Below are 56,980 nucleotides of genomic sequence, written 5' to 3' on the forward strand. Positions count from 1 at the left end.
CCAAGTACGGGATCATGTCCATCCCGACGATGAACGTCTACCAGGGCGGCGAGGTCGTGAAGACCATCGTCGGCGCCAAGCCCAAGGCCGCCATCGAACGAGACCTGGCCGACTTCATCGGCTGATGTTTCACGTGGAACGGGCCCGCCCCACCTCGGGGCGGGCCCTTCGCCATTCCACCTTCCACCACTGCGGAAATCACAGTGGCCTGAGGGCAGGATCCTTCTGCACCGCTCCCAGCAGCCGGTCGATCGCCAACTCCATGTCCTGCTTCCAGGAGAGGGTCGTACGCAGTTCCAGCCTCAGCCTGGGATAGGCATAGTGCGGTCGGACCGTCTTGAACCCCACCGCGAGAAGGTGGTCGGCCGGGAGTAGACAAGCGGGTTGCTTCCATCGAGCATCCCCGAACGCCTCGATCGCCTTGAAGCCCCGCCTCAGTACGTCCTTGGCCACGGTCTGCACCATCACCCGGCCCAACCCCTGCCCCTGGTACCCCGGCATCAGCCAGGCTGTGATCAGCTGCGCCGCGTCCGACGAGACAGGACTGGTGGGGAAAGCCGTCGAGCGCGGCACATACGCCGGTGGCGCGTACAGCACGAAACCCACCGGCACGTCATCGACGTAGACGAGCTGCCCACAGGAGCCCCACTCCAACAGCACTGCCGATATCCAGGCTTCTTTCTCCAGATCGGGCCGACCCGCCTTCACAGCGGCATCACCGCTGACAGGGTCGAGCTCCCAGAAAACGCATCTACGGCAGCGCTTCGGGAGATCCGGCAGATTGTCCAGGGTGAGCGGAACGAGTTGACGCCCCATGGAGACATCGTATCCATGGGGCGTCGTATGGTGGTGTTCTTGACTGTGTCCTCGATGCGCTCGATGTGCTCGGGTTCCCGGGGGTTCACTCGCCGCTGTCGTCGTCTCCTTGAGCGAGCTGCTGTTCCAGAAGCTGATTCTCACCGGGTGCGAACTGGCTCAGGATTCTCTCCAAATCCTCCATCGAGGCGAACTCGACGACGATCTTTCCCTTCTTCTGCCCAAGGTCCACCTTGACCCGGGTCTCGAAGCGGTCTGAGAGGCGGCTCGCCAGATGGTCCAGCGCGGGGGAGACCCGCTTGCCGGCCCGTGGCCCCCGAGCCCGGCTCTTCCCCTTCGACGTGGTGTCCATCACGGCCACGATCTCCTCGACCGCCCGCACCGACAGCCCCTCGGCCACAATACGGTGGGCGAGACGGTCCTGCTCCTCGGAATCCTCCACCGAGAGCAGCGCACGCGCATGCCCTGCAGACAGCACCCCGGCCGCCACACGGCGCTGCACCGAAGGTGAGAGACGCAGCAACCGGAGTGTGTTCGAGACCTGGGGGCGCGACCGGCCGATACGATCCGCCAGCTGGTCATGGGTGCAGTCGAACTCCTTCAGCAGCTGGTCATAGGCCGCCGCCTCCTCCAGAGGATTCAGCTGCGCCCGGTGCAGATTCTCCAGCAGGGCATCCAGAAGAAGCTTCTCGTCCTCCGTGGCCCGGATGATCGCCGGAATCCGCTCCAGGCCCGCTTCCCGGCAAGCCCTCCAGCGACGCTCGCCCATGATGAGCTCATACTGCTCCGGGCCCGTCTGCCGAACGACCACCGGCTGGAGAAGACCCACCTCCTGGATAGAGGTCACCAGCTCCGCCAGAGCGTCCTCGTCAAACACCTCTCGCGGCTGCCGGGGGTTCGGAGTGATCGCATCGACCGGCACCTCGGCAAAGTGAGCTCCTGCCGCCTCACCGCTCACAGCGCTGTCCGCAGCACCACTCATGGCCTCGGTTTCACGTGAAACTCCACCACCATGACGCCCATCTCCATCGGGCAGATTGGTCACCTTGGTCGCCGCCACACCGCGTCCCGGGGTCAGCACCGGAACAGCGGTCGGAGAAAGCGCGCCATTCTCTCCCACTACGGGGGTGACACTGTCGTCCGGTCCGGTCGGCGCCGCGGGAATCAGCGCACCGAGTCCTCGACCCAGCCCTCTACGTCGTTCCGTCACTGAGTCCCCTCCACCATGTGCTGTTCCTGTTGCTTGCCAGCGCCTCGCAGCGCGATCTCCCGGGCCGCCTCCAGGTAGGAGAGCGAGCCGCTGGAACTTGGATCGTAAGTGAGCACCGTCTGCCCATAGCTGGGCGCCTCCGAGATGCGCACTGACCGAGGGATGTTGGTACGCAGGACCTCCTTGCCGAAGTGTCCCCGCACCTCCTCCGCCACCTGGGAGGCCAGCCGCGTACGTCCGTCGTACATCGTCAGCAGAATCGTCGAGACATGAAGCTTGGGGTTGAGGTGCCCCTTGACCAACTCAACGTTCCGCAGAAGCTGCCCCAGCCCTTCGAGGGCGTAGTACTCGCACTGAATCGGGATGACCACTTCCGCGCCGGCGACCAGCGCGTTGACGGTCAGCAGACCGAGCGAGGGCGGACAGTCGATGAAGATGTAGTCCAGCGGCTGCTCATAGGCGGAGATCGCCTTGTGCAGACGACTCTCCCTCGCCACCAGTGACACCAACTCGATCTCCGCACCGGCGAGGTCGATTGTGGCCGGAGCACAGAAGAGCCCTTCCACTTCCCTCACCGGCTGGACGACATCGGAGAGCGGCTTGCTGTCCACCAGAACGTCGTAGATCGACGGCACCTCGGCGTGGTGATCTATACCCAAGGCGGTGGAGGCATTGCCCTGGGGATCCAGGTCGATCACCAGGACCCGGGCACCGTGCAAGGCCAGAGAGGCGGCGAGGTTGACCGTGCTAGTGGTCTTGCCCACTCCGCCCTTCTGGTTGGCGACCACCATCACCCGGGTCTCCTCGGGCCTGGGGAGAGCCTCACCAGCACGGTTCATCGCCTCGACCGCCTGCTGAGCGGCACGACCGACGGGGGCGGAGACATCCCCTTCGTGCCGGGGGGAGGCATCCATCGGAGGCGGTGTCTCACTCATCGTTTCACGTGAAACATCCACAGCTTGAGAACGGGGACCCGGGACCGGATCGGTCATCGGTCCCGCGATATGGCCGTCGGACCGCAACGGTTCACTCTCCTCGACGTCAGGCTCGCAATGAGAAGAGCCTGCCATGCTCCCCGGGTCGGGAACCAGCGAGCCCCGCTCACCTGTGGATGAATCCACCTCTGAGCGGGGCTCGGATGGGTCCGACGCGTCAGCCGCGCGCCCTCGACGGATGAATCCATGCAGAAAGCGACGTTTCACGGGAAGCACGATGCATCCACACCCGCCCTCGGACGCGACGACACTCCGCACGGCTCGTCTTTGGCGACTCTACGGAGTAACGGGGGGTTACCTTCAGGGACACCGCCGGTCTCCGGGAATCACCGCCGGCGACGCGCCGCGCTCCGCGAGCGTCCAGCTCTGGCGGCTTTCGCCCTCTTGGCTGCGAAGCGCACCCCACCCGGACTCTCACCGACCTCGACACGGACCACAGTGGCAGCCGGCTCCACCAGGCCCTCACCGGCACGGAGCACTGAGGCATCCACCGCGCCGAGTTTCTGAAGCGCGGACCGCGCCGTCTTCAGCTCCTCCTCCGCGGTGTCTCCCTTGAGGGCCAGCATCTCGCCGTACGGCCGCAGCAGCGGTACCCCCCAGCCGGCGAGCCGATCCAGCGGAGCCACGGCGCGGGCCGTCACCACATGCACCGGAGACAGCGACCCCAGAACCTCCTCGGCCCTGCCCCGCACCACCGACACATGGTCCAGCCCCAGCAACTCGACGACCTCCTGAAGGAAGGTCGTACGCCGCAGCAGCGGCTCCAGCAACGTGATCCTCAGATCCTGCCGCACCAGTGCGAGGGGAACACCCGGCAGGCCGGCGCCGGAGCCAACGTCGCAGACCGTCACGCCGTCGGGCACGACCTCGGAGAGCACCGCGCAGTTCAGCAGGTGACGCTCCCACAGCCGGGGTACCTCACGCGGCCCGATCAGCCCGCGCCTGACCCCGACCTCTGCCAGCAGTTCCGCGTAGCGGACAGCGTCCTCGAAGCGGTCACCGAAAACCTCCCGCGCCACCTCGGGCGCGGGAGGCAGGGGCGACGACACGGCGTCCGTCACGGCAGCACGACCACGCAGCGCTGCGGTTCCTCGCCCTCGGACTCGCTGCGCAGCCCCGCCGCGGCCACCGCGTCATGCACCACCTTGCGCTCGAAAGGCGTCATCGGCTTCAGCTTCACTGGCTCACCGGTGCGCTGCACCTCCTTGGCCGCCTTGGTGCCCAGCTCCGACAGCTCCTCGCGCTTGCGGGCGCGGTAACCGGCGATATCCAGCATCAGCCGGCTGCGGTCGCCGGTCTCGCGGTGCACCGCGAGCCGTGTCAGCTCCTGCAGCGCCTCCAGCACCTCACCATCCCGGCCGACGAGCTTCTGCAGGTCCCGGCTCTCTCCGTCACTGATGATCGACACAGCGGCGCGGTCGCCCTCGACGTCCATGTCGATGTCGCCGTCGAGGTCCGCGATGTCGAGGAGCCCCTCGAGATAGTCGGCCGCGATCTCACCCTCCTGCTCAAGGCGGGTCAGGGTGTCGGTGCCCTCTGCGGTCGTGTCCGTCACGAGTGGACTCCTTCTTACTTCTTAGACGGGTGCGTGGAACGCTGCGAGCCCTTGCGCTGTCCGGGCTTCCTCTTCGGCTGCTGCCCGGGCCGCGCCGACGGGGAGTCGGAGGCCTCCTTGCTCAACGAGGTCTTCTGTCCGGTGGCCTTCTTCTCCTTGGCCTCCGCCTCCGCCTGAGCCGCGGCGGCCTGGCGCTGCGCCTTGGTCATGCGCTTGGGCTGCTGGCGGTTGGCACGGGCGGCCTCAACGGCCTTCTTGGTCTCGACCTCCGCCGGGTCCTCCTTGAGCTTGCCCTTGGCCCGCAGCTTCTCCTGACGCTGCTTGTAGGCCAGCGAGCCCGGCGTCGGGTTGCGCTTGATGATGTACATCTGCTGCCCGAGGGTCCACATGTTGGTGGTCAGCCAGTAGACGAGAACACCGACCGGGAAGTTGATGCCGAAGACGGCGAAGATGATCGGGAAGACGTACATCAGCATCTTCTGCTGCTGCATGAACGGCGTCTTCACCGTCAGGTCGACGTTCTTCGTCATCAGCTGGCGCTGCGTGTAGAACTGTGACGCCGACATCAGCAGGATCATGATGACCGTGACCACGCGCACGTCGGTCAGCGAGGCGCCCAGCGCCTGGACCTTCTCGGCGCTGTCCATGAACCGGGTCGCGATCGGGGCCCCGAAGATGCTCGCGTTACGGGCGCTCTCCACCAACTGATCGCCCATGACACCGACCTCTTGGTCGTTGGCGATCTTGTTCAGCACCTGGTAGAGCGCCAGGAAGAACGGGGACTGCGCCAGGATCGGAAGGCAGCTGGAGAGCGGGTTGGTACCCGTCTCCTTGTACAGCTTCATCATCTCTTCCGACTGGCGCTGTCGGTCGTTCTTGTAGCGCTCCTGGATCGCCTTCATCCTCGGCTGGAGCGCCTGCATGTTCCGCGTCGCCTTGATCTGCTTCACGAAGAGCGGGATCAGGGCGATGCGGATCACGATCACCAGCGAGACGATGGACAGACCCCAGGCCCAACCGCTGTCCTCGTCGAACACGAGGCTGTACAGCTTGTGGAACTGGACGATGATCCAGGAAACAGCGGTATAGAGAGGACCGAGGATCGTGTCGATCGTGTCCACGAGTCAGGCTCCTTGGGCATTGGACTGGGACCGGTGCTGCCAGCGGTCACGCATCCGCTGGTGCCAGACCGGATGCTTACGGGCGGGAACGTGGTCGACTCCACCGGGCGACCATGGATTGCAGCGCAGGATGCGCCAGGCTGTCAGCGCCGTCCCCTTCACCGCGCCGTGCCGTCGGATGGCTTCGTAGCCGTAGTGCGAACACGACGGGTAGTACCGGCACACCGGACCGAGCAGTGGGCTGATGGTCCACTGGTACAACTTGATCAACCACAGCAGCGGATATTTCACGACGGGCCTCCAAGCAGCCGCTGCAGTGCGGTGTCCAGATCGCGGGCCAGCCTGTCGTGGTCCGCCCCGCCCGCACCGGGCAGCGCCCGTATGACCATCAGGCTACCGGGCGGCAGAAGGTCGAGCCTCTCCCGGACCAGGTGACGCAGTCGCCGCTTCACGAGGTTACGGACCACCGCGTTGCCCACTGCCTTGCTCACGACGAAACCCGCACGCGCCGGGGGAGCGACTCCCCCGGCGGCATGCGGGTCCGTGCGTTCCCCGGAATTACTCCGGGGGGACGCCCTGCGCAGATGGACGACGAGGAGCGGGCGTCCGGCCCGGCGTCCTCGACGTACCGAGGCCGCGAAATCCTCGCGCCGCCTCAGCCGGTTCTCGGTGGGCAGCACGTCACGGATCCGCGGTCTGACTCGTCGGGTCGGTCAGGCCGACAGACGGGCGCGGCCCTTGCCGCGGCGGGACGCGAGGATCGCGCGCCCGGCGCGGGTCCGCATCCGCAGACGGAAACCGTGGGTCTTCGCGCGGCGGCGGTTGTTCGGCTGGAAGGTGCGCTTGCTCACTCGGGGCTCCAGGAATGCTTGTGTCTCGTACGAGACGCGTGGGGCGCCGACTGGCTGTCACCGTGCGCCCACGAGTAGCTCGCAACGCCCGAGTGCACCGCTTCTATGATCACCAGGATCTTGCCCATCGGAGGCAGGCGGCAGCAGCCATCGACAACTCGACCTGGTTACGGTACGCGCGCCCGCACCATCAGGTCAAACCAGGGCCGGCCGGGGGGTTCTGTGCACAGCCTGTGGACAACGACTTGAACCACGCATGCCGCGCTGACTACCGTGGCCGAACTTCCGTTTCCTCCCGACCGTCCCAAGCACCACACATGGGCGGGACTGTCGAAACCCGAACAATCCCACCCAGTGAGTGAGTGAGCGTGCCCTGTGGCTGACCTGCCTGCCGATCTTGCCGCAGTGTGGCCACGCGTGCTGGAGCAGCTCCTCGCCGACGGCCAGGGGGTCGAGGCCAAGGACCAGCGGTGGCTCAGAGACTGCCAACCCCTGGTGCTGGTCTCCGGCACCGCGCTGCTCGGCGTGCCCAACGAGTACGCGAAGGGCGTACTGGAGGGGCGGCTCTCCCCGCTGATCACCGACACGCTCAGCCGCGAGTGCCAACAGCCGATCCGTCTCGCGATCACCGTAACCGGGCCGGTCCCCGAGCCCCAGGCGCCGGCGGCTCCCACCCCGCCGGCGCACCCGGAGCCGCCGCAGCACCGCAGGCCGGCGCCGCACCAGCAGCCGCTGCACTTCGACGAGCCCCGCTACGACGCTCCGCAGCACGGTGGCCGGCACGCCCGGCAGCACGGTGGACCCCAGCACGAGGACCGGCAGCAGGAGCTCGAGCTGCCCAGCGCACGGCCGGCGTATCCGGACTATCCGCACGCTCCCCAGCAGCACCAGCCGGGTGCCTGGCCCCGCCCCCAGGGCCCCGACGCCTGGCGGCCGCCGCACGACCCGTACCAGTCGCAGAGCCCGTCGTACGAGCCGCCCCCCTACGGCGGCCGGCGCCACGCCTCCCCCTACGACCAGCCGTCGGTGCCCCGTTACGACGGCGCCCGGGGCACAGGCCGCGACCCCCAGCAGCTTCCCGCGCCCAGCGGTGCCCCCGGCCCGCTCGCCGCGCAGCCCGCGCCCGCGACCGGCCCCGGTGAGCCGACGGCCCGGCTGAATCCGAAGTACCTCTTCGACACCTTCGTCATCGGCGCCTCCAACCGCTTCGCGCACGCTGCCGCCGTGGCCGTGGCCGAGGCGCCGGCCAAGGCGTACAACCCGCTGTTCATCTACGGCGAGTCCGGACTGGGCAAGACGCACCTGCTGCACGCCATCGGGCACTACGCCCGCAGCCTCTACCCGGGCACCCGGGTGCGGTACGTGAGCTCGGAGGAGTTCACCAACGAGTTCATCAACTCCATCCGCGACGGCAAGGCGGACGCGTTCCGCAAGCGCTACCGCGACATGGACATCCTGCTGGTCGACGACATCCAGTTCCTGGCGAGCAAGGAGTCCACCCAGGAGGAGTTCTTCCACACCTTCAACACCCTGCACAACGCGAACAAGCAGATCGTGCTCTCCTCCGACCGGCCGCCCAAGCAGCTGGTCACCCTGGAGGACCGGCTGCGCAACCGCTTCGAGTGGGGTCTGATCACCGACGTCCAGCCGCCGGAGCTGGAGACGCGCATCGCGATCCTGCGCAAGAAGGCCGTCCAGGAGCAGCTGAACGCGCCGCCGGAGGTGCTGGAGTTCATCGCCTCGCGGATCTCGCGCAACATCCGCGAGCTGGAGGGCGCGCTGATCCGGGTCACGGCCTTCGCCAGTCTCAACCGGCAGCCGGTCGACCTGGGTCTGACCGAGATCGTGCTGAAGGACCTCATCCCCGGCGGCGAGGACGCCGCCCCGGAGATCACCGCAGCCAACATCATGGCGTCGACGGCCGACTACTTCGGACTGACGGTGGACGATCTGTGCGGCTCCTCGCGCAGCCGCGTCCTGGTCACCGCCCGGCAGATCGCCATGTACCTGTGCCGCGAGCTGACCGATCTGTCACTGCCGAAGATCGGCGCTCAGTTCGGCGGCCGGGACCACACCACCGTCATGCACGCCGACCGCAAGATCCGCGCGTTGATGGCCGAGCGGCGGTCCATCTACAACCAGGTCACCGAGCTGACCAACCGCATCAAGAACGCCTGACGCAGCGCCGCCCTGTGCCGCCGGCACAGAGGCTCTTCCGCGACGCCCCGCGCCACACTTCACCCCAGGCGTCCCTCCGGACGCGGAAGCCCCCGAGAAGGCCCCTCCCGGGGGCTTCTCACTGTTCGAATCCACAGGCGGCAGAGTTGGTGATCCACAGATTCGCCGACTTTCTTCCGTCCACACGCTGGGGACCGGCGGGTTGTCCCTATAGCGTCCACAGGCACGCCGCTCGATGATCGAATGGGCCTGGTCAGATGCCTGGGGATCTGTGGGCAGAAGTTTTCCACAAGCTGTGGACAATGATTGCGCCCACAAGCGGCAGATCGGGTTGTCCACTGCCTGCCCACAGCCTGGGCCGCGTTGTGCACAGTTTTCACCGGCTTCTCCACAGAGCTGTCCACTGTTCGACAACATGGCGCGCGTTGTCACCCCTCCGTGTGAAAGGCGTCACATGGAGGGCCTGGGTTGGGCTGTTGAGAAGGCGGGTAAAACTGTGGGCGGCCCTGGGGAGAAGTCCCGGATCGCTGTGCACGGGATGTGCAGAACTTTCCGTCGTCCACAGCGGCCCCCTGTTCATCCACGTCCCCACCCACAGGGCCGGTGGACAAAACTTCCGGTCTGACCTGCGCAGATCGAGTTATCCCCGGTTTCCACAGGCCCTACTACTACGACCACAGAGGTTAAGAGCGGACTTCCATCGGAAGTGGGCCCTGTGCACAACTCGGCCCGATCTCGCTCCACGCCCCTCCCGGCGACTTGACCCCGGCCCGCCCCGACTGTCAGCCGGGTGCGTCAGACTGGTCCCCGGCGACAAGCCGACGACGAAGACCAGCAAGGCGAGCAGCCAGCAACAGCGGGAGGCGGCTTAAGTGAAGATCCGGGTGGAGCGCGACATCCTCGCGGAGGCGGTGGCCTGGGCAGCCCGCAGCCTGCCTGCCCGGCCCCCGGTGCCGGTCCTCGCGGGCCTGCTGCTGAGGGCCGAGGAGGGCTCGCTGAGCCTGTCCGGTTTCGACTACGAGGTCTCGGCACGGGTCTCGGTGGAGGCCGACGTGGAGGAGGACGGGACGGTACTCGTCTCCGGCCGCCTGCTGGCCGACATCTCGCGAGCCCTCCCCAACCGCCCGGTGGAGATCTCCACAGACGGTGTCCGGGTGAGCGTCGTCTGCGGATCCTCGCGGTTCACACTCCACACACTGCCTGTGGAGGAATACCCGGCGCTTCCCCAGATGCCGAGCGCGACCGGCACGGTCCCGGGCGAGGTCTTCGCCGCCGCCGCGGCCCAGGTCGCCATCGCGGCCGGACGCGACGACACCCTCCCGGTCCTCACCGGTGTGCGGATCGAGATCGAGGGCGACACGGTCACCCTGGCCTCCACCGACCGCTACCGCTTCGCGGTCCGCGAGTTCCTGTGGAAGCCGGAGACGCCGGACGCCTCCGCGGTGGCCCTGGTCCCGGCCAAGACGCTGCTGGACACGGCGAAGTCCCTCAGCGGCGGTGACAACGTGACGCTGGCGCTGTCGGGCTCCGGCGCGGGCGAGGGCCTGATCGGATTCGAGGGCAACGGGCGGCGGACCACGACGCGGCTGCTCGAGGGCGACCTGCCGAAGTACCGCACGCTCTTCCCGACGGAGTTCAACTCCGTCGCGGTGATCGAGACCGCCCCCTTCGTGGAGGCGGTCAAGCGCGTGTCCCTGGTGGCCGAGCGGAACACCCCGGTGCGGCTCACCTTCGAGCAGGGTGTGCTGATCCTGGAGGCGGGATCGAGCGACGACGCGCAGGCTGTGGAACGTGTGGACGCGCAGCTGGAGGGCGACGACATCTCGATCGCCTTCAACCCCGGCTTCCTGCTGGAGGGTCTGAGCGCCATCGACGCCCCGGTCGCGCAGCTCTCCTTCACCACCTCGACCAAGCCCGCGCTGCTGAGCGGCAAGCCGGCGGTGGACGCGGAGGCGGACGAGGCGTACAAGTACCTGATCATGCCGGTGCGGCTGTCGGGCTGAGCCCGGTGGCATGCGGCCGGGCGCACGAGGACCGTCCATCGCGCGGGTGCGGCATGCCGGTGCGGCCGGACCGGGCTCCGGGGCGTTCTTCCGGCTCGGTCGGCGCGCATACGAGCGGAGTGTGCCCGCAGCTGTGCGTCGCTCCCTCCGTCGTAGGCTCGTACCCGGGTACGCAGCACCAGGACACCGAAGAAAGGCCCCCTGATGGAGCTCGGTCTCGTCGGTCTCGGCAAGATGGGCGGCAACATGCGCGAGCGCATCCGCCGCGCAGGCCACACCGTCGTCGGATTCGACCGCAACCCGGACCTCGCCGACGTCCACAGTCTCGATGAGCTGGTGGACTCGCTGAAGGTGCCCCGGGTGGTGTGGGTCATGGTCCCGTCCGGCGGCCCGACGCAGTCGACGGTCGACGCCCTGGGCGAGCTGCTCTCCCCCGGGGACGTGGTCGTGGACGGCGGTAACTCCCGCTGGACGGACGACGAGCGGCACGCCCAGGAGCTGGCGGCCAGGGGCATCGGCTTCGTGGACTGCGGCGTCTCCGGCGGCGTGTGGGGTCTGGAGAACGGCTACGCGCTGATGTACGGCGGTGACGCCGAGCATGTCGCGAAGGTGCAGCCGGTCTTCGACGCGCTCAAGCCGGAGGGCGAGTTCGGCTCCGTGCACGCCGGGAAGGTGGGCGCCGGCCACTTCGCGAAGATGGTCCACAACGGCATCGAGTACGCGATGATGCAGGCATTCGCCGAGGGCTGGGAGCTGCTGGAGGCGGCCGAGGCCGTCACCGACGTCCGCGAGGTCTTCCGCTCCTGGCAGGAGGGCACCGTCATCCGCTCCTGGCTGCTGGACTTGGCCGTCCGCGCGCTGGACGACGACGAGCACCTGGGAGCGCTGCGCGGTTACGCGGCCGACTCCGGCGAGGGCCGGTGGACGGTGGAGGCGGCGATCGACCACGCCGTGCCGCTGCCCGCGATCACCGCGTCGCTGTTCGCCCGCTTCTCCTCGCGCCAGGACGACTCCCCGCAGATGAAGATGATCGCCGCGCTGCGCAACCAGTTCGGCGGCCACGCGGTGACCGCCGCGGCCGGCGGAGAGAAGGGCGCCGACGCGCCGGGCGCCGACGTCATCCCGCCCGTCGGCGGCTGACCGGCCCGAAGCGGATCCGATGCACGTCACGCATCTGTCGCTGGCCGACTTCCGGTCCTACGCCCGGATCGAGGTTCCGCTCGATCCGGGCGTCACCGCTTTCGTCGGTCCGAACGGCCAGGGCAAGACCAATCTCGTCGAGGCGGTCGGCTACCTCGCGACGCTGGGCAGCCACCGGGTCTCCTCCGACGCGCCGCTGGTACGGCAGGGCGCCGACCGCGCGGTGGTGCGGGCGGTGGTGCGGCAGGGGGAGCGCCAGCAGCTGCTGGAGCTGGAGCTGAACCCGGGGCGGGCCAACCGGGCGCGGATCAACCGCTCCTCGCAGGTCAGGCCGAGGGATGTACTGGGCATCGTGCGCACGGTGCTGTTCGCCCCGGAGGACCTGGCGCTGGTGAAGGGCGATCCCGGGGAGCGCCGCCGTTTCCTGGACGAGCTGGTGACGGCGCGCTCGCCGCGGATGGCGGGGGTGCGGTCGGACTACGACCGGGTGCTCAGGCAGCGCAACACCCTGCTGAAGACGGCGGCGACGGCGCGCCGGCACGGCGGGGGGTCCGGCGGCGGGGCGCTGGCCACCCTGGATGTGTGGGACCAGCATCTGGCCGGCGCCGGGGCGGAGCTGCTGGCGCACCGGACATCGCTGGTGGCGGCGCTGGGACCGCTGGCGGACAAGGCGTACGAGCGGTTGGCCCCGGGCGGCGGGCCGGTCGTGCTGGAGTACCGCTCACCGGTGGAGGGCGGCACGCGCGAGGAACTGTACGAGGGGCTGCTGGCCGCGCTCTCCCGGGCGCGTCGGCAGGAGATCGAGCGCGGTGTGACGCTGGTGGGTCCGCACCGTGACGATCTGGTGCTGAGGCTGGGGGAGTTGCCGGCCAAGGGGTACGCGAGCCACGGGGAGTCGTGGTCCTGTGCGCTGGCGCTGCGGCTGGCCTCGTACGACCTGCTGCGCGGTGAGGGCAACGAGCCGGTTCTGGTGCTCGACGACGTCTTCGCCGAGCTGGACGCCGGACGGCGGGAGCGGCTGGCGGAGCTGGTGGCGCACGGCGAGCAGGTGCTGGTGACGGCGGCCGTGGAGGAGGACGTCCCCGAACTGCTGGCGGGGGCTCGGTACGCGGTCGGCGACGGGGAGGTGACCCGGTTGTGAGGTGGGATGACCGTCCGGACGGACGGAGCGGCCCGTCCGGGATTCCTCCCGCTCCCCCGGGCGGGCGGGAGGGTTCCGCGGAGGCGCGGATCCCGGGGCCCGCGGCCGAGCCGTCGGGTGTCGATCTGGCCAGGGTGGCGCTGCGGGCCGCCCGGGAGCAGGCGAAGGCGCGCGGCAGTGCGGTGCGGCAGAGGCGGCAGGCGCGCACGGGCGGCGGTCCGCGGTCCGGGGCGCGGCGGGACGGCCGTGATCCGCTGCCGCTGGGGGCGGCGATCGAGCGCCTGAAGACCGAGCGCGGCTGGGAGATGCCGATGGCGGTCGGCGGTGTGATGGGCCGCTGGCCGGAGTTGGTGGGCCCGCAGGTGGCGCGGCACTGCGTACCGCGGTCCTACGACGAGCGGGCGCGGGTGTTGTCGGTGCGCTGCGACTCGACGGCCTGGGCGACGCAGGTCCGGCTGCTGGCCCCGCAGCTCGTGGCACGGCTGAACGCCGATCTCGGGCAGGGGACGGTGAAGTCGATCAGGGTGCGGGGGCCGGAGGCGCCGGACACCCGGCACGGTCCGCTGCGCGCGCCGGGCAGCCGGGGACCGGGGGACACCTACGGCTGACGGACGGCCCGCGGATGGCTCCCGGATCTTCGGAAGAGGTCGCTCAGCCGTTCGGACAGGCCTCTGACCAGCACGGACACCCGGTGAGTGGAGGGAGGCGGCGCCCCTCGCCCCGTGAGTGCGCTCACAGTGACGGTCCATTGACATGCCGAGGCGCTGAGGGCCGTCGTGAGCGTCCTGGGGGCCCGGCCCGCATATAGGGAGTCGGTGGACGCCGGTTCAGGGCGGCACATGCGGTTCCAGGTACCGGCAAACCCCCATCGATGTCAGTGGTACCGGTAGACTGGAGACACACCCGCCTTACTGCGGAACATGTCGAACGACGCAGCCGCTCCTGCCGTGCGGACAGGGTCGCCGGAAGGTCTCCGGAACCCTTCCCCCGGTCACAGGGGAAGGCTTGTGCTGTGCCAGAAAGGGCGCTTCGTGGCCGATTCCGGCAACTCCAACGAAACCATCCCCACTTCCGGCGAGGAGTCCCCTGTCCCGCCCGCGACCCCGCCCGTCTCCGGAGCCGGTGGCGGCGAGCCGTCGTACGACGCCAGCGCGATCACGGTCCTGGAGGGCCTGGACGCGGTCCGCAAGCGGCCCGGTATGTACATCGGGTCCACCGGTGAGCGCGGCCTCCACCACCTCGTGCAGGAAGTGGTGGACAACTCCGTCGACGAGGCGCTGGCCGGGCACGCGGACACCATCGACGTGACGCTGCTGGCCGACGGCGGCGTCCGGGTCGTGGACAACGGCCGCGGCATCCCGGTGGGCATCGTGCCCTCCGAGGGCAAGCCGGCCGTCGAGGTCGTGCTGACGGTGCTGCACGCGGGCGGCAAGTTCGGCGGCGGCGGCTACGCGGTCTCCGGCGGTCTGCACGGTGTGGGCGTCTCGGTGGTCAACGCGCTGTCCACCAGGGTGTCGGTCGAGGTGAAGACCGACGGCCACCGCTGGACGCAGGACTACAAGATGGGTGTGCCCACCGCTCCCCTCCAGCGGCACGAGGCCACCGAGGAGACAGGCACGACGGTCGTCTTCTGGGCCGACGGCGACATCTTCGACACCACCGACTACTCCTTCGAAACGCTCTCGCGGCGCTTCCAGGAGATGGCCTTCCTCAACCGCGGTCTGACGATCGCCCTGACCGACGAGCGGGCGGCGGCCAAGCAGACGGCCGGGGCCGACACCGCGGACACCTCCGAGGACGACAAGCCGCGCCACGTCCGCTACCACTACGAGGGCGGCATCTCGGACTTCGTCCGCCACCTCAACTCCCGCAAGGGCGAGCCCGTCCACCCCTCGGTGATCGACATCGAGGCGGAGGACAAGGAGCGCAAGATCTCGGTGGAGATCGCCATGCAGTGGAACACCCAGTACACCGAGGGTGTCTACAGCTTCGCGAACACCATCCACACCCACGAGGGTGGCACCCACGAGGAGGGTTTCCGGGCCGCGCTGACCGGTCTGGTCAACCGCTACGCCCGCGACAGGAAGCTGCTGCGCGAGAAGGACGACAACCTCACGGGCGAGGACATCCGCGAGGGTCTGACGGCGATCATCTCGGTGAAGCTGGGCGAGCCGCAGTTCGAGGGTCAGACGAAGACGAAGCTGGGCAACACCGAGGCCAAGACCTTCGTCCAGAAGATCGTCCACGAGCACTTCGGTGACTGGCTGGACCGCAACCCCAACGAGGCCGCCGACATCATCCGCAAGGGTATCCAGGCTGCCACGGCGCGTGTCGCGGCCCGCAAGGCGAGGGACCTCACCCGCCGCAAGGGCCTGCTGGAGACGGCCTCGCTGCCGGGCAAGCTGAGCGACTGCCAGTCCAACGACCCGGCCAAGTGCGAGATCTTCATCGTCGAGGGGGACTCCGCCGGCGGCTCGGCCAAGTCCGGCCGCAACCCGCAGTACCAGGCCATCCTGCCGATCCGCGGCAAGATCCTGAACGTGGAGAAGGCGCGGATCGACAAGGTGCTGCAGAACCAGGAGGTCCAGGCACTGATCTCGGCCTTCGGCACCGGGATCCACGAGGACTTCGACATCACCAGGCTCCGTTACCACAAGATCATCCTGATGGCCGACGCGGATGTCGACGGCCAGCACATCAACACCCTGCTGCTGACGCTGCTGTTCCGCTTCATGCGGCCGCTGGTCGAGGCCGGCCACGTCTACCTGTCCCAGCCTCCGCTCTACAAGATCAAGTGGTCGCGTGACGAGTTCGAGTACGCGTACTCCGACCGCGAGCGCGACAGCCTGATCCGCCTGGGCCGTGAGCAGGGCAAGCGCATCAGGGATGACTCGGTCCAGCGCTTCAAGGGTCTGGGCGAGATGAACGCCGAGGAGCTGCGCGTCACCACCATGGACCAGGCCCACCGGGTGCTGCGCCAGGTGACGCTGGACGACGCGGCCGCCGCCGACGACCTGTTCTCGATCCTGATGGGTGAGGACGTGGAGGCGCGGCGCTCGTTCATCCAGCGCAACGCCAAGGACGTCCGCTTCCTCGACATCTGAGTCGGCCGTACGCCGCTCAACGAAGGGATTGACCAGTAATGGCCGACGAGACCACCCCTGCCCCGACCGAGGGCGACGCCCCCGGCCCCCTGGCGCCGCCCCCGGGCACCCCCGTGGTCGACGAGGGTGCCGGACTCCGGGTGGAGCCGGTCAGCCTCGAGACCGAGATGCAGCGCTCGTACCTCGACTACGCGATGAGCGTGATCGTCTCGCGTGCGCTGCCGGACGTGCGCGACGGGCTCAAGCCGGTGCACCGCCGTGTGCTGTACGCCATGTACGACGGCGGCTACCGGCCCGAGAAGGGCTTCTACAAGTGCGCCCGCGTCGTCGGCGACGTGATGGGCACCTACCACCCGCACAGTGACGCCTCCATCTACGACGCCCTGGTCCGGCTGGCCCAGCCGTGGTCGATGCGGATGCCGCTGGTGGACTCCAACGGCAACTTCGGCTCGCCGGGCAACGACCCGGCCGCGGCCATGCGCTACACCGAGTGCAAGATGGCGCCGCTGGCCATGGAGATGCTCCGGGACATCGACGAGGAGACCGTCGACTTCCAGGACAACTACGACGGCCGCAACCAGGAACCGACCGTCCTGCCCTCGCGTATCCCCAACCTGCTGGTCAACGGCTCGGCGGGCATCGCGGTCGGCATGGCCACCAACATCCCTCCGCACAACCTGCGCGAGGTGGCCTCCGGCGCCCAGTGGTACCTGGAGCACCCCGAGGCCACGGGCGAGGAACTGCTGGAGGCGCTGCTGGAGCGGATCAAGGGCCCGGACTTCCCCTCCGGCGCGCTGGTGGTGGGCCGCAAGGGCTTCGAGGAGGTGTACCGCACCGGCCGCGGCTCGATCACGATGCGCGCGGTGGTCGAGGTGGAGGAGATCCAGGGCCGCCAGTGCCTGGTCGTCACCGAACTGCCCTACCAGGTCAACCCGGACAACCTGGCGCTGAAGATCGCCGAGCTGGTCAAGGAGGGCAGGGTCGCCGGCATCGCGGACGTCCGGGACGAGACGTCCTCGCGCACCGGCCAGCGGCTGGTGATCGTCCTCAAGCGTGACGCGGTCGCCAAGGTCGTGCTGAACAACCTGTACAAGCACACCGATCTGCAGACCAACTTCGGCGCCAACATGCTGGCCCTGGTCGACGGCGTGCCGCGTACGCTGTCGCTGGACGCGTTCATCCGCAACTGGGTCACCCACCAGGTCGATGTCATCGTCCGCCGCACCCGCTACCGGCTGCGCAGGGCCGAGGAGCGCGCCCACATCCTGCGCGGTCTGCTCAAGGCGCTGGACGCGATCGACGAGGTCATCGCCCTGATCCGGCGCAGCAACACCGTCGAGGTGGCGCGCGGGGGCCTGATGGAGCTGCTGGCCATCGACGAGATCCAGGCGAACGCGATCCTGGAGATGCAGCTGCGCCGCCTGGCCGCCCTGGAGCGGCAGAAGATCACCGCCGAGCACGACGAGCTCCAGGCGAAGATCGACGAGTACAACGCGATCCTGGCCTCGCCCGAGCGGCAGCGGCGGATCATCGGCGAGGAACTGGCCGCGATCGTCGACAAGTACGGCGACGACCGGCGCAGCAAGCTGGTGCCCTTCGAGGGCGACATGTCCATCGAGGACCTGATCGCCGAGGAGGACATCGTCGTCACCATCACGCGCGGCGGTTACGTCAAGCGCACGAAGACCGACGACTACCGTTCGCAGAAGCGCGGCGGCAAGGGTGTGCGCGGGACGAAGCTCAGGGAAGACGACATCGTCGACCACTTCTTCGTCACCACCACCCACAACTGGCTGCTGTTCTTCACCAACAAGGGCCGCGTCTACCGGGCGAAGGCGTACGAGCTGCCGGACGCCGGGCGGGACGCGCGCGGCCAGCACGTGGCGAACCTGCTGGCGTTCCAGCCGGACGAGACGATCGCCCGGATCCTGGCGGTCCGGGATTACGAGGCCGCGCCGTACCTGGTGCTGGCCACCAAGTCGGGCTTGGTGAAGAAGACCCCGCTGAAGGACTACGACTCGCCCCGCTCCGGCGGAGTCATCGCCATCAACCTCCGGGGGCTGGAGAGCGGCGGCGAGGACGAGCTGATCGGCGCGGAGCTGGTCTCGTCCGAGGACGACCTGCTGCTGATCAGCCGGAAGGCGCAGTCGATCCGGTTCACCGCCACCGACGACGCGCTGCGCCCGATGGGGCGTGCCACATCCGGTGTGAAGGGCATGAGTTTCCGCGAAGGGGACGAACTGCTCTCGATGAACGTGGTGCGAGCCGGTACGTTCGTGTTCACCGCCACCGACGGCGGGTACGCGAAGCGCACGGCCGTGAACGAGTACCGCGTGCAGGGCCGCGGCGGCCTGGGCATCAAGGCGGCCAAGATCGTGGAGGACCGCGGTTCGCTGGTGGGGGCCCTGGTGGTCGAGGAGACGGACGAGATCCTCGCCATCACCCTCGGCGGTGGCGTGATCCGCACGCGGGTCGCCGAGGTCAGGGAAACCGGACGTGACACCATGGGCGTCCAATTGATCAACCTCGGCAAGCGCGACGCCGTGGTCGGTATCGCACGCAATGCCGAGGCCGGCCGCGAGGCCGAGGAGGTCGAGGCGGAGACCGGTGCCGGGGACGGCGCCGCGGATTCCGCGCAGGAGCCTTACCCGGAGACGGCCGCCGAGACGGCTCCGGACAACGAGGAGTAGACAGAACGTGAGTGGAACCGCGGGCGCCGCCAGGGGCGGCGATGATGACGGCGGTGCCCGTGGACCGGCCGCTGACGACGCTCGACGACAGGGCGAATCCCACCGTGGGGGAACAACCGTGACCAGTGCCCACCCGCAACCGCAGCCGCATGCCCAGCAGCACGCGGGCACGCCGCAGCCGCACCAGCCGCCGCAGGCGTACCCGCCCCCGCCGGGCGGCGCCCCGCCGCCGCGCGCCGTCCGGGACGGACGGGAGGACCGGGACGACCTCCGGCAGGACATCATGCGCCGCCCGCGCACCGGCGCCCGTACCGTCCCCAGGACGCGCAGGGCGCGGCTGAAGGTGGCCAGGGTCGACCCGTGGTCGGTGATGAAGGTCGGCTTCCTGCTGTCGATAGCACTGGGCATCTGCACGGTCATCGCGGTGGCCGTGCTGTGGACGGTGATGGACGCCATGGGCGTGTTCGCGGCCGTCGGCGGGACAGTCAGCGAGGCGACCTCCACGGACAGCGACGGTGGCTTCGACCTCCAGGCGTTCCTGTCCCTGCCCCGGGTGCTGACCTTCACCTCGGTGGTGGCGGTGATCGACGTGGTGCTGTTGACGGCCCTGGCCACACTGGGGGCGTTCATCTACAACATGTCGGCCGGCCTCGTCGGCGGTGTCGAGGTGACCCTCGCGGAGGAGGAGTGACCCCGGGATCCTCCTGGGCGCCGCACCGGAGCGGCCGCGGAACGACGCGATTTTGGCACGCGGCTGAAGTGCGCTAATCTTTCGGTGCAGCGCGGGGCTATAGCTCAGACGGTTAGAGCGCTTCCCTGATAAGGAAGAGGCCACAGGTTCAAGTCCTGTTAGCCCCACACGGCGGACCGAACGCCCGGACCCTCTGCGGGGGGCCGGGCGTTCGGCGTTCGGCCCCTCCGGAGTGCGGAGTGGCGGGCGCCGCCCGCCCGGGTCGGTCGCTCTGCCGAGATGCCCGCTTGGGTATCATCGGGCGCCAGTAGGTCCCAATGTCTAGAAGGACGAGGTAGCGCGGTGAAGAAGCTTCTCCTGATCGCACTGGCCGCCGTCGGCGGGCTCCTCGTGTACCGCCAGATCCAGGCGGATCGCGCCGAGCAGGATCTGTGGACGGAGGCGACCGACTCCGTGCCCGCGGGTTCGGGGGTCTGAGAGCAACCAGTACTTCGCGCGAAGCCCCGGCCGGTCCCGGCCGGGGCTTCGCCGTCTCCGTGTACGGGAGCCGGGCGCCCCGGTACCGGCGCGCATGTCGCGGGAGCGTGACGCGGCCCTCTTGACGTGCGCACCAGCGAATACGTGCGATGCTTCCGCAAGGCATCGGAGAGGTGCGCCCGAGGCAGACAAGGTACATGGCACCACTCCATCGCCGCATGGCCGCGTCGTTGAGCTGCGGAACGCTTCTCGCGCTGTCGCGGTGCCGCTCGCCGCCGCGGCTCCCCGGTAGGTTCCCGCGGCACCACGGACGGTTGCGGAAGACAACGCCTCACTGGTGATGGTGCTGGACTCCGCCGGTTCGACGGCGGAGGACGACGGCGCGGGGCACCGAGCGGGACGGTGAGGGCACGCGGAAGGAAGCCGGGGCCGCCCGGGACGGTTCGGTTCCGGAGGTGCAGGATGGTCCGGTCCGGCCGTCGCGGTGGCGGCCGGGACGGTGACGGGGCCGGCGATCGCGCCGGCGGCCGTGTACACGCGGCTGCGCGGGCGTACGGCGGCACGCGCGGGAGCGGCGAAGGGGTGCCGGCGACACGGGGGAACGGCACGACGGAGGGTGGCGCATGGTGAAGGGGCGGGCAGGACGCACGATGAGGAGTTCACTGGCCGCCGCGGCGGCGCTGTGCGCGGTCGCGGCACCGCCGGGCGCCGCGGCGGCCGCACCGTCGGACGGGCCGGATGACCTGCCCGCCTATGAGACGGCTCCGGGTGCCCAGCGCGTCGAGGGCCAGGAGAGCAGCGCGCACGGCCCGGCCATCGAGCCGGGCTTCCACACCGACGACATCGGTCCGGGCGAGCGGAGGTACTACAGCGTCACGCTGGACGGCGAGTCCAACGTCTGGATCTCCGCGACCGCCCTGCCCGAGCCGGGCAGCCGGGTCAGGAGCATGGACGGCATCGAGGTCACCCTGGAGTCGGCGGACGGTGACAACTGCGGTGACGGGGACGCGAGCTTCGGCTCCGACGACACGGCCCGGCCGATCGCCGACCTCGCCGGACGCATGATCAGGGAGGACGGCTACTGCCAGGAGCCGGGCGTCTACCACTTCTCCGTGGAGCGGGAGAGCGACGAGACCGCCGACTCCACCCGCTGGCCCCTGGAGATCTCCTTCATGCGGGAGCCGGGGGTGCGCAGGCCGGCCTCCGAAGGCACGTCCGGGGCCGCGCCCGACGCCGCGACGCCGAGCCCGCCCGCCGCGCCGAAGGGGGAGACCAGGCCCATCGAGGGCGGCACCGGCTTCAACGACGCGCCCGGCATGGGCGAGGGCAACTGGAGCGACCGGCTGCGGCCCGGCGAGACCCGCTTCTACAAGGTGCCGCTCGACTGGGGCCAGCGGCTCCACACCCGGGTGGAGTTCGGCACGGCCAGGGCCAGGAGTGGCGGTGCCTCGTACATCGGCGGCGCCTTCCGGGTGGACTTCTACAACACCGCCCGCGGGCGGATCGGCACCGGCGGGGTGGGCTACCGGCCCGACAAGCCCGCCGCGTACCGGCTGGACGGGCAGCGCGTCGCCTTCGCCAACCGCTTCGACGGCGGCACGGAGCTCGGCGGGACGCGCTTCGCCGGCTGGTACCACATCGCGGTGCACGCGAACGGGAAACTCGCCGAGTCCGTCGAGGGCACGGTGCCGGTGGTGCTGCGCACCACGGTCGTGGGTGAGCCGGAGGCCGGCCCCGAGTACGAGGGGAACGCCGGGGAGGCGGGTTTCGCGGTCACCGACGGCGACCGCGAGGCCGCGGCCGAGGGACTGAACCGGTCGGCCGCGGAGAGCGGCGACACCCTGCGGCTGCTGGGCTGGGCCGGGATCGGCGTCGGCACCGCGCTGATCCTGGGGCTCGGCCTGTGGACGTTCCTCGCCCGGCGGAGCGCGGCCCGGGCCTGAGGCGCGGCCGGGTCAGGGCGCCAGGGTCAGAGCCCAGACGCCGACGGCGATGAGGGCCAGGGCCAGCACCAGGAGCGGGGCCGCCACCTTCGGGGGCGGCCCCGGCCTGCGCGCCGCGGGGGCGGGCGGCCGGGCGGCGGTGTAGGGCCGTGTCGGAGGCGGCATACCGGCGGCGGGCGGCCCCGGGTACGTGTGCGGCCGAGGCCGCGGATACGGCTGGACGGGGGCGCCGGGAGACGCCTGCGTGCTCTCGTGCGCCACCGCCGGCGCGTGGGACTGCGCCTGTGCCCGGGCTCCGGGATGGGCCGGTGCCGGGAACGGCGGGGCCTGCGGCGGCTCCCGGACGTACGCCGGCACGGGCGGGGGGAGGTGGAAGCTCCCGGTCTCGGAGGCGGGGAACGCCGCGGGCGCCGAGGCGCCGGCGGTCTCCCGGCCCTTCCCGCCGTCCGGGCCCGGCTCCGGCTCCGGCTCCGGGCCCCCGGAGTCCTCCGGACTCTCCTGGGCCTTCGAACCCTCCCGGTCCCGCGGCCCGTCCGGTCCGAATCCAGGCGGCAGCGGGCCGATCTGGTCGAAGACCTCCACGGCCTCCCGCTCCGCCGCGGCGTCCGCCGGCAGCAGCTCCGCAGCGGACACCAGCGCCCTGCGTACGCCCGTCGCCGTACGGAAGCGGACCTCCGGATCGGGTTGCAACAGGGCGCCCAGCACCTGCCACAGCGGCTCGGGGATGTCCTGCGGCGCGGGCGGCATCCCGTGGACGTACGCCTCCACCAGCGCCTGGGAGTCGGGCTTCCGGCCGGTCAGCAGATACAGCGCCACCAGCCCGACCGCGTACAGGTCGGCGGGGAAGTCCGGCTCGGCGCCCATCAGCTGCTCGGGGGCGAAGTAGCCGGGCGTGCCGAGCACGTAGTCGGCCTCGGTCAGCCGTGGTTCGCCCTTGCGCATCGAGACGCCGAAGTCGGACAGCCGCAGATGGGGCCGGCCGGTGCCGGTGGCCTCCAGCAGGATGTTGGCGGGCTTGATGTCGCGGTGCACCACGTCCTCGGCGTGCACCGCGGAGAGCCCCGACAGCAGCTGGTCGAGCAGTGTGCACACATACGCCGGGGGCAGGGGGCCGTAGTCCCCGATGAGGTGTGCGAGCGATCCGCCGCGGACCAGTTCCATGGTGAACAGGACCTTGTCGTCGTCGGCGGCCCAGCTCGTCGGGGCCAGGACGTGGGGGTGGTCGATGCGCAGCGCCTGCTCGCGTACGAAGCGCAGCAGGGTGTGCGCGTCGCTCTGCCGGAGGACCTTGGCGGCCACGTAGCGCCCGCGCCGGTGGTCCCAGGTGCGCCAGACCGCGCCCACGCCGCCGCGTCCGATCGGGTCGACCAGTTCGTAACGCCCCGCGAAGACCTCACCCATCGCGCTGTGCCCGCCTCGTCCCTCTGCCCGCCGGTCGCCTGCCCCGTCGTCGCCGTCGTCTCAGGCTTGGTGTGCCTCGTAGTGCCGGACCGCGTCGGCGGTCTTGCCCGCCCCGTACACCCGCAGGAACTCTGCCAGCTCCGGGTGGCTTCCGGCGAGGGAGTCGGAGGCATCGATGATGTCGGCGGCGTCCGCGACCGAGCGCAGCAGCGCCTGGATCTCGCGCACGACGCGCTTGACGGTCGTGGTCTGGCCGCCGGAGGGGGTGACATGGGTGGAGGAGGTCAGCACGTTGCCGCCCGCGGTACGGCGGATCTCGTCCATGCGCTGGGTGGCCTCGGCCGCGGTCACGGTGCCCTTGCTGACGTCAGCGGCCAGTTCCTGCAGCGCCTGTACCCGCTGGACGACGGCGGGGTTGCCGATCTTCGCCCGCTGGCCGCTCATCAGCTGGGAGAGCATGGGGGCGGACAGGCCGAGCACCGTGGCCAGCCGCGCCTGGTTGAGGCCGAGGTCGTCGATGAGCCGGCGGAAGAGGGTGCCCAGCGGTTCGCCGTACCACTGGCTCTGCAGTTCCCTCGCCCTGGCGGTCGCCTCCTGCTGTGCTGCGTCCATCGCTCTCCCCTGTCTCCCCGTGTCCGCTTCGCTGGAGCGAACTTTCGGAGCATCCTACGGAGGCGGCGCGCTTGGAGCGATACCCGGTCGGAAGCAACCCCGGGCATTGGGTACTCTGTTCCCTGGCGGGGCTTTAGCTCAGTTGGTAGAGCGCTGTCTTTGCATGGCAGATGTCAGGGGTTCGACTCCCCTAAGCTCCACACCACGCAGGCCCGGTGCCGCGGAACCCAGGGTTCCGCGGCACCGGGCCTGTCGCGTGCCGTGCGGCTCGCGCGGCGGCGGACGGACCGCACGCCGGGAGGGAGGGCGACCGCCGGCGCCCTCAGCGCTCCTCGTCCGACGGTGCGGCCTCGGAGGAGGAGCCCTGGGTGTCGGTCCGGGCGGCGGTCGCTCCGGCCTTCGGCTCGGCGGATCCGGTCCCCTCCATGACGGCCGCGTCCTCGCCGACCTCGGTGGCGGCCGGGGGCTCGACCAGCCAGTCGGGGCTGGACTGCTTCTCCCACCACTTCCAGACGGCCGCCGCGCCGCCGGCGACGACACCGGCCACCATCAGCCGCTTGAACGTCCGGGCCCTGCGTGCCCGGCGGGCGTTGCGCCGCGCGAGCTTGCGGATGTCCTGGGCGGTCAGCTCACCGCGCAGCGCGGCGACAGCCGCGGTGGAGCGGGCCACCGCCGCCTCCCGGACCGGGCCGGCAGCGGCGCAGGCGGCCTCGACGCGGGGGGCCACGTACTCGCCCGCCGTACGAGCGGCCTCGCGGGTGCGGTGGGCGGCCCGGGCGGCGGCCATGTCGACCGCGGGGGGCAGGGTCTCGCGGGCCTGCTCCAGCCGCGGCGCGACACGGGCGGCGTACTGTCCGCGCACCGTGGACCGGGCCTGTCCGGCCGCGAGGGCCACCTTCGGCGCCACCACTTCAGCGGCGTGCCGCACGGTCTCCCTCGTGTTGTCGGTCGCGCTGCGCACGCTGTCCATGCGGGTCACGGGATCTCCTCCTCATCGGTGGCGTGTGTCTTCCGCCTTCCACCCATGCTGGAGATCATGCCTTCACAATGGTGTCGAGGCATGCCTCAACGGGCATACGGGCTATGCCGTATTCGCTCCTTTTCCGGCTTCTGTGTTCCTTCGCCGTCTTTTCGGTGTCACCCTCTGCGTCACCCCGGCGTCCTCTCGGTCCGGTCCCGCTCGCCGCCGTGCTCCCGCGGCTCCCCCGGCCGCGGGGGCACGGAAGCCCCGCGCCCCGTCCGGCGCACCCCGCAGGACGGCACCGGGGGTCCGGCTGTGCGAGGATCGGGGGGTCCGAAAGTGCAGACGGAAGGCAGACCGTGGCCGAGCAGCTCTACGCCACCCTGAAGACCAACCAGGGCGACATCACCATCCGGCTCTTCCCGGACCATGCGCCGAAGACGGTCAGGAACTTCGTCGAACTCGCCGAGGGCAAGCGCGAGTGGACTCACCCGGCCACCGGGAAGAAGTCCACGGACCGGCTGTACGACGGCACGGTCTTCCACCGGGTGATCAGCGGCTTCATGATCCAGGGCGGAGACCCGCTGGGCAACGGCACCGGTGGCCCGGGCTACGAGTTCGGCGACGAGTTCCACCCCGACCTGGCCTTCAACAAGCCGTACCTGCTGGCGATGGCCAACGCCGGCCCGGGCACCAACGGGTCGCAGTTCTTCGTCACCGTCTCCCCGACGGCCTGGCTGACCGGCAAGCACACCATCTTCGGCGAGGTCGCCGACGAGGCGGGGCAGCGGGTCGTGGACGCCATCGCGAGCACCCAGACCAACCAGCGCACCGACCGTCCGCTGCAGGACGTGGTGATCGAGTCGGTGGTCGTCGAGAAGCGCTGACGAGCGCTGACAGGCACCGGGGGACGCCGCCCGACGGGAACCCGCCGCCTTCTCCGTCCGTAGGACGGAGGGGCGGTGTTCTCCGTCCCCGTGGGTATGCCACGACCGTGGGCGGGGGCGTGTCGTGTCCGTCGTGAGGGGGCGTTGAGGTGGCCATGGAGGACCAGCAGGACGGGGCGCGGCCCGCGATGCCGCGCTGCTACCGGCACCCGGACCGGGAGACCGGCATCTCCTGTGCCCGCTGTGACCGGCCGATCTGCCCCGAGTGCATGATCCCGGCCTCGGTCGGCTACCAGTGCCCCGAGTGCGTGCGCGGCGGCTCCGGCGGGGAACGCTCCGCGGGCGACGCCCGGCCGCGCACCCTGGCGGGCGGCACCGTCGCGGCCGACCAGCGCCTGGTCACCAAGGTGCTGGTGGGGATCAACGTGGCGGTGTTCTTCGCGGTCCTCGCGGCCGACGACCGTTCGCTGCTCGGCGCGCTGACGATGCTGGGGTACGCCTACGATCCGGCGGCGGCCGACTGGGCCGGAGTCGCGGACGGCGAGTGGTACCGCATGCTGACCTCCGCCTTCCTGCACCAGGAGATCTGGCACATCGGCTTCAACATGCTGGCGCTGTGGTGGCTCGGCCCGCAGCTGGAGGCTGCGCTGGGCCGCTGGCGGTTCCTGGGACTGTATCTGCTGTCCGCGCTGGGCGGCAGCGCGCTGACGTATCTGCTCGCCGCGCAGAACCAGGAGTCGCTGGGCGCCTCGGGCGCGATCTACGGGCTGTTCGGTGCCACCGCCGTGCTGATGCGGCGGATGCGGTACGACATGCGTCCCATCCTGGTGCTGCTGGCGATCAACCTGTTCATCACCTTCAGGTTCTCGGGCATCGCCTGGGAGGCCCACATCGGCGGCCTGGTGGTGGGCGCGGCGATCGCCTACGCGATGGTGCACGCCCCGCGTGCCCGGCGCGCGCCGGTGCAGTACGCGGCCATGGCCGCGGTGCTGCTGGTGATCGCGGTCGTCTGCGTAGTCCGTACGGTGGAGCTGCTCGGCCGCTGACCGGCTGCCGCCGAGCGCTGCACGCGGAGCTGTGGCCAGAGGTTATCCACAGCAGGTGACCGATCTTGTGCATGGTGTGGGAAGCCGCGGGTACAGACACCCGGGCGCCTGTGCACATGCGTGTTTCCCCAGGGAGACGGGGGCTGATCCCATGTACCTACCGGGGGTCACCAGTCATAACAACAGACAGGCTGGAAAAGTTATCCACAGATCTTCTGAAGTTTTCCCAGGGCTGTGGAAGACCTGTGGATAACGCTGCCGCGGGGCGTACTCGCCCTGGTTGTGACAGTGGCTACTTCCACTGCGTGGAGACGACGAACCCCGCCGCGATGAAGCCGAAGCCCACCACGATGTTCCAGTTGCCGATCGACTGGACCGGCAGATCGCCCGTCGTCACATAGAAGACGACGATCCATGCGAGTCCGATCAGGAACAGCGCCAGCATCAGCGGTGCGACCCAGCTGCGCCCCGAGGTGAGGCTGATGTTCGCGGCCTTCTTCGCCGGCGGCGGCGTGAACTCGTCCTTCTTGCGGATCCGTGACTTCGGCACGAGGGACTCTCCTGTCGATGCGCTGCGTGACCGCGCGGGCCTGTTCGTGATGGCCCTTCCCCGGCGGCCGGAGTCCGGTCCGGGATCCGGAGGGAGGCCGGGGAGGGGACGATTCCTGGTTCCGCTAGCGTAGTACCTCCGCGCGCTGGAGGGAGACAAGGGTAAGGTGACCAATTCCCGCTTCCGGCCCGTCCGGCTCGCCACGGCGGGCGTCTTCGCCCTCGCCGGCTTCCTCTTCTGGATCAGCTTCAACACCGCCCAGGGCATCGACCTGCGCACCGATGACTCGATGCTGCGGCTGTCCGACCTCATCGAGGACCGCAGCGACGACATCGGGGCGCTGCACGAGTCCGTGGGATCCCTGCGCCGGGAGGTGGACGCCCTCGCCCGGCGCGACAGCGGCGGAACGGAGGCCGAGAAACGCGCGTTCGAGGAACTGGAGCGGGCCGCGGGGATGGAGAAGCTCTCCGGCTCCGGTCTCACCGTCACCCTCGACGACGCCCCGCCCGACGCCACCGCCCGCACGCCCGGCCTCCCCGACCCCCAGCCCAACGACCTCGTCGTCCACCAGCAGGACCTCCAGGCCGTGGTCAACGCGCTGTGGGCGGGCGGGGCCGAGGGCATGAAGGTCATGGACCAGCGACTGGTCTCCACCAGCGCGGTGCGCTGTGTGGGCAACACCCTGATCCTCCAGGGGCGCCTGTACTCCCCGCCGTACACCGTCACCGCCGTCGGCGACCCCGACCGGATGCGCGAGGCGCTGGAGGACGCACCCGCCGTCCGCGGCTACCGCGAGTACGTCGACGCCTACGGCCTGGGCTGGTCGGTCGACGAGCACGACGCGGTGACCCTCCCCGGCTACTCGGGCACGGTCGACCTGACCCGGAGCGCACCGGTGGACGAGGCGGCCGACGGCTGAAGCCGGGGTGGGCTGCGACGCATTGCGGGGCTTGAGCCCCCCGGCGCGCCCGCGTACCCGTACCCTGGTTGCGCGAGTAACAGAAGGGACGGCTACACGGCATGTACGGCTGGATCTGGCGGCATCTGCCGGGCAACACGCTCGTACGGGGGCTGCTCTCGTTCGCGCTGGCCCTGGCGGCCGTCTACGTGCTCTTCCAGCACGTCTTCCCCTGGGCGGAGCCGCTGCTCCCGTTCAGCGACGTGACGGTCGACGAGGGCCGGGCCGGAACGGGGCGGGAACGATGAGCGCGCGCGTCCTGGTCGTCGACAACTACGACAGCTTCGTCTTCAACCTCGTCCAGTACCTCCACCAGCTCGGCGCCGAGTGCGAGGTGCTCCGCAACGACGAGGTCCGCCCCGAGCACGCCGGGGACTCCTTCGACGGGGTACTGCTCTCCCCCGGGCCGGGCACGCCCGAGGAGGCCGGCGTCTGCGTCGAGATGGTCCGGCACTGCGCCGCGACCGGTGTGCCGGTCTTCGGCGTCTGCCTGGGCATGCAGTCCATGGCTGTGGCGTACGGCGGCGTGGTGGACCGGGCGCCGGAACTGCTGCACGGCAAGACATCGCCGGTCAGCCATGGCGACGGTGGCGTCTTCGCCGGACTCCCCTCCCCCTTCACCGCCACCCGCTACCATTCACTCGCCGTCGAGCCCGCCACCGTCCCGGCGGAGCTGGAGGTCACCGCGTGGACGGAGACGGGCGTGGTCATGGGGCTGCGTCACCGCGAACTGCCGGTGGAGGGCGTGCAGTTCCATCCCGAGTCGGTGCTCACGGAGTGGGGCCACCGGATGCTCGCCAACTGGCTCGCGGAGTGCGGTGACACCGGCGCCGTGGAGCGCTCGCGGGGCTTGGCCCCCGTGGTCGGGGCGTGACGGCCCTGCGTCCGGAGGGCACCCACGGGGCTGACCCGCTCCCCGGGCGCCACCGGGCCGGCCCGCCCGCCGACGCCCCTGCCGATCCCTACGCCGAGCAGGTGGGGCACGCCGAGCAGCAGGCCTTCGAGGCCGCGGTGGCGCGGCTCGCCGACCCGCTGAACGATCCGCTGCCGGGACGGGAGCCGATACCGGTACGGGGGGAGGAGCGGCCGGAGACGGACGCGCCCCCCTACACCGAACCCCGTGCCGAGCCGTACGCGCCCGGTGCCGACCGGCGCGTGCGGGCGTACCGACGACCCGTCGTCCCCAAACCCGCGCCCGTCCCCGACGACGAGACGATGACGCTGCGGCAGGCGTGCCTCCCGGCGGACGAGACGATGACGCTGCGCCGGGTGGAGGCCGTGCGCCCGGTACCGGGCGGGGAGCCGCCCGTTCCCGCTCCAGCCCCGGAGCCCGTCCCCGAGCCCGTGACCGAGCCCGTGACCGAATCCGCGCCGGGGACCGACGTGCCCCCGCCCGGCGGCCGCGCCGCGCGCCGGCGAGCGGCGCGGGCGAGCCGCGAGAGCCCGATGGTGGTCGCCAGCCGGGTCGTCGGCGAACTGTTCATCACCCTCGGTGTGGTGATGCTGCTGTTCGTGTCCTACCAGCTGTGGTGGACGAACGTGATCGCGGACCGCCAGGCGGGCAACGAGGCGAAGAAGCTGGAGCAGCGGTGGGGCGAGAAGGGGGACGGGGAGAGCCGCGACCCCGGGGCCTTCTCCGCCGGCGAGGGATTCGCGATCATGCACATCCCCAAGCTGGACGTCAAGGTGCCCGTCGCCGAGGGCGTGGACGAGGGCGGCGTCCTCGACCGGGGCATGGTCGGCCACTACGGCGAGGAACCCCTGAAGACGGCGATGCCCTGGGACGAGAAGGGCAACTTCGCGGTGGCCGGGCACCGCAACACCCACGGCGAGCCCTTCCGCTACATCAACAAGCTCGACCCGGGCGACCCGATCGTGGTGGAGACCGAGGACACCTACTACGTCTACGAGATGGCCAGCCGTCTCGACTCCACCCTGCCCTCGAACGTCGGCGTCATCGACCCCGTACCCGGGGAGTCGGGGTTCACCGAGCCGGGCCGGTACATCACCCTGACCACCTGCACGCCCGAGTTCACCTCGAAGTACCGGATGATCGTCTGGGGGAAGCTGGCCGAGGAGCGTCCGCGCAGCGAGGGGAAGCCGGACTCCCTCGTCCGATAGCCTGCGCGCAGGAACTGCGGAGGGGAAGGGGCGGTGCGTCGGGTGGCAGCGATCGACCAGGACAACGGTTCGCGGACGGATCAGCCGCGCGCACCACGCCGCGGGCGCTCCCGGGCCGCCTCCGCCGTCAGCCTGCTGGGCGAGCTGCTGGTCACCTTCGGTGTGCTGCTGGGCCTCTTCGTCGCCTACTCGCTGTGGTGGACGAACGTGGTCGCCAACCGCGAGGCCGAGCGCGACGGCAACGAGGTGCGCGAGAGCTGGGCGGAGGACGGGCCGGACGGCGGGGGGAAGAAGGAGTACGAGGGCGGGGACGGTGTCGGCTTCCTCCATGTGCCGTCGATGGGCGGCGAGGTGCTGATCAAGAAGGGCACCGACACCGAGGAACTGAACAAGGGCGTCGCCGGCTACTACACCGAGCCCGTGAAGGCCACCCCGCCCTGGGAGGGCGAGGGCAACTTCTCGCTGGCCGCGCACCGCGACGGCCACGGCGCCAAGTTCCACGACATCCACAGGATCGACGAGGGCGACCCGATCGTGGTGGAGACCGAGGACACCTGGTACGTCTACAAGGTCTACGAGACGCTCCCCAGGACCTCCAAGTACAACGTCGACGTGCTGGCGGACATCCCCGGGGAGTCGGGGTTCACCGAGCCCGGCCGGTACATCACCCTGACCACCTGCACTCCCGTCCTCACCTCCGACTACCGCTACATCGTCTGGGGCGAGCTGGTGCGCACCGAGAAGGTGGACGAGCGGCGCACCCCGCCGGAGGAGCTGCGCTGACCGGTACGCGCCGGCCGCCGCGCGTACCGCCCGCACCGCCGCCCCGCCCGGGAGCGGATGTCCGAGGGCCCCGACCGGAAGCGACCGGCCGGGGCCCTCGGACGTATCCCGCACACGTGCGGCGGGCGTCCGGCGGGATCAGTCGTCCCCGCCGGTCATCCCCTCGATGAAACCGCCGCCACCGCCCGGCCTGCCGTCCCCGCCGCCGAAGGTGCGCACGGTGACCGTCTCGCCCTTCTTGAGCTGGGTGCCAGCGGGCGGGTCGGTGGTGAGGACGACGGCGTCGCCGTCGTCAGGGCCCGCCACGTTGACGTTGAACCCGGCGCCCCGGAGCGTCTTGCGGGCATCCTTGAGCGGTGTGCCCGCCGCGATGGCCGGGACGGCCACCTGCTCCTCCGCCGGCGCCTTGGCCACGATCAGGGTGATGGCGGTGTCCGCCTCCACCTTCTGGTTCCCCTCCGGGTCCTGTTTGAGGACCGTGTTCGGAGGCTGCTCGCCGTTCTCCTGCTCGGCACGCGAGATGTTGGTGAAGCCCGCGTCCTGCAACTGCTTCCTGGCCGCCTCGAAGTCCTGCCCGACGACGGGCGGCAGAGTCGGCCGCGGGTCCTCCGTGGCCACCGTGATGGTGACGGTGGCGCCCGGCTCGGCGCTCTCGCCACTGCCCGGGTCCTGCTCGGTGACGGTGCCGGCCGGCTGCTCCGAGACCTCGGTCTCGCGCTTGACCTCGAAGCCCGCGTCCCTCAGCTCCTGCTCGGCGTCGTCCGCCGTCTCGCCGATGACGTCCGGGACCTCGACCTCGCTGGGGCCCTTGGACATGATCAGGGTGACCGTCTCACCCTCCTCGACCTCGGTGTCGGCCGCCGGGTCGGTCCTGCAGACGGTGCCCTCCTTCTCCTCGCAGAACTCGTCAGGGCCCTTGGCCACCTCGATTCTGGAATTGGTGGCCTTCCGCTGGGCCTCCTCGAGGGTGTCCCCGATCATGTTCGGCACCGTCGGGTTGTTGGCCGTGGGACTGGAGATTACCTTGCCGATGAAGACCGCGCCGATCAGCACCAGGATGCCGCCGAGGACCAGCAAGGCCGTGGAGAGCCGGTTGCGGCTCCCGCCGCCGCGCCGCCGGTCGGGCCGCTCGTCGTAGCCGTAGCCGCCGTCGTCCTCGCGCATCGGCGGCAGCATCGAGGTCTGGGCGGACGCCGGGGCCGCGGCGCGCAGCGCGGCGGTGGGCTGGTCGTCGGGGTGGTAGCCGCCGCCCGCGCCGTAGGCGGCCGCCCCCATGGCCGCGGCGGCGCCGACCGGCTGGCCGTCGAGGGCCGCCTCGATGTCGGCGCGCATCTCGTCGGCGGACTGGTAGCGGTAGTCCGGGTCCTTGACCAGCGCCTTGAGGACGATGGCGTCCATCTCGGACGTGATCTCGGGGTCGAAGGAGCTGGGCTGCTGCGGCTCCTCGCGCACGTGCTGGTACGCCACCGCGACGGGGGAGTCCCCGACGAACGGGGGCCGCACCGTCAGCAGCTCGTACAGCAGGCAGCCGGTGGAGTACAGGTCGGAGCGGGCGTCGACCGTCTCGCCCTTGGCCTGCTCCGGGGAGAGGTACTGGGCGGTGCCGATGACGGCGGCGGTCTGGGTCATGGTCATGCCGGAGTCGCCCATGGCGCGGGCGATGCCGAAGTCCATCACCTTGACCTGCCCGGTGCGCGTCAGCATGACGTTCGCGGGCTTGATGTCGCGGTGGACGATGCCGTTGCGGTGCGAGTACTCCAGCGCCTGGAGGATGCCGACGCACATCTCCAGGGAGCGCTCGGGCAGCAGCTTGCGCCCGGAGTGCAGCAGCTCGCGCAGGGTTGAGCCGTCCACGTACTCCATGACGATGTACGGGATGGAGATCCCGTCGACGTAGTCCTCACCGGTGTCGTAGACGGCGACGATCGCCGGGTGGTTGAGCGAGGCGGCGGACTGGGCCTCACGGCGGAAACGGGCCTGGAACGTGGGGTCGCGCGCGAGGTCCACCCGGAGGGTCTTCACCGCGACGGTGCGGCCCAGGCGGGTGTCGTGGGCGAGGTAGACCTCGGCCATACCACCCCGGCCGAGCACCGAGCCCAGCTCGTACCGGCCGCCGAGGCGACGCGGCTCTTCCATAGTCTCCAGCCCTCTCCGTGCGTCCTGACCGTCTCCCTGCGCGGTCCGGCGGTGCTGCTCGGCCATACGGTACCCGGACCGGGCGGCGGGCCGGGATGCGACCACTGATGTGACCACCGGAGTGACCGGCGCCCTCCGGTCACCTACTGCCGTCGAGAGCCGCCTCCATCATGGCCTTGGCCACCGGGGCGGCCAGCTTGCTGCCCGCGATGTCGTCGCGGAGGACGTCGGCGCTCTCGACGATGACCGCGACGGCGACCGGGGTCGAGTCGTCGGAGGTCTTGGCGTAGGAGATGAACCAGGCGTACGGGTTCTTCTCGTTGTTCTCGCCGTGCTGCGCGGTGCCGGTCTTGCCGCCCACTGTGACGCCGTCGATCTGCGCGGGGGTTCCCGTGCCCTCCTCGACGACCGTCTCCATCATCCGCTGGAGCTGCTGCGCGGTCTCGCCCGAGACCGCCTGCCCCATCTCCCGGGGCTTGTGCTCCTCGACGACGCTGAGGCTCGGCGCGATGAGCTGGTCCATCATGTACGGCTCCATCATCCTGCCGTCGTTGGCGACGGTGGCGGCGACCATGGCCATCTGGAGCGGGGTGGCGCGGTTGGACGCCTGGCCGATGCCGGCCATGGCGTTCTGCGAGTCGATGTCCTCGGGGTAGACGGATTCGGCGGTGCGGACCGGGACGAAGTGCTCCTGGCCGAAGCCGAACTTCTCGGAGTACTCGATCATCTTCTCGTTGGTCACTTCGTGACTGATCTTGGCGAAGACGGTGTTGCACGACCACTGCATGGCCACCCGCAGCGAGGCGTTCTCACAGGGGTGGTCGCCGTCGTTGACCATGTCGGTCCTGGTGCCGGGCAGCTGGTACGGGTCCGGGGAGTCGGTCTTCTCGTCGATGCTCTCGTACAGACCGCTCTCCAGCGCCGCGGCGGCGGTGACGACCTTGAACGTCGAGCCGGGCGGGTAGGTCTCACGCAGCGCCCGGTTGAGCAGCGGCTTGTCCTCGTCGTCCAGCAGGGCGTTCCACTTCTCGGCGTCCTTGGAGGAGCTTCCCGCGAAGGAGGAGGGGTCGTAGGAGGGGGTGCTGACCAGACCCAGGATCGCGCCCGTCTCGGGGTTGATCGCGACGGCCGCGCCCTTCTTGTCGCCCATGGCCTCGAACCCGGCCTTCTGGACGTCGGCGTCCAGCGTCGTGACGACGTTGCCGCCCTTCTGGTCCTCGCCGGTGAGCATGTCGATGGTCTGGTTGAAGAACAGCCGGTCGTCGTCGCCGGTGAGGATGCCGTCGTGGATGCCCTCGAGCTGGGTGGCGCCGAAGGCCTGGGAGGCGTAGCCGGTCACCGGGGCCCAGATCTCGCCGTCCTTGTACGTCCGCTTGTACTTGAAGTCGGTGCCCTCGGTCTTCTTGGAACCGGTGACGGCCTTGCCGTCGACGATGATGTCGCCGCGCGGCTGGGCGTACCGGTCGATGGCGACGCGGCGGTTGTGCTTGTCGTTCTGCAGGTCGTCGGCCTGGGCGAACTGAAGCCAGTTGGCTCTGACCATCAGGGCGACCATCAGCAGACCGCAGAAGATGGCGATACGGCGCAGCGGCTTGTTCACGATCGGACCACCTGGGTCATCTCGGCGTCGGGTGAGGGCGCTGGGGCGGGCGCGGGCCGCCGGGCGGTGTCACTGATCTTCAGCAGGATCGCGACCAGCGCCCAGTTGGAGATCACCGACGAGCCGCCCTGCGCGAGGAAGGGCATGGTCATACCGGTCAGCGGGATCAGGGCCATCACACCGCCGGCCACCACGAAGACCTGGATGGCGAAGGCCGCGGACAGCCCGACGGCCAGCAGCTTGCCGAACGGGTCGCGGGCGGCCAGTGCGGTGCGGATGCCGCGCTCGACGAGCAGCCCGTACAGCAGCACGAACGCCATGACGCCGGCCAGACCCAGCTCCTCGCCGACGGTGGCGAAGATGTAGTCGCTCTTGGTGGCGAAGCCGATCAGGTCGGAGTCGCCCTGGCCCAGTCCGGTGCCGAGGATCCCGCCCGCGCCGAAGGCCCACAGGGCCTGTGCGGGCTGGTTGGGTCTGCCGGTCTCGCGGACGACGTGGAAGGGGTCGAGCCAGTCCTGCACACGGCTCTGGACGTGGGGCTCGAAGCTGGCCACGGCCACCGCGCCGACGACGGCCAGGGTGAGACCGAAGAGGATCCAGCTGGTGCGCTCGGTGGCCACGTAGAGCATCACGACGAAGAGGCCGAAGAAGAGCAGCGAGGTGCCCAGGTCGGTCTCGAAGACCAGGATGAGCACGCTCAGGGCCCAGATCACCAGGATCGGGCCGAGGTCGCGGCCGCGCGGCAGGTACAGGCCCAGGAAGCGGCGGCTGGCCAGCGCCAGGGCGTCCCGCTTGACCATCAGGTAGCCGGCGAAGAAGACCGCGATGATGATCTTGGCGAACTCGCCCGGCTGGATGGACATCCCGCCGATGGTGATCCAGATCTTCGCGCCGTAGACCGCCGGGAAGAACATCGGCAGGATCAGCAGGACCAGCGCCACGACCATGGAGATGTAGGTGTAGCGCTGCAGGATGCGGTGGTCCCGGAGGAAGACCAGCACCGCGAGGAAGAGCGCTATGCCCAGCGCGGACCACATCAGCTGGTTGGGGGCGGCGGAGCCCTCCCCGAGCCGTGCGAGTTTCTCCGACTGGTCGAGCCGCCAGATCAGGACCAGGCCCAGCCCGTTGAGGAGCGTGGCGATCGGCAGCATCAGCGGGTCGGCGTACGGCGCGAACCTGCGCACCACGAGGTGGGCCACGCCGGCCATCAGGCCGAGGCCGAGGCCGTAGCCGAGCATGCCCGCGGGCATCTCGTCGTTGATGGCCAGGCCCACGTTGGCGTAGGCGAACACCGGGATCAGCACGGCGAAGACGAGCATCGCCAGTTCGGTGTTGCGGCGGCTGGGCAGACCTCCGGAGGAGATCGTCGTGTTGCTGCCGGTGGTCCCGGTGGCGTGACTGGTGCTCATGGTGTGCGGCCCCCTATGACGTGGTGCACTGCTTGGCGAGCCTCTGCTGCTCCTCCGGAAGGGCGGGGCCGGGAGTGGGAGCGGTCGGGCTCGTGACGCTTGCGGTGGCGGCGGAGTCGAGGGAGTCGGTGGAGGAGGCGGCCGGGGCGGGGGAGCCGGACGGCTCGGAGCGCTCGCCGGCTCCGGCGCCGTCGCGGGCGGAGCCGCTCTCGTCGGCCTTTCCGGCCTCCGCCTCCGCGCGCTCCTTCTCCCTGCGCTGGGCGGCGACGATCTCGCAGACCTCGGCCTGCTCCGCCAGCTTCTCCAGCCGGTTCTCCGCCTGGGCGAGGCTGTCCATGGAGATCCCGGCCTCGACCTCGTTGCGCTGGTAGGTCGGAAGGTACCTGAGCTCGACCGGGGAACTCCGCTCGACCTCGCTCAGCCTGATCCAGGCCAGCTTCTGGCTGATACCGCGGTAGATCGCGACGCGGTCGCCGTCGGCTCCGACGTAGAACTGGGTCTGGGTCCATCTGTGGGCACCGTACAGGCCGCCGCCGATCAGACCGAGGACGAGCAGGGCGAGGAAGATCCGCTTCAGCCACCTGAACCGCTTGCGCGGCTTGGCGGAATCGCCCTCGGCGTAGGCGCCGAACGCTCCCGCGGGCGGGGCGGCGTCACCGCTGCCGGGCGGGCCGAAGCTTCCCTGCGGCCCCTCGGGCGACTGCTGCTGGGGCACGCCGCCGCGGCCGAGTTCGGCGGCGCGGGCGGCGGGGGTACGGGGAGCGCCGCCGTCGCCCAGCTGCTGCTGGCTCTCGGCGACGGCGCCGACGATGACCGGGGTGTCGTTGAGCCGGCCGGCGAGGGTTTCGTCGCCGACGTCCAGGACGTCCGCGACGATGCAGGTGATGTTGTCGGGGCCGCCGCCGCGCAGGGCGAGCTGGATCAGCTCCTGTACGGTCTCGTGGGGATCCTGGTGGGCGGCGAGGGTCTCCTCCATCGTCTGGTGGCTGACGACGCCGGACAGGCCGTCGGAGCACAGCAGGTAGCGGTCACCGGCCCGTACCTCGCGGATGGACAGATCTGGCTCCACGTGGTCGCCGCTGCCCAGCGCGCGCATCAGCAGGGAGCGCTGCGGGTGGGTGGTGGCCTCCTCCTCGGTGATCCGGCCCTCGTCCACCAGTCGCTGGACCCAGGTGTGGTCCTGGGTGATCTGGGTGAGCCGGCCGTCGCGCAGCAGGTACGCGCGGGAGTCCCCGACGTGCACCAGGCCGAGCCGCCGGCCCGTCCACAACAGGGCGGTGAGCGTGGTGCCCATGCCCTCCAGATGGGAGTCCTCCTCGACCATGACGCGCAGCTGCTCGTTGGCGCGCTGCACCGTGGTGCCCAGCGAGGTGAGCAGGTCGGAGCCGGGGACGTCGTCGTCCAGCTGCACGAGGATCGAGATCACCTCTGAGCTGGCGACCTCGCCGGCGGCCTGGCCGCCCATCCCGTCGGCGATCGCGAGCAGCCGCGGACCGGCGTAACCGGAGTCCTCGTTGCCCTCGCGGATCATGCCTCTGTGCGATCCGGCGGCGAAGCGCAGTGACAGACTCATGCGCACCTCGCCCGTCGGCTCCGGGTACATCCGCACGGTGCCCACCCTCCGGTCGTCATGGTCGCGTTCACTACTTCCGCAGCTCGATGACCGTCTTGCCGATGCGGATCGGCGCACCGGGCGGGACCGGGGTCGGTGTGGTGAGCCGGGTCCGGTCCAGGTACGTGCCGTTGGTGGAGCCCAGATCCTCGACGATCCACTGGCCGTCGCGGTCCGGGTAGATCCTGGCGTGACGGCTGGAGGCGTAGTCGTCGTCCAGCACGATCGTCGAGTCGTGGGCCCGGCCCAGCGTGATGGTCTGGCCCTGGAGGGCCACGGTGGTGCCGGTGAGCGACCCCTCGGAGACCACCAGCTTGGTCGGGGCGCCGCGGCGCCGACCCCCGCCGCGGGCCGCCTGCTGCGGGGCCTGGCGTGGCTGGGGAGGACGCTGGGCCTCGGCGCGGCGGGCCGCGCGCTGGGTCACGCGGGTGCCGAAGAGGTCGCTCCTGATGACCTGCACGGTCACGATGACGAACAGCCACAGTACGGCGAGAAAACCCAACCGCATGACCGTCAGGGTCAGCTCTGACATTGCCCCCGCTTCACCCTTCGGCTTGCCGGTAAATGATCGTGGTGCTGCCCACGACGATGCGTGAGCCGTCGCGGAGCGTAGCGCGCGTGGTGTGCTGTCCGTCCACCACGATGCCGTTGGTGGAGCCCAGGTCCTGGACCGTCGCCGGATCTCCGGTCCGGATCTCGCAGTGGCGCCGCGATACGCCGGGGTCGTCGATCCGCACGTCGGTCTCGGTGGAGCGGCCCAGCACCATGGTGGGACGGGAGATCTGGTGACGGGTGCCGTTGATCTCGATCCAGCGGCGGGTCCGGTCGTGCGGCGCCGGAGAGCCGGGGGCCTGGCCGGGAGGCGGTCCGGCCGGCATGGGCGGCGGCCCGGCCGGGCGCTGTGGCGGGTACCCGTAACCGCCGGGGGCGCCGGGGGCGCCGGGGGCGTTTCCGGGGGGCGGTGCGCCGTGCGGGGACTGGGAGGTGCTGGAGGCGAGGGTGCGGCTGCGTACCCGGTACAGGCCGGTGTCGAGGTCGTCGGCTCGCTCCAGGCCGACCTTGACCGAGCCCATGAAGGTGTAGCGCTGCTGCTTGGCGTACTCGCGCACCATGCCGGCCAGCTCGTCGCCGAGCTGGCCGGAGTAGGGGCTGAGGCGCTCGAAGTCCGGAGCGCTGAGCTGGACGATGAAGTCGTTGGGAACGACCGTCCGCTCCCGGTTCCAGATGGTGGCGTTGTTGTCGCACTCGCGCTGGAGGGCGCCGGCGATCTCGACAGGCTGCACCTCGGACTTGAACACCTTGGCGAAGGTGCCGTTGACGAGACCCTCGAGACGCTGCTCGAAGCGCTTCAGAACTCCCACGGTGCACCTCCTTCCCCGATGCTCACGGCTCTAGCGCGCCGGTCGCGGTCGCGCACGACGCGTTGCCTTCCGATACTGCTTACTGATCGTATCCACGCGCGGGGTGAACGGCTGGTTCCCCACCGGGGTCCGGCGCGCGGGTGTCAACCCTCACACGGATCGTAGAGGTGGCACGGGGCCAGTGTCCCAAACCGCGGTCGGTCGATACGGGTGTGAGACCACCCCGGACAGCGTGCTAATGTTCTGTGTGTCGCCAGGCGATCCCGCCAAACCGGAGAAGAACACTCCGGTGAGTGCGGGAGGATCAAAGCGGAGACACCCATGCGCGGGTGGCGGAATAGGCAGACGCGCTGGATTCAGGTTCCAGTGCCCGAAAGGGCGTGGGGGTTCAACTCCCCCCTCGCGCACAGAGAGCGAGCCTCTCACTATGACGAAAGTCATAGTGAGAGGCTCGCTTGATTTTCCGGTTCCGGGCCGTCCGGGGCCGCTCCGAGTTCCGCCTCCGCCCGGCGGGACCGGCGCAGTTCCTCCAGGTCGTGGCGGAGCCGTTCGCCGGTCCTCCGACCGACGGGGAGATCCGCGCCCTGCTCGGGGCGCGCGGACGGCGGACGCCCGGTGGAGACCGGGCACGCGGACGTGACCGGGCGCGCGGACGGCGGGGCGCGGGTTCCGGTCGTCCCGGCACTGCCCGGGACCGGGATCGGGAGGTACCTTCGAACCCGCTGATCGTCGCGGTCGGCGCGGGGCGGCCCGGCCGGCGCCGACCGCTGGTAAGTCGCAGGGGGTGGGGGCCGTGGACGAGCGGCTGCCGTATGTGCCGGGTTTCGCGGACCGCCGGAGTGCGCGGGAGCCGAAGCGGGAGGGCAGGGCGCTGCGTGAGGCGGTGCCCAGGCACGCCCACGCGGAGTTCTCCGTGAGCCCGGGGCGGCCGGACGCGGTGACGGCGGTGGAGGAGGCCAACCGGGGCCGGATCGCGGAGCTGGTACCGCTCCGGGTCGGCCGGATGGTCGCCTCGCCCTTCGCGTTCCTGCGCGGCTCCGCCGGGCTGATGGCGTACGACCTGGCGCACGGCACGCCCGCCACCGGTGTCGGCGCGCAGATCTGCGGCGACGCGCACGCCGCGAACTTCGGCCTCTACGGCGACGCCCGCGGCGGTCTGACCATCGACCTCAACGACTTCGACGAAACCGTGCACGGCCCCTGGGAGTGGGATCTCAAGCGGCTGGCCGCCTCCCTGGTGCTCGCCGGGCGCGAGGCGGGGGCGGACGAGGACGTGTGCCGGACGGCGGCCCGCGACGCGGCCGGCGCGTACCGTCACACCCTGCGGCTGCTGGCGAGGATGCCGGCGGCCGACGCCTGGAACGCCGTCGCCGACGAGGAACTCGTCTCGCACGCCGACGCCCACGATCTGCTGGGCACTCTGCGGAGGGTCGCGGAGAAGGCCCGGCGCAACACCAGTGCGCGCTTCGCCGCCAAGTCCACCCGGGAAACCGCCGACGGCGGCGGCCGGGTCTTCGTGGACGCCCCGCCGGTGCTGCGCAGGGCTTCCGACGAGGAGGCGGCGGCCGTGGCCGTCTCGCTGGAGGAGTACCTGGGGACGCTGCCGGAGGACCGGCTGCCGCTGCTGGCGCGGTACGCGATCCACGACGTGGCGTTCCGGGTCGTGGGAACGGGCAGTGTGGGAACGCGCTCGTACGTGGTGCTGCTCCTGGACCACCGGGGCAAGCCGCTGGTGCTCCAGGTGAAGGAGGCGCGGACGTCGGTGCTGCGGCCGTACACGGCCCTGGCGGGCCTGGCCGAACCGGAGCCGGAGCACGAGGGGCGCCGGGTGGTGCTGGGGCAGCAGCGCATGCAGGTGGTGTCCGACACCCTGCTGGGCTGGACGACCCTGGAGGGGCGGCCGTACCAGGTGCGGCAGTTCCGCAACCGCAAGGGCAGCGTGGACCCGGCGGCGCTGGGCGCCGGCGAGATCGACGACTACGCGCGGATGACCGGGGCCCTGCTGGCCCGCGCGCACTCCCACAGCGCCGATCCGCGGCTGCTGGCGGGATACTGCGGCAAGTCGGAGGAACTGGACGAGGCGGTGGCCGCCTTCGCGGTGGCCTATGCCGACCGCACCGAGAAGGACCACGCGGAGCTGGCGGTCGCGGTGCGCACCGGGCGGCTGCCGGCCGAGCGGGAGGTGTGAGGACGGCCCGCGCGGGGAGACGGGCCCCTGGCGGAGGCCGGGGTGTGATGCCCGGGCCCGGGGAGCCGTAGGCTGGCCGGGTGGCGCGGCCGTCCGGCCGGGAACCCTTCCCGGTGGCCGTGGCGCGAATCCCGGTCAGGGTCTCGGTCAGGGCCGGGCGCAGTATAACGCCGTCGCAAGGAAGCCCGTGGATCCGGAAGCCCAGCAGGAAGCCCGGCAGGCCGGGCATGAGCCGTACAACGCGCCGGAGGCCGTCCCGAGCAAGGGCGGCCCGAGTACGGACGGGGAAGCCGTCGATCGTCTGGAGCGGGCCGTACGCGCGGCCGAGTGGGCGCTGATCGAGTACGAGATCGCCGTGGAGACCTTCCGGGTCGAGGTGGAGAACTTCTCCCGGCTGCACGAGCAGCGGCTCGGTCCGCTGTACGGCCGGATCGAGGAGCTGGACGTCCTGATCGCCGAGGCGGTGGCCGCGTGCTCCGGCGACCCCGAGGATCTGCGCAGGGCGCGGGAGGCACGCGCCTCCTTCCTGCCGATGCCGGCTGTGGAGGAGCTGTACCAGGGGTGGATGGACTCCGCCGGGCTGCCGCCGGAGGCCGTCGCGATGCTCACCGGGCAGCGGGTGCGGCCCCCGGAGCGGGTGCGGCCCAGTGAGCGGGCCAGGCGCCTGTACCGGGAACTGGTGCGCTCGGCGCATCCGGACCTGGTGCAGGACGAAGCCGAACGCGGGCGGCGCGAGGAGTTCATGACCCGGGCCAACAAGGCCTACTCCGACGGGGACGAGGAGGCGCTCGCCGCGCTGGCCGAGGAGTGGGCCGCCGGGCCGCCGACCGTGGAGGAGCGGGAGGCTGCCCGCGGTGAGGAGCTGTACGCGCGCCTGGAGTGGCTGGCGCGGCGCAAGGAGACGCTGGCCGCGGCCGCGGCGGAGCTGGAGGAGGGCGCGATCGGCTCCATGCTCAGGCTGGCACCCGACGATCCGGACGGCCTGCTGGAAGAGATCGCCGGGCGGCTGCACGAGCGGATCGCCGGGAAGGAGGCACGTCTGGCCGAGCTGACCGGCCGGATGGGCCGGGCAGGGTATGCGGGGCAGGTGGACGAGGCGGGCCGGGCGGGCCGGGCGGAGGAGCCCGGACGGGCGGGTTAGGTTCGTGGGCGGCCGGCCGGACCGGCGGCCGGAGTGTTGTACGGAGCATTGTGAGACGGCGCCGGAGGGCCGGGGCCTGCGAGAGGGGCGTGACCTGATGCAGTACGGCCGGATTCCTTCGGTGGATGTCACGGCGGTGCCGCCGGAGGGCCTTCTGCTGGATGTCCGGGAGGACGACGAGTGGGCGGCCGGACACGCCGAGGAGGCTCTGCACGTGCCGATGAGCGAGTTCGTGGAGCGGTTCGGGGAGGTGACCGGGGAGGCCGCGGAACGGCGGGTTTACGTGGTCTGCCGGGTCGGCGGCCGGTCGGCGCAGGTCACGCGGTACCTGCTGGGGCAGGGCGTCGACGCGGTGAACGTCGACGGAGGCATGCTGGCCTGGGAGGCGGCCGGGAAGCCGCTGGTGAACGACGGGCAGGGACCCGCGCACGTGGCGTGAGGCGTGCGTGGGACCCGGCACGGAGCGTGCTGTCGCGGTGTGTGGCGTGCGGCGTGTGACGCGAGCTGTGCGCGGGGGCCCGGCGCGGGACGGGGTCGGAGCGCGCCGCGCCCCCGGCCGTGCGGAAGCCGGTTGTGCGCATGACCGTGGGCCGTACCGCCTGAAGTGCTCCGCAGCTCTCAGGCGTCGAAGTCCACCTCGACCGCTTCGGTGACCGGCCGGGACTGGCAGGCCAGTACGTACCCCGCCGAGACCTCCTCCGGCTCCAGGGCGAAGTTGCGGTCCATGCTCACCTCACCGGACACCAGCCGCACGCGGCAGGTGCCGCACACCCCGCCCTTGCAGGCATAGGGCGCGTCGGAGCGGTTGCGCAGCACCGTCTCCAGCAGCGTCTCGCCCTCACCGGCCGGCCAGACGCCCATCCGGCCGTCGAGCGTGGCGGTGAGCTTCGAGCCGCCGGGCGCGCTTCGGGCGGCGGTCCGCTTCTCCGCGGCCGGGGAGGCGTCGTCCACATGGAAGATCTCCTGGTGGACCGCGGCGGCGGGCACTCCGAGCGCGGCCAGCGCGCGCTCCGACTCCCGGACCAGCCCGTGCGGCCCGCACAGGAACCAGCCGTCCACGTCGGGCAACGGCAGCAGGGCCGGCAGCAGGTCGGCGAGGCGCTCGGCGTCGAGCCGTCCGGTGGGCAGGCCCGCCTGGCGCTCCTCGCGGGAGAGCGTGTGCACCAGGTGGAAGCGGTCCGGGTGGCGGTCCTTGAGCTCGGCGACCTCCTCCAGGAACATCGCCGAAGCCGTGGTGCGGTCGGTGCGGATCAGGCAGAACCGGGCCTTCGGCTCCTCGGCCAGCAGCGTGGCGGCGATGGACAGCACCGGTGTGATGCCGCTGCCGCCGACGACCGCCGCGAAGCGGCCGGGCCGGGGACGCAGAGTGAAACGGCCCGTCGGGGGCATCACGTCGACCGTGTCCCCGGCGGACAGCTCTTTGAAGGCGTGAGTGGAGAACGCGCCGCCCTCCACCAGCCGGATGCCGACCCGCAGTGCCGGCTCGGCGGGAGCGAGGACGGCGGGGGAGCAGACGGAGTAGGTGCGGCGGACCTCCGCGCCGTCCAGTTCGAGCCGCAGCGTGACGTGCTGGCCCGGGACGTGGCGGAAGGTGTCGTGCAGTTCGGGCGGCACCTCGAACGCCACGGTCACCGAGTCGTCCGTGAGCCGCTCGACCTCGCGTGTCCGGAGCGGATGGAACCTCATAGCAGCTCCTTGAAGTGGTCGAACGGCTCCCGGCAGGAGGTGCAGCGGCGCAGCGCCTTGCAGGCGGTGGAGGAGAAGCGGCTGAGCAGGGTGGTGTCGGTCGAACCGCAGTGGGGGCAGCGGATGGCCAGATTCACCGCGACGGGCCCGCCGCTCCCGGAGGCATCCGCACCCGCGCCCGCGCTCCCACCCGTACCGGGCCGGGGCGGGGCTATCCCGAACTCGGCCAGCTTACGGCGGCCCTCGGCGGTGATCGCGTCCGTCGTCCAGGGCGGGGAGAGAACCGTGCGGACCGTCACCTCCGCCACGCCGTGCTCGCGCAGCGCCCGCTCCACATCGGCGGACATCGCCTCCATTGCCGGGCAGCCGGTGTAAGTGGGGGTCAGTTCGACCTCCACCCGGCCGGGAGCGAGCAGATGCAGACCGCGCAGCACCCCCAGCTCGGCCAGGGAGACCACGAGCAACTCCGGGTCCGGCACGGAGCCGGCGATCCCCCGCAGCTCCGCCTCAAGCGCCGTCGCCTCCGTCTCCGCCGTCGCCTCTGTCGCTTCCGCCGGGGGCGTCACCACGACGCTCCCGGGTGGCTGCGGTGCAGGTGCTGCATCTCGGCGAGCATCCGGCCGAAGGGCTCGGTGTGGACACCCTGCCGCCCGGCGCCGGCGGCCCAGGGACTGCTCCGCGACCCCCCGGGGACGGCGAGGGACGCGCGCTCCAGCACGGCGGTGATACGCCGTGCCCACTCTTCGTCCATCCCGGCCCAGTCGATGTCCAGGCCCTCCACGGGCCGGAACAGCTCGCCGGTGTAGCGCCACAGCCCTTCCAGCGCGTCCTTCACGCGCTTGTGGCTCACCTCGGTGCCGTCTCCCAGGCGCAGCGTCCAGTGCTCGGCGTGGTCGCGGTGGTAGGCGACCTCCTTGACCGCCTTGGCGGCCAGCGCGGCGAGATCCGTATCGTCGGTACCGCCGCCGGCCAGCCGCTCGTACAGCAGCTCCTGGTAGGCGGAGAAGTACAGCTGTCGGGCGATGGTGTGGGCGAAGTCGCCGTTCGGCTGCTCGACGAGCTGCACGTTGGTGAAGGCGCGCTCCTCGCGGAGGTACGCCAGCTCGTCCTCGTCGCCGGCCATCGACAGCAGAGTGCGGGCCTGGCCCAGGAGGTCCAGCGCGATGTTGGCGAGGGCGACCTCCTCCTCCAGGACGGGGGCGTTCCCGGCCCACTCCCCCAGCCGGTGGGAGAGGACCAGTGCGTCGTCGCCGAGGGCCAGCAGGGCCGTACGGGGAGCGCTCACAGGTGCCGCACCCCTTCCGGAACCTCGTAGAAGGTGGGGTGGCGGTAGGGCTTGTCGGCTGCGGGCTCGAAGAACGGGTCCTTCTCGTCGGGCGAGGAAGCGGTGACCGCTGACGACGGCACCACCCAGATCGAGACACCCTCCGACCGCCGGGTGTACAGGTCCCGCGCGTTGCGCAGGGCCATCTCGGCGTCGGGGGCGTGCAGGCTCCCGGCGTGGGTGTGGGACAGGCCGCGCCTGCTGCGGACGAAGACCTCCCACAGGGGCCATTCGCTGGTGGTCATGCCGCCGTCCTTCCGTCGCCGTCCCGCTCGCTGTGCTTGCGGGCGTATGCCGCGGCGGCCTCGCGCACCCAGGCACCCTCCTCGTGGGCGCGGCGGCGCCGGTCCAGCCGCTGCTTGTTACAGGGGCCGTTGCCGCGCAGCACCTCGTGGAACTCGGACCAGTCGATCGGCCCGAAGTCGTAGTGCCCGCGCTCCTCGTTCCACCGCAGTTCGGGGTCGGGCAGGGTCAGGCCGAGGGACTCGGCCTGGGGGACGCAGATGTCCACGAAGCGCCGGCGCAGCTCGTCGTTGGAGTGCCGTTTGATCTTCCAGGCCATCGACCGGGCGGAGTGCTTCGATGCGTCGTCGGGCGGACCGAACATCATCAGCGACGGCCACCACCAGCGGTCCACGGCGTCCTGCGCCATGGCGTGCTGGGCCTCGGTGCCCCGGCTCAGCGCCAGCAGCAGCTCGTACCCCTGACGCTGGTGGAAGGACTCCTCCTTGCAGACGCGGACCATGGCCCGGGCGTACGGTCCGTAGGAGCAGCGGCACAGCGGCACCTGGTTGGTGATGGCCGCGCCGTCCACCAGCCAGCCGATCGCGCCGACGTCGGCCCAGGTCAGCGTGGGGTAGTTGAAGATCGAGGAGTACTTCTGGCGCCCGGAGTGCAGTTTGTCCAGCAGCTCCTCACGACTGGCGCCGAGTGTCTCGGCGGCGCTGTAGAGGTACAGCCCGTGCCCCGCCTCGTCCTGCACCTTCGCCATCAGGATCGCCTTGCGGCGCAGCGAGGGCGCCCGTGTGATCCAGTTGGCCTCCGGCTGCATGCCGATGATCTCGGAGTGGGCGTGCTGGGCGATCTGGCGCACCAGCGTGGCGCGGTAGGCGTCGGGCATCCAGTCGCGCGGCTCGATCCGCTCGTCCGCCGCGATCGCCGCGTCGAACGCCTCCTCGTGCGCCCCGGGACCTCCGCCCCGGTCCGTCTCCGGCAGCAGCGTCGTCATGCAGAGCTCCCTTGCTCCTGGCGAGGAACCAACCGACCGATCGTTCGGTTCAATGGTGGTCGTCCGGTCCCCAAGGTGTCAAGGCTGTGGATAACCTCGTAAGACCGCCGCGGACCGGGGCGGCCGCGGAGGAACGCGGCCGGTGTCGCGGGTCGCGGGAGCGGGGCCCGGCCGGGCCCGAGATCGGGGAGGGCATGGATCCACAGGCACAGCAGCGTCAGGAGGCGTCGTCGCCCCCGGCGGTGGACGGGGCACCCTCCGGGGAGCCTTCCGGCCGGACCCCGGGCGTGATGTCCCTCCCGCCCACGGCGCGGATCGCCGTGGCGGTGGCGCTGGGCGTCGTCACCGTGCTCACCGGTGTGCACCTGGCGATGGTCTTTCTGCACGTCGCGCCGGACAACACCCTCAGCAAGCAGTACGGTTCGACGATCTCGGACTACATCAACCCCGAGTTCGAGCAGAACTGGAAGCTGTTCGCCCCCAATCCGCTCCAGCAGAACGTCGCCGTCCACGCCCGCGCGGAGGTGGTGCGGCCGGACGGCGGACGCGAGCGGACCGGCTGGGTGGACCTGACGGCGATGGACATCGACGAGATCCGGGGCAATCCCTTCCCCAGCCACACCGACCAGAACGGGCTCCGCCGGGCCTGGGACTTCTTCACCGGCTCGCACGATGAGGAGAACCGGTCCACCGGGCTGCGCGGAGACCTCTCCGAGGAGTATCTGAGGCGGATCGTGATGTCACGGTTCGGACCCGAGCTGAACGGCGGCGAGATCCGGCGCGTGCAGGTGCGGTCGGCGACCACGCCGGTCGCGCCGCCGCCGTGGAGCGGTGAGAGCGCGGGCACCGAGACCACGTACCGGGTGTTGCCCTGGTGGCCGGTCGACCGCACGGACATCCCGGAGGACCAGTGACACAGCCCGAGAACGGCCCCTCCGTCCCCGCTCCGGCCGTCCCCGGCGCCCGACGGTCGCGGGAGCGCCCCTCCGGTACCGGGGAGCGCCCGCCCGCCGAGTCGCCCGCGGTACCGCACCGGCCGTGGCCGGTGCGCCTGTCGGCGAAGGCCGACGAGGCGATCGTGGGCGGCATCGTCCGGATCAGCGACCGGGCACTGGGCCCGTACCAGAGCGCGGTCGTCCGGATCGGTTTCTCCTTCACCTGGCTGGTCTTCCTGCTCTTCGAGTGGCCCCGCCGGCGCGAGCTGTACGGCCCGGACGGCCCGTGGAGCTGGGAGCTGGGCGAGCGGTTGGTGGCGGGCAACCACGCCTTCACGGTGCTTCTGTGGTCCGACAGCGGCGTCTGGTTCGAGGCCGTCTACGCCCTCGCCGTCCTCTCCTCCGCCGCGCTGCTGGTCGGATGGCGGACCAGGACCATGTCGGTGCTGTTCATGGTCGGTGTGCTGTCCCTGCAGAACCGCAGCGTCTTCATGGGCGACGGCGGCGACAACGTCATCCACCTGATGGCGATGTACCTGGTGCTCACCCGCTGCGGCCGGGTCTGGTCGCTCGACGCCCGCCGCGCCCGCCGCCGCGGTGCCGGGGGCGGGCGCGCGGCGGGCACCGATCTGGTCGGCGTCGCGCTGTGGTCGCTGCTCGGCGCCGTCCTGCTGGTGGCCACCGCGGGCGGCCGGCTGAGCTGGTTCGGCGACGACGGCCCGGTGCTCTACGTGGGCTGGGCCACCTTCCTGTGGGGCCTGTGGCTGGTTCACGGGCTGTGGTGGTACGTCACCCGCCCCGCTGACGGACGGGCCGGGCGGGAGGACCTCCGCCGGCTGATGGACGTCCTGGGCAACATCGTCCACAACGCCGTACTGCTGATCATCATGGCCGAGGTCTGCCTGATCTACGCGACCGCCGGCTGGTACAAGATCCAGGGCTCCCGCTGGCAGGACGGCACCGCCGTCTACTACCCCCTGCATCTGGACTACTTCTCCCCCTGGCCGGCCCTCGCCGAGGTACTGGGCAGCAGCGGCCTGATGGTCATGCTGCTCACCTACGGCACGGTGATCGCCCAGGTCGCCTTCCCCTTCACCCTCTTCAACCGCCGGGTGAAGAACGTGCTGCTCGCCGTGATGATGCTGGAGCACGCCTCCATCGCGGTCATCCTCGGCCTGCCCTTCTTCTCACTCGCCATGATCGCGGCCGACGCCGTGTTCCTGCCGACGGTCTTCCTGGTCTGGATCGGGGCCGGGGCGTCCCGGGCGGCCGGGCGGCTGCGCCGGGGCCGCCCGCGCGAGCCGGAGGAGGAAGCGGAACCGTCCGGGACCGGCGGCCCCACACGTACCCTCGTGGGGTGAGCGAGGGCGAGACGGAGAACCGACCGGTGCGGGACGAGCCCGTGCAGTACGACGAGGGCCACGGCACGGAGGTGGGCGTCGGCCCCCACCCCGAGCCGTGGCCGGCCGGTGAGCACTACGATCCGGAGCTGCTGGCCGGCGGCGACCGGCGCAACGTCGTGGACCGCTACCGCTACTGGACCCGGGAGGCGATCGTCGCCGATCTCGACACCCGGCGGCACGACTTCCATGTCGCGGTGGAGAACTGGAACCACGACTTCAACATCGGCAGTGTCGTACGCACTGCCAACGCCTTCCTGGCCAGGGGAGTCCACATCATCGGAAAACGCCGGTGGAACCGGCGCGGTGCGATGGTCACCGACCGGTACCAGCACATCACCCACCACCCGGACATGGCCGCGCTGACCGACTGGGCACGGACCGAGGGGCTGCCGGTCATCGGCATCGACAACCTCCCCGGCGCCGTCCCGCTGGAGACCACCGAGCTGCCCCGCCGCTGTGTGCTGCTCTTCGGCCAGGAGGGCCCGGGGCTGACGGAGGACGCGTGGAGGCACGCCGAACGCGTCTGTTCCATCGCCCAGTTCGGCTCGACCCGGTCCATCAACGCGGGCGCCGCGGCGGCCATCGCCATGCACGCCTGGATCCGTGCGCACGCCGACGTAGGCTGAGAACGGTCCGCCGGGCCCCTTCCCGGGAGCTCTTCCGGCCCGGGAGCCCTTCGCCCCGGGAGTTCACCGCGCGGCGGACCCCCGGGGCGAAGGGCCCCGGACCCCGGAGCGGAGGGCGTCAGGCCTGCCGGCGGACCTCCACCACGCGGAAGCGGCTCGCCACGAACGCCCCGTCGCACAGCGCGGCGTTGGCCGCCGGGTTGCCGCCGGAGCCGTGGAAGTCGGAGAACGCCGCGGTCTGGTTCACGTACACCCCGCCGGTGAGGTTCAGCGAGAGCTGGGCGCACTCCTCCAGGCATGCCTCCTCCACCAGGCGCTCCACCTCGGGCGAGGTGGTGTAGGCACCGACCGTCATCGCGCCCTTCTCCCGGACGGTGCGGCGCAGCAGCTCGACCGCCCCGGCCGTGGAGTCCACGGCGACGGCGAAGGAGACCGGCCCGAAGCACTCCGACATGCAGACCCCCTCCGACTCGGGCTTCGCCCCGTCCAGCCCGACGATCGCCGGGGTGCGGACCGTGGCCCCGGGGAACTCCGGGTGCTCCACCGAGCGCGAGGCCAGGATGGTCTCGCCCAGTTCCGGAGCCCCCTCCAGTCGCTCGCGGACCCCGGGGTTGACGATCGCGCCCAGCAGCGCCACCGCTCGCTGGTCGTCACCCAGCAGCTTGTCCACCGCGCCCGCCAGGTCGGCGGTGAACTCCTCGTAGGACTTGTGGCCCGCGTCCGTTTCGATGCCGCCGCGCGGGATCAGCAGATTCTGCGGGGTGGTGCACATCTGGCCGCTGTAGAGGGACAGGGAGAAGGCCAGATTGCCCAGCATGCCCCGGTAGTCGTCGGTGGAGTCCACGACGATCGTGTTGACACCGGCCTTCTCGGTGTAGACCTGGGCCTGGCGTGCGTTGGCCTCCAGCCAGTCACCGAAGGCGGCCGACCCCGTGTAGTCGATGATCCGGACCTCGGGGCGCAGGGCCAGCTCCTTGGCGATGCCCTCGCCGTCCCGCTCGGCGGCCAGCGCCACCGCGTTCGGGTCGAAGCCGGCCTCGGCGAGGACCTCGCGGGCGGCCCGCACTGTCAGCGCCAGCGGCAGGACCGCGCGCGGATGCGGCTTGACCAGCACCGGATTGCCCGTGGCCAGGGAGGCGAACAGGCCCGGGTAGCCGTTCCAGGTGGGGAAGGTGTTACAGCCGATCATCAGTGAGACGCCGCGCGGCACCGGCGTGAAATCCTTGGCCAGCTCCAGCGGATCCCGCCTGCCCTGCGGCTTGGACCACCGGGCCGAGGCCGGGGTGCGGGTCTGCTCGGCGTAGGCGTACGCCACCGCCTCCAGGCCGCGGTCCTGGGCGTGAGGCCCGCCGGCCTGCATCGCCATCAGGTACGCCTGTCCGCTGGTGTGCATCACCGCGTGGGCGAACTCGTGGGTGCGCGCGTTGATCCGGGCCAGGATCTCCAGGCACACCAGCGCCCTCGTCTCCGGCCCCGCGTCCCGCCAGGCGGGGAGCGCGGCGCGCATCGCGGGCAGCAGTGCCTCGATGCCGGCGTGCGGGTACTCCACGCCCAGCTCGACGCCGTACGGCGACACCTCACCGCCCACCCAGCCGTCGGTGCCGGGCTGGTCCAGCTCGAAGCGGCGGCCCAGCAGGGCGTCGAACGCGGCCTTCCCCCCGGCGGGGCCGAGCGTGCCGTGCTCCTCGCCGTACGCCTTGGGGTGCTCCGGGTACGGGGACCAGTACTCCCTGGTGCTGATCGCCTCCACCGCCCGCCGGAGCGTCGGGCGGTGCTTCTCCGCGAGCCCCTCCGGGGTCAGCGGCGGAGCCTGGGTGGGTGCGGCGGCCATCGGGGACCAACTCCTCGTCGAGCGGGCGGGCGGGGGCGGTGCCGTACAGACGGCGCCCAGGCGGTCCGTGGAAGGCACGCGGGCCGCCGTGCGCGGCGGACGGACAGGAAGATACTGCTACCGAACGGTCGGTCGGGGCAAGAGGGGCAGGCCGTCTGTGGATAACATCGAGGCCATGCCAGTCGAGCCGCCAGTCGAGCCGCCAGTCGAGCCGTCGGCCAAACCGTCGGCCAAGTCGCCGGCCAAGTCGCCGGGGCGCGACACCTACACGCCCGAGTCGCTTCTCGCGGTGGCCGTGGAGGTGTTCAACGAGCGCGGTTACGACGGCACCTCGATGGAGCACCTCTCCCGCGCGGCGGGTATCTCCAAGTCCTCCATCTACCACCACGTGCGGGGCAAGGAGGAGCTGCTGCGCCGGGCGATAGCCCGCGCGCTCGACGGCCTCTTCGCCATCCTGGACGAGCCGGACGCCGGCCGGGGGCGGGCGATCGAGCGGCTGGAGCACGTCACCCGCCGCACCGCCGAGGTGCTGACGGCCGAGCTGCCCTACGTCACCCTGCTGTTGCGGGTGCGGGGCAACACCCGTACCGAACGCTGGGCGATGGAGCGCCGCCGGGAGTTCGACCACCGGGTGGCAGGGCTGCTGAAGGCCGCCGCCGCCGAGGGCGACATCCGCTCGGACCTCGACGCCCGGCTGGCCACACGGCTGCTCTTCGGGATGATCAATTCCATCGTGGAGTGGTACCGCCCGCAGCCCGGGGACGCCGCGGACCGCGAGCGGGTCGCCGACTCGGTGGTGCGGCTGGCCTTCGAGGGGCTGCGCAGGCAGTAGCGGAGGAGGAGCCGAGGGACGGGAGGCGGGGGCGGGCCGACTCGCTCGCCGCTCACGGCTCGGGTTCCAGGTCGGTCTCCTCGAAGACCAGCAGGGTGCGGGTGCTCAGCACCTCCGGCATCGCCTGTATCCGGGTGAGCACCAGCTCCCGCAGCGCCCGGTTGTCGGCCGTGTGCACCAGCAGCAGCACATCGAAGTCGCCGCTGACCAGCGCGATGTGAGCGGCGCCCGGCAGCGCCTGGAGCTTCTCGCGCACCGCGCGCCAGGAGTTCTGAACGATCTTCAAGGTGATGTACGCCGACGCGCCCTGACCGGCGCGCTCGTGGTCCACCCGGGCCGTGAAGCCGCGTATCACCCCGTCCTCGACGAGGCGGTTGATCCGGGCGTACGCGTTCGCCCGTGACACGTGCACCCGTTCGGCGACCGACCGTATCGAGGCGCGCCCGTCCAGTTGCAGCATCCGCAGGATGGACCGGTCGACGGGATCGAGCGGTCTGGCGGGCGGCCGGTTCTCGTCTTCCGGCGCCTCGGGGACCATCTGTTCTTCCGGCATGGCCTGCCGCCTCCCCTCCATGGACGTCCTGCCGACATCCCACGCGGTGCGGAACCGTTTGTCCACAGGGTGGTGCCACCCGTAGCCAAAATGCGCCGGCGACCGAACAATCGGTAGGGGGTTCGCCGGATCCGGTGCGGCTCCCCGCCCGCAGATGCCCTCACCAGGAGGTGCCGCATGACAGTCCTGGAGCAGCCAGGCGCATACCGCCCCGCGCCGCCGCCCGCCTGGCAGCCACGCACGGACCCCGTGCCGCTGCTGCCGGACTCCGAGCCGTACCGGCTGCTGGGCACCGGGGCCGGTCTCGACCCCGGCCTGCTCAGGACGCTCTACGCGCAACTGGTGAGGGGCCGCCGCTACAACCGGCAGGCCACCGCGCTCACCAGGCAGGGCAGGCTCGCCGTCTACCCCTCCTCCACCGGGCAGGAGGCGTGCGAGGTGGCCGCGGCCCTGGTGCTCCGGGAGCGGGACTGGCTCTTCCCCAGCTACCGCGACACCCTCGCCGCCGTCGCCCGCGGCATGGACCCGGCCGATGCGCTGGGTCTGCTGCGCGGCGACTGGCACACCGGCTACGACCCGTACGAACACCGGGTCGCCCCGCTGTCCACCCCGCTGGCCACCCACCTGCCGCACGCCGTCGGGCTCGCCCACGCCGCCAGGCTCAAGGGCGACGACGTGGTGGCGTTGGCCATGGTCGGCGACGGCGGCACCAGTGAGGGCGACTTCCACGAGGCGCTGAACTTCGCCGCCGTCTGGCGCACCCCGACGGTCTTCCTCGTGCAGAACAACGGCTTCGCGATCTCCGTCCCCCTGGCCAAGCAGACCGCCGCGCCCTCGCTGGCCCACAAGGCCGTCGGCTACGGCGTCCCCGGCCGGCTGGTCGACGGCAACGACGCCGCGGCCGTCCACCGGGTCCTGACCGAGGCCGTCGAGCGCGCCCGGCGCGGTGAGGGACCCACCCTCGTGGAGGCCGTGACCTACCGGGTCGACGCCCACACCAACGCCGACGACGCCACCCGCTACCGCGACGACGACGAGGTCGGGGCATGGCTCGAACACGACCCCGTTGCGCTGCTGGAGCGCGAGCTGACCGAGCGCGGCCTGTTCGACGACGCGACACGCGACGGGGCGCACGAGGAGGCCGAGGAGATGGCCGCACGGCTGCGCGAGGCGATGAACGAGGATCCGGTGCTCGACCCGGCTGACCTCTTCGACCACGTCTACGCGGAGAAGACCACGCAGCTCGGGGAGCAGGCCGCACAGCTGCGCGCCGAGCTGGACGCGGAGAACGACGGACAGGACGGGGCCGCCGGGCACGCAGCGGGAGGCGGGCGATGACCACCGTGACCACGGGCAAGAGCGCGGGCAGGGCGGACGGGAAGGCCCGGGGCGGGGCGGAAGCCGGTTCCGGAGCCGCCCTCAAGCCCGCCACCATGGCCCAGGCTCTCAACCGCGCGATGCGCGACGCCATGGCCGAGGACCCGTCGGTGCACGTGCTCGGCGAGGACGTCGGCACGCTCGGCGGTGTCTTCCGCGTCACCGACGGCCTGACCGCCGAGTTCGGCGAGGACCGCTGCACCGACACCCCGCTGGCCGAGGCCGGCATCCTGGGGTCGGCCGTCGGCATGGCCATGTACGGGCTGCGGCCGGTGGTGGAGATGCAGTTCGACGCCTTCGCCTACCCGGCCTTCGAACAACTCCTCAGCCATGTCGCCAAGATGCGCAACCGCACGCGCGGCGCGATGCCGCTGCCCATCACGGTCCGGGTGCCCTACGGCGGCGGGATCGGCGGTGTGGAGCACCACAGCGACTCCTCCGAGGCGTACTACATGGCCACCCCCGGCCTGCACGTGGTGACCCCGGCGACGGTGGCCGACGCCTACGGGCTGCTGCGGGCCGCCATCGCCTCCGACGATCCGGTGGTCTTCCTGGAGCCCAAGCGGCTGTACTGGTCGAAGGCCGCCTGGTCGCCGCGGGAGCCGGAGGCAGTCGAGCCCATCGGCCGCGCCCTGGTCCGCCGCACGGGGACGTCCGCCACACTGGTCACCTACGGCCCGTCGGTGCCCGTCTGCCTGGAGGCGGCCGAGGCCGCTCGCGAGGAGGGTCGGGAACTGGAGGTCGTCGATCTGCGCTCCCTGGTCCCCTTCGACGACGAGACGGTCTGCGCGTCGGTGCGGCGCACCGGGCGGGCCGTGGTCGTCCACGAGTCGTCCGGTTTCGGCGGTCCCGGCGGCGAGATCGCGGCCCGGATCACCGAGCGCTGCTTCCACCACCTGGAGGCGCCGGTGCTGCGGGTGGCCGGATTCGACATCCCCTACCCGCCGCCGATGCTGGAGCGTCACCACCTGCCCGGAGTGGACCGGGTCCTGGACGCCGTCGCCCGGCTCCAGTGGGAGTCGGACTGGACCGAGCGGCCCGAGGCGTTCGGCGTGGCGGGGATGACCGGGGGTGGCCGCTGATGGCCGAGGTCCGCGAGTTCGCCCTGCCCGATCTGGGCGAGGGGCTGACGGAGGCCGAGATCGTCCGCTGGCTGGTGTCCGTCGGCGACGTCGTCGCCGTCGACCAGCCGGTGGTGGAGGTCGAGACGGCCAAGGCGATGGTCGAGGTGCCGTGCCCGTACGGCGGTGTGGTCACCGCCCGGTTCGGGGAGGAGGGCGCCGAGGTCCCCGTCGGCGCACCGCTGGTGGCGGTGGCCGTCGGAGCGTCCGCCGGTACGGCGGGCGCTCCGGCCGCACCGGCGGAGGGGGGGGGGGGGGGGGGGGGGGGGGGGGGGGGGGATCCGGCCGGCACCTCGGAGAAGTCCGGGAACGTCCTGGTGGGATACGGCACCGGCGGACCCACCGCCCGCCGCCGCCGGGTCCGCCCGGCGAACGGCGTGCCCGCGCCGCATCCAGCCGCCGTGCCCGTCGCGCCGGCCCCGGAGCCATCCGCGCCCACGGCGTCCGGCCGGTCCGCCGCGCCTGTGGAGACGCCCTCCGCCGAGGGGCCCGTCCCGGTGATCTCACCGCTGGTCCGCCGGCTCGCGCGGGAGCACGGGATCGACCTGCGGCGGATCGCCGGCTCCGGCCCGCAGGGGCTGATCCTGCGCGCCGACGTCGAGTGCGCGGTGGCGGCGGCCCGGACCGTGCCCGCCTCCGCCGACGGAGCCGCCGCGCCGGCGCCCGCACCCCTGCCCGCGCCCGTGTCCGCCGACGCCATCGCGCACGGCGAGCGGATCCCGCTGCGCGGGCTGCGCGGTACGGTCGCCGACAAGCTCTCCACCTCCCGGCGCGAGATCCCCGACGCCACGTGCTGGGTGGACGCCGACGCCACCGAACTGCTCGCCGCCCGGCGGGCGATGAACGCCGCGGGGCCGAAGATCTCCCTGATGGCGGTCCTCGCCCGGATCTGCACGGCCGCCCTCGCCCGCTTTCCCGAGCTGAACGCGACGGTGGACACGGCCGCGCGCGAGATCGTCCGGCTGCCCGGGATCCACCTGGGCTTCGCCGCGCAGACCGACCGCGGACTCGTGGTCCCCGTCGTACGCGACGCCCACGACCGCAACGCGGCCGAGCTGTCCGAGGAGATCGCCCGGCTGACCGAGTCCGCCCGTGCGGGGAGGCTGACGCCCGCCGAGCTGACCGGCGGCACCTTCACCCTCAACAACTACGGGGTGTTCGGAGTGGACGGCTCGACTCCGATCATCAACCACCCCGAGGCGGCGATGCTCGGAGTGGGCCGCGTCATCCCCAGACCGTGGGTCCACGAGGGCGAGCTGGCGGTGCGTCAGGTCGTGCAGCTGTCCTGCACCTTCGACCACCGGGTGTGCGACGGCGGTACGGCGGGCGGCTTCCTGCGGTACGTGGCGGACTGCGTCGAACACCCGGCGGTACTGCTGCGCA

53 protein-coding genes, 3 tRNA genes and 1 pseudogene (1 of these 57 cut by a window edge) are annotated in these 56,980 nt (G+C 71.1%); 31 read left to right on the forward strand and 26 right to left on the reverse strand.

Annotated elements, in window-relative coordinates; all coding sequences use genetic code 11:
* Window positions 1-125 (forward strand): annotated as a pseudogene (locus LJ221_RS03625) (thioredoxin family protein); the annotation flags it as partial.
* 73 nt (window positions 126-198) lie between these two features.
* Here the strand turns inward: LJ221_RS03625 and LJ221_RS03630 are convergent.
* The 9 genes from LJ221_RS03630 to rpmH all read right to left on the reverse strand — a co-directional run bounded on the left by LJ221_RS03630 (window position 199) and on the right by rpmH (window position 6,548).
* Complete coding sequence (locus LJ221_RS03630; RefSeq protein ID WP_241713644.1) at window positions 199-816, reverse strand: GNAT family N-acetyltransferase; 618 nt, start codon at window positions 814-816, stop codon at window positions 199-201.
* A gap of 85 nt (window positions 817-901) precedes the next feature.
* Window positions 902-2,026, reverse strand: a complete 1,125-nt coding sequence (locus tag LJ221_RS03635) for a ParB/RepB/Spo0J family partition protein (protein ID WP_241713646.1) — start codon at window positions 2,024-2,026, stop codon at window positions 902-904.
* Window positions 2,023-3,096: a ParA family protein gene (locus tag LJ221_RS03640; RefSeq protein ID WP_302851943.1), complete on the reverse strand. Its 1,074-nt coding sequence runs from the start codon at window positions 3,094-3,096 to the stop codon at window positions 2,023-2,025. Before LJ221_RS03640 ends, LJ221_RS03635 begins: the two co-directional genes overlap by 4 nt.
* A 251-nt stretch (window positions 3,097-3,347) precedes the next feature.
* Window positions 3,348-4,082, reverse strand: coding sequence for a 16S rRNA (guanine(527)-N(7))-methyltransferase RsmG (gene rsmG / locus LJ221_RS03645; RefSeq protein ID WP_241713648.1), 735 nt, complete (start codon window positions 4,080-4,082; stop codon window positions 3,348-3,350).
* Window positions 4,079-4,576, reverse strand: a complete 498-nt coding sequence (locus LJ221_RS03650) for a R3H domain-containing nucleic acid-binding protein (protein WP_241713649.1) — start codon at window positions 4,574-4,576, stop codon at window positions 4,079-4,081. The genes rsmG and LJ221_RS03650 overlap by 4 nt, the downstream gene beginning before the upstream one ends.
* Window positions 4,577-4,590: 14 nt before the next feature.
* Complete coding sequence (gene yidC / locus LJ221_RS03655; RefSeq protein ID WP_241713714.1) at window positions 4,591-5,688, reverse strand: membrane protein insertase YidC; 1,098 nt, start codon at window positions 5,686-5,688, stop codon at window positions 4,591-4,593.
* Window positions 5,689-5,700: 12 nt separating this feature from the next.
* Window positions 5,701-5,988 (reverse strand): membrane protein insertion efficiency factor YidD, encoded by a 288-nt coding sequence (gene yidD / locus LJ221_RS03660; protein ID WP_093657129.1) that lies wholly within the window; start codon window positions 5,986-5,988, stop codon window positions 5,701-5,703.
* Window positions 5,985-6,377 (reverse strand): ribonuclease P protein component, encoded by a 393-nt coding sequence (gene rnpA / locus LJ221_RS03665; RefSeq protein WP_241713650.1) that lies wholly within the window; start codon window positions 6,375-6,377, stop codon window positions 5,985-5,987. The genes yidD and rnpA overlap by 4 nt, the downstream gene beginning before the upstream one ends.
* A 33-nt stretch (window positions 6,378-6,410) precedes the next feature.
* Window positions 6,411-6,548, reverse strand: coding sequence for a 50S ribosomal protein L34 (rpmH, locus tag LJ221_RS03670; protein WP_003949374.1), 138 nt, complete (start codon window positions 6,546-6,548; stop codon window positions 6,411-6,413).
* Window positions 6,549-6,923: 375 nt separating this feature from the next.
* Here rpmH and dnaA point away from each other — a divergent pair, with 375 nt between their 5' ends.
* The 11 genes from dnaA (at window position 6,924) to LJ221_RS03725 (ending at window position 21,915) form a co-directional block, all read left to right on the forward strand.
* Window positions 6,924-8,726: a chromosomal replication initiator protein DnaA gene (gene dnaA, locus LJ221_RS03675; RefSeq protein ID WP_241713651.1), complete on the forward strand. Its 1,803-nt coding sequence runs from the start codon at window positions 6,924-6,926 to the stop codon at window positions 8,724-8,726.
* 872 nt (window positions 8,727-9,598) lie between these two features.
* Window positions 9,599-10,729, forward strand: coding sequence for a DNA polymerase III subunit beta (gene dnaN / locus LJ221_RS03680; RefSeq protein ID WP_241713652.1), 1,131 nt, complete (start codon window positions 9,599-9,601; stop codon window positions 10,727-10,729).
* Window positions 10,730-10,933: 204 nt separating this feature from the next.
* Entirely contained in the window at window positions 10,934-11,869 is a 936-nt protein-coding gene (gnd, locus tag LJ221_RS03685) for a phosphogluconate dehydrogenase (NAD(+)-dependent, decarboxylating) (protein WP_241713653.1), read from the forward strand.
* Window positions 11,870-11,888: 19 nt separating this feature from the next.
* On the forward strand, window positions 11,889-13,010 hold the full coding sequence (gene recF / locus LJ221_RS03690) for a DNA replication/repair protein RecF (RefSeq protein ID WP_241713654.1): 1,122 nt from the start codon (window positions 11,889-11,891) through the stop codon (window positions 13,008-13,010).
* Window positions 13,007-13,618 (forward strand): DUF721 domain-containing protein, encoded by a 612-nt coding sequence (locus LJ221_RS03695; RefSeq protein WP_374228367.1) that lies wholly within the window; start codon window positions 13,007-13,009, stop codon window positions 13,616-13,618. The genes recF and LJ221_RS03695 overlap by 4 nt, the downstream gene beginning before the upstream one ends.
* Window positions 13,619-14,017: 399 nt before the next feature.
* Window positions 14,018-16,114, forward strand: a complete 2,097-nt coding sequence (gyrB, locus tag LJ221_RS03700) for a DNA topoisomerase (ATP-hydrolyzing) subunit B (RefSeq protein WP_308314710.1) — start codon at window positions 14,018-14,020, stop codon at window positions 16,112-16,114.
* 38 nt (window positions 16,115-16,152) lie between these two features.
* A complete protein-coding gene (gene gyrA / locus LJ221_RS03705; RefSeq protein ID WP_241713656.1) occupies window positions 16,153-18,804 on the forward strand; it encodes a DNA gyrase subunit A in 2,652 nt (883 codons plus the stop codon).
* A gap of 7 nt (window positions 18,805-18,811) precedes the next feature.
* Complete coding sequence (locus LJ221_RS03710) at window positions 18,812-19,495, forward strand: DUF3566 domain-containing protein (protein WP_374228368.1); 684 nt, start codon at window positions 18,812-18,814, stop codon at window positions 19,493-19,495.
* Between the two features lie 93 nt (window positions 19,496-19,588).
* Window positions 19,589-19,662 (forward strand) — tRNA-Ile (locus LJ221_RS03715).
* Window positions 19,663-19,837: 175 nt separating this feature from the next.
* Window positions 19,838-19,972: a DLW-39 family protein gene (locus tag LJ221_RS03720; protein WP_217655894.1), complete on the forward strand. Its 135-nt coding sequence runs from the start codon at window positions 19,838-19,840 to the stop codon at window positions 19,970-19,972.
* A 650-nt stretch (window positions 19,973-20,622) separates the two neighbouring features.
* The gene (locus LJ221_RS03725; RefSeq protein ID WP_241713660.1) at window positions 20,623-21,915 is read left to right on the forward strand and encodes a hypothetical protein; all 1,293 of its coding nucleotides are present in this window, start codon (window positions 20,623-20,625) and stop codon (window positions 21,913-21,915) included.
* Window positions 21,916-21,927: 12 nt separating this feature from the next.
* Here the strand turns inward: LJ221_RS03725 and LJ221_RS03730 are convergent, their stop codons facing one another.
* Together LJ221_RS03730 and LJ221_RS03735 are read right to left on the reverse strand one after the other, a co-directional pair.
* Window positions 21,928-23,316, reverse strand: a complete 1,389-nt coding sequence (locus LJ221_RS03730; RefSeq protein WP_241713661.1) for a serine/threonine-protein kinase — start codon at window positions 23,314-23,316, stop codon at window positions 21,928-21,930.
* Between the two features lie 60 nt (window positions 23,317-23,376).
* Window positions 23,377-23,928, reverse strand: a complete 552-nt coding sequence (locus LJ221_RS03735) for a DNA-binding protein (RefSeq protein WP_241713663.1) — start codon at window positions 23,926-23,928, stop codon at window positions 23,377-23,379.
* 127 nt (window positions 23,929-24,055) lie between these two features.
* On the opposite strand from LJ221_RS03735, the gene LJ221_RS03740 reads away from it, so the two are divergent.
* Window positions 24,056-24,128 (forward strand) — tRNA-Ala (locus LJ221_RS03740).
* A gap of 122 nt (window positions 24,129-24,250) precedes the next feature.
* Here LJ221_RS03740 and LJ221_RS03745 read toward each other — a convergent pair.
* Window positions 24,251-24,907 (reverse strand): DUF5324 family protein, encoded by a 657-nt coding sequence (locus LJ221_RS03745; RefSeq protein WP_374228369.1) that lies wholly within the window; start codon window positions 24,905-24,907, stop codon window positions 24,251-24,253.
* A gap of 341 nt (window positions 24,908-25,248) precedes the next feature.
* On the opposite strand from LJ221_RS03745, the gene LJ221_RS03750 reads away from it, so the two are divergent.
* Window positions 25,249-25,776, forward strand: a complete 528-nt coding sequence (locus LJ221_RS03750) for a peptidylprolyl isomerase (protein ID WP_241713665.1) — start codon at window positions 25,249-25,251, stop codon at window positions 25,774-25,776.
* 155 nt (window positions 25,777-25,931) lie between these two features.
* Entirely contained in the window at window positions 25,932-26,822 is an 891-nt protein-coding gene (locus LJ221_RS03755) for a rhomboid family intramembrane serine protease (RefSeq protein ID WP_241713667.1), read from the forward strand.
* 292 nt (window positions 26,823-27,114) lie between these two features.
* Here the strand turns inward: LJ221_RS03755 and crgA are convergent, their stop codons facing one another.
* On the reverse strand, window positions 27,115-27,372 hold the full coding sequence (gene crgA, locus LJ221_RS03760) for a cell division protein CrgA (RefSeq protein ID WP_241713669.1): 258 nt from the start codon (window positions 27,370-27,372) through the stop codon (window positions 27,115-27,117).
* Window positions 27,373-27,538: 166 nt separating this feature from the next.
* Here crgA and LJ221_RS03765 point away from each other — a divergent pair, with 166 nt between their 5' ends.
* The 5 genes from LJ221_RS03765 (at window position 27,539) to LJ221_RS03785 (ending at window position 31,234) form a co-directional block, all read left to right on the forward strand.
* Window positions 27,539-28,291, forward strand: coding sequence for a DUF881 domain-containing protein (locus tag LJ221_RS03765; protein ID WP_241713671.1), 753 nt, complete (start codon window positions 27,539-27,541; stop codon window positions 28,289-28,291).
* 101 nt (window positions 28,292-28,392) lie between these two features.
* Entirely contained in the window at window positions 28,393-28,578 is a 186-nt protein-coding gene (locus tag LJ221_RS03770) for a hypothetical protein (protein WP_241713674.1), read from the forward strand.
* Window positions 28,575-29,204 carry an aminodeoxychorismate/anthranilate synthase component II gene (locus tag LJ221_RS03775; RefSeq protein WP_241713676.1) on the forward strand — a complete coding sequence of 210 codons (630 nt, stop codon included), beginning with the start codon at window positions 28,575-28,577 and terminating at the stop codon, window positions 29,202-29,204. The genes LJ221_RS03770 and LJ221_RS03775 overlap by 4 nt, the downstream gene beginning before the upstream one ends.
* Window positions 29,201-30,451: a class E sortase gene (locus LJ221_RS03780; protein WP_241713678.1), complete on the forward strand. Its 1,251-nt coding sequence runs from the start codon at window positions 29,201-29,203 to the stop codon at window positions 30,449-30,451. The genes LJ221_RS03775 and LJ221_RS03780 overlap by 4 nt, the downstream gene beginning before the upstream one ends.
* Before the next feature lie 42 nt (window positions 30,452-30,493).
* On the forward strand, window positions 30,494-31,234 hold the full coding sequence (locus LJ221_RS03785; protein WP_241713680.1) for a class E sortase: 741 nt from the start codon (window positions 30,494-30,496) through the stop codon (window positions 31,232-31,234).
* A 138-nt stretch (window positions 31,235-31,372) separates the two neighbouring features.
* Here the strand turns inward: LJ221_RS03785 and pknB are convergent, their stop codons facing one another.
* The 6 genes from pknB to LJ221_RS03815 form a co-directional block, all read right to left on the reverse strand.
* Window positions 31,373-33,370: a Stk1 family PASTA domain-containing Ser/Thr kinase gene (pknB, locus tag LJ221_RS03790; RefSeq protein WP_241713682.1), complete on the reverse strand. Its 1,998-nt coding sequence runs from the start codon at window positions 33,368-33,370 to the stop codon at window positions 31,373-31,375.
* Between the two features lie 139 nt (window positions 33,371-33,509).
* The gene (locus tag LJ221_RS03795) at window positions 33,510-34,970 is read right to left on the reverse strand and encodes a penicillin-binding protein 2 (protein WP_241713684.1); all 1,461 of its coding nucleotides are present in this window, start codon (window positions 34,968-34,970) and stop codon (window positions 33,510-33,512) included.
* Window positions 34,967-36,379 carry an FtsW/RodA/SpoVE family cell cycle protein gene (locus tag LJ221_RS03800; RefSeq protein ID WP_241713686.1) on the reverse strand — a complete coding sequence of 471 codons (1,413 nt, stop codon included), beginning with the start codon at window positions 36,377-36,379 and terminating at the stop codon, window positions 34,967-34,969. The genes LJ221_RS03795 and LJ221_RS03800 overlap by 4 nt, the downstream gene beginning before the upstream one ends.
* 13 nt (window positions 36,380-36,392) lie before the next feature.
* Window positions 36,393-37,952, reverse strand: coding sequence for a Stp1/IreP family PP2C-type Ser/Thr phosphatase (locus tag LJ221_RS03805; RefSeq protein ID WP_247719596.1), 1,560 nt, complete (start codon window positions 37,950-37,952; stop codon window positions 36,393-36,395).
* A gap of 70 nt (window positions 37,953-38,022) precedes the next feature.
* Window positions 38,023-38,523: an FHA domain-containing protein gene (locus tag LJ221_RS03810; RefSeq protein ID WP_241713690.1), complete on the reverse strand. Its 501-nt coding sequence runs from the start codon at window positions 38,521-38,523 to the stop codon at window positions 38,023-38,025.
* A gap of 10 nt (window positions 38,524-38,533) precedes the next feature.
* Window positions 38,534-39,352, reverse strand: coding sequence for a DUF3662 and FHA domain-containing protein (locus LJ221_RS03815; RefSeq protein WP_241713692.1), 819 nt, complete (start codon window positions 39,350-39,352; stop codon window positions 38,534-38,536).
* A 323-nt stretch (window positions 39,353-39,675) separates the two neighbouring features.
* On the opposite strand from LJ221_RS03815, the gene LJ221_RS03820 reads away from it, so the two are divergent.
* From LJ221_RS03820 to LJ221_RS03835, 4 genes are all read left to right on the forward strand, one after another.
* Window positions 39,676-39,759 (forward strand) — tRNA-Leu (locus LJ221_RS03820).
* Between the two features lie 377 nt (window positions 39,760-40,136).
* The gene (locus LJ221_RS03825) at window positions 40,137-41,540 is read left to right on the forward strand and encodes a DUF2252 domain-containing protein (protein WP_374228370.1); all 1,404 of its coding nucleotides are present in this window, start codon (window positions 40,137-40,139) and stop codon (window positions 41,538-41,540) included.
* A gap of 187 nt (window positions 41,541-41,727) precedes the next feature.
* Entirely contained in the window at window positions 41,728-42,681 is a 954-nt protein-coding gene (locus LJ221_RS03830; RefSeq protein ID WP_374228371.1) for a hypothetical protein, read from the forward strand.
* Window positions 42,682-42,778: 97 nt separating this feature from the next.
* Window positions 42,779-43,120 carry a rhodanese-like domain-containing protein gene (locus LJ221_RS03835; RefSeq protein ID WP_241713696.1) on the forward strand — a complete coding sequence of 114 codons (342 nt, stop codon included), beginning with the start codon at window positions 42,779-42,781 and terminating at the stop codon, window positions 43,118-43,120.
* Window positions 43,121-43,299: 179 nt separating this feature from the next.
* Here the strand turns inward: LJ221_RS03835 and LJ221_RS03840 are convergent, their stop codons facing one another.
* The 5 genes from LJ221_RS03840 to paaA are packed head-to-tail and all read right to left on the reverse strand — an operon-like array spanning window position 43,300 to window position 46,919.
* A complete protein-coding gene (locus LJ221_RS03840; RefSeq protein ID WP_241713697.1) occupies window positions 43,300-44,367 on the reverse strand; it encodes a 2Fe-2S iron-sulfur cluster-binding protein in 1,068 nt (355 codons plus the stop codon).
* Window positions 44,364-44,936, reverse strand: coding sequence for a 1,2-phenylacetyl-CoA epoxidase subunit PaaD (gene paaD, locus LJ221_RS03845; protein WP_374228372.1), 573 nt, complete (start codon window positions 44,934-44,936; stop codon window positions 44,364-44,366). Before paaD ends, LJ221_RS03840 begins: the two co-directional genes overlap by 4 nt.
* Entirely contained in the window at window positions 44,930-45,652 is a 723-nt protein-coding gene (paaC, locus tag LJ221_RS03850) for a 1,2-phenylacetyl-CoA epoxidase subunit PaaC (protein ID WP_241713700.1), read from the reverse strand. The genes paaD and paaC overlap by 7 nt, the downstream gene beginning before the upstream one ends.
* Complete coding sequence (paaB, locus tag LJ221_RS03855; protein WP_093851005.1) at window positions 45,649-45,936, reverse strand: 1,2-phenylacetyl-CoA epoxidase subunit PaaB; 288 nt, start codon at window positions 45,934-45,936, stop codon at window positions 45,649-45,651. The genes paaC and paaB overlap by 4 nt, the downstream gene beginning before the upstream one ends.
* Window positions 45,933-46,919, reverse strand: a complete 987-nt coding sequence (gene paaA / locus LJ221_RS03860; protein WP_241713701.1) for a 1,2-phenylacetyl-CoA epoxidase subunit PaaA — start codon at window positions 46,917-46,919, stop codon at window positions 45,933-45,935. The genes paaB and paaA overlap by 4 nt, the downstream gene beginning before the upstream one ends.
* Window positions 46,920-47,209: 290 nt before the next feature.
* Between paaA and LJ221_RS03865 the strand changes: the two genes are divergently transcribed.
* From LJ221_RS03865 to LJ221_RS03875, 3 genes are read left to right on the forward strand one after another with little or no spacing between them, the layout of a single operon-like run.
* Window positions 47,210-47,833 (forward strand): DUF5819 family protein, encoded by a 624-nt coding sequence (locus tag LJ221_RS03865; protein WP_374228373.1) that lies wholly within the window; start codon window positions 47,210-47,212, stop codon window positions 47,831-47,833.
* Window positions 47,830-49,215 (forward strand): HTTM domain-containing protein, encoded by a 1,386-nt coding sequence (locus tag LJ221_RS03870; protein ID WP_374228374.1) that lies wholly within the window; start codon window positions 47,830-47,832, stop codon window positions 49,213-49,215. The genes LJ221_RS03865 and LJ221_RS03870 overlap by 4 nt, the downstream gene beginning before the upstream one ends.
* Window positions 49,212-49,883 carry a TrmH family RNA methyltransferase gene (locus LJ221_RS03875; RefSeq protein ID WP_241713702.1) on the forward strand — a complete coding sequence of 224 codons (672 nt, stop codon included), beginning with the start codon at window positions 49,212-49,214 and terminating at the stop codon, window positions 49,881-49,883. Before LJ221_RS03870 ends, LJ221_RS03875 begins: the two co-directional genes overlap by 4 nt.
* Before the next feature lie 118 nt (window positions 49,884-50,001).
* Here the strand turns inward: LJ221_RS03875 and paaN are convergent, their stop codons facing one another.
* The gene (gene paaN / locus LJ221_RS03880; RefSeq protein ID WP_241713703.1) at window positions 50,002-51,714 is read right to left on the reverse strand and encodes a phenylacetic acid degradation protein PaaN; all 1,713 of its coding nucleotides are present in this window, start codon (window positions 51,712-51,714) and stop codon (window positions 50,002-50,004) included.
* A gap of 175 nt (window positions 51,715-51,889) precedes the next feature.
* On the opposite strand from paaN, the gene LJ221_RS03885 reads away from it, so the two are divergent.
* Window positions 51,890-52,546 carry a TetR/AcrR family transcriptional regulator gene (locus tag LJ221_RS03885; RefSeq protein ID WP_241713704.1) on the forward strand — a complete coding sequence of 219 codons (657 nt, stop codon included), beginning with the start codon at window positions 51,890-51,892 and terminating at the stop codon, window positions 52,544-52,546.
* Between the two features lie 52 nt (window positions 52,547-52,598).
* On the opposite strand, the gene LJ221_RS03890 is transcribed toward LJ221_RS03885, so the two are convergent.
* Complete coding sequence (locus LJ221_RS03890) at window positions 52,599-53,099, reverse strand: Lrp/AsnC family transcriptional regulator (RefSeq protein WP_241713705.1); 501 nt, start codon at window positions 53,097-53,099, stop codon at window positions 52,599-52,601.
* A 177-nt stretch (window positions 53,100-53,276) separates the two neighbouring features.
* On the opposite strand from LJ221_RS03890, the gene pdhA reads away from it, so the two are divergent.
* The 3 genes from pdhA to LJ221_RS03905 form a co-directional block, all read left to right on the forward strand.
* The gene (gene pdhA, locus LJ221_RS03895) at window positions 53,277-54,437 is read left to right on the forward strand and encodes a pyruvate dehydrogenase (acetyl-transferring) E1 component subunit alpha (RefSeq protein WP_241713706.1); all 1,161 of its coding nucleotides are present in this window, start codon (window positions 53,277-53,279) and stop codon (window positions 54,435-54,437) included.
* A 95-nt stretch (window positions 54,438-54,532) separates the two neighbouring features.
* The gene (locus tag LJ221_RS03900; protein WP_241713727.1) at window positions 54,533-55,558 is read left to right on the forward strand and encodes an alpha-ketoacid dehydrogenase subunit beta; all 1,026 of its coding nucleotides are present in this window, start codon (window positions 54,533-54,535) and stop codon (window positions 55,556-55,558) included.
* Window positions 55,558-56,980: the 5' portion of a dihydrolipoamide acetyltransferase family protein gene (locus LJ221_RS03905; RefSeq protein WP_241713708.1), read on the forward strand. Its footprint extends 8 nt past the window's final position; only the first 1,423 of its 1,431 coding nucleotides appear in the window; it begins with the start codon at window positions 55,558-55,560; its stop codon lies beyond the right edge, outside the window. The genes LJ221_RS03900 and LJ221_RS03905 overlap by 1 nt, the downstream gene beginning before the upstream one ends.

It is taken from the genome of Streptomyces sp. CNQ085 (genome assembly GCF_022614595.1).
GTDB lineage: Bacteria > Actinomycetota > Actinomycetes > Streptomycetales > Streptomycetaceae > Streptomyces.

Coding starts and splice junctions, on each gene's coding strand:
- LJ221_RS03630 (WP_241713644.1), bottom strand. CDS start 816: ATGGGGCGTCAACTCGTTCCGCTCACCCTGGACAATCTGCCGGATCTC.
- LJ221_RS03640 (WP_302851943.1), bottom strand. CDS start 3,096: ATGGCAGGCTCTTCTCATTGCGAGCCTGACGTCGAGGAGAGTGAACCG.
- gnd (WP_241713653.1), top strand. CDS start 10,934: ATGGAGCTCGGTCTCGTCGGTCTCGGCAAGATGGGCGGCAACATGCGC.
- recF (WP_241713654.1), top strand. CDS start 11,889: ATGCACGTCACGCATCTGTCGCTGGCCGACTTCCGGTCCTACGCCCGG.
- gyrA (WP_241713656.1), top strand. CDS start 16,153: ATGGCCGACGAGACCACCCCTGCCCCGACCGAGGGCGACGCCCCCGGC.
- LJ221_RS03725 (WP_241713660.1), top strand. CDS start 20,623: ATGAGGAGTTCACTGGCCGCCGCGGCGGCGCTGTGCGCGGTCGCGGCA.
- LJ221_RS03730 (WP_241713661.1), bottom strand. CDS start 23,316: ATGGGTGAGGTCTTCGCGGGGCGTTACGAACTGGTCGACCCGATCGGA.
- LJ221_RS03735 (WP_241713663.1), bottom strand. CDS start 23,928: ATGGACGCAGCACAGCAGGAGGCGACCGCCAGGGCGAGGGAACTGCAG.
- LJ221_RS03755 (WP_241713667.1), top strand. CDS start 25,932: ATGGAGGACCAGCAGGACGGGGCGCGGCCCGCGATGCCGCGCTGCTAC.
- LJ221_RS03770 (WP_241713674.1), top strand. CDS start 28,393: ATGTACGGCTGGATCTGGCGGCATCTGCCGGGCAACACGCTCGTACGG.
- LJ221_RS03775 (WP_241713676.1), top strand. CDS start 28,575: ATGAGCGCGCGCGTCCTGGTCGTCGACAACTACGACAGCTTCGTCTTC.
- pknB (WP_241713682.1), bottom strand. CDS start 33,370: ATGGAAGAGCCGCGTCGCCTCGGCGGCCGGTACGAGCTGGGCTCGGTG.
- LJ221_RS03800 (WP_241713686.1), bottom strand. CDS start 36,379: ATGAGCACCAGTCACGCCACCGGGACCACCGGCAGCAACACGACGATC.
- LJ221_RS03805 (WP_247719596.1), bottom strand. CDS start 37,952: ATGAGTCTGTCACTGCGCTTCGCCGCCGGATCGCACAGAGGCATGATC.
- LJ221_RS03810 (WP_241713690.1), bottom strand. CDS start 38,523: ATGTCAGAGCTGACCCTGACGGTCATGCGGTTGGGTTTTCTCGCCGTA.
- LJ221_RS03835 (WP_241713696.1), top strand. CDS start 42,779: ATGCAGTACGGCCGGATTCCTTCGGTGGATGTCACGGCGGTGCCGCCG.
- LJ221_RS03840 (WP_241713697.1), bottom strand. CDS start 44,367: ATGAGGTTCCATCCGCTCCGGACACGCGAGGTCGAGCGGCTCACGGAC.
- paaB (WP_093851005.1), bottom strand. CDS start 45,936: ATGACCACCAGCGAATGGCCCCTGTGGGAGGTCTTCGTCCGCAGCAGG.
- paaA (WP_241713701.1), bottom strand. CDS start 46,919: ATGACGACGCTGCTGCCGGAGACGGACCGGGGCGGAGGTCCCGGGGCG.
- LJ221_RS03865 (WP_374228373.1), top strand. CDS start 47,210: ATGTCCCTCCCGCCCACGGCGCGGATCGCCGTGGCGGTGGCGCTGGGC.
- paaN (WP_241713703.1), bottom strand. CDS start 51,714: ATGGCCGCCGCACCCACCCAGGCTCCGCCGCTGACCCCGGAGGGGCTC.
- LJ221_RS03885 (WP_241713704.1), top strand. CDS start 51,890: ATGCCAGTCGAGCCGCCAGTCGAGCCGCCAGTCGAGCCGTCGGCCAAA.
- LJ221_RS03890 (WP_241713705.1), bottom strand. CDS start 53,099: ATGCCGGAAGAACAGATGGTCCCCGAGGCGCCGGAAGACGAGAACCGG.
- pdhA (WP_241713706.1), top strand. CDS start 53,277: ATGACAGTCCTGGAGCAGCCAGGCGCATACCGCCCCGCGCCGCCGCCC.
- LJ221_RS03900 (WP_241713727.1), top strand. CDS start 54,533: ATGGCCCAGGCTCTCAACCGCGCGATGCGCGACGCCATGGCCGAGGAC.